This window comes from Variovorax sp. Root411 (assembly GCF_001425205.1).
GTDB lineage: Bacteria > Pseudomonadota > Gammaproteobacteria > Burkholderiales > Burkholderiaceae_C > Variovorax.
In genome coordinates, this window is sequence record NZ_LMDW01000005.1 from 1 (window position 1) to 53497 (window position 53497).

The 53497-nt window shown below is 66.5% G+C and carries 63 protein-coding genes and 1 pseudogene (1 of these 64 cut by a window edge); 47 read left to right on the top strand and 17 right to left on the bottom strand.

Going from position 1 to position 53497, the window contains the following annotated elements:
* The 15 genes and pseudogenes from tuf to ASC92_RS09485 all read left to right on the top strand — a co-directional run.
* A pseudogene (gene tuf, locus ASC92_RS09415) lies at nucleotides 1-184 on the top strand (elongation factor Tu); the annotation flags it as partial.
* Between the two features lie 21 nt (nucleotides 185-205).
* On the top strand, nucleotides 206-520 hold the full coding sequence (gene rpsJ / locus ASC92_RS09420; RefSeq protein ID WP_007838118.1) for a 30S ribosomal protein S10: 315 nt from the start codon (nucleotides 206-208) through the stop codon (nucleotides 518-520).
* Nucleotides 521-671: 151 nt separating this feature from the next.
* The gene (locus tag ASC92_RS09425) at nucleotides 672-2252 is read left to right on the top strand and encodes a hypothetical protein (RefSeq protein ID WP_056513799.1); all 1581 of its coding nucleotides are present in this window, start codon (nucleotides 672-674) and stop codon (nucleotides 2250-2252) included.
* A 17-nt stretch (nucleotides 2253-2269) separates the two neighbouring features.
* Nucleotides 2270-2824, top strand: a complete 555-nt coding sequence (locus tag ASC92_RS09430; protein WP_056513802.1) for a hypothetical protein — start codon at nucleotides 2270-2272, stop codon at nucleotides 2822-2824.
* Between the two features lie 212 nt (nucleotides 2825-3036).
* The gene (gene rplC, locus ASC92_RS09435; protein ID WP_056513807.1) at nucleotides 3037-3717 is read left to right on the top strand and encodes a 50S ribosomal protein L3; all 681 of its coding nucleotides are present in this window, start codon (nucleotides 3037-3039) and stop codon (nucleotides 3715-3717) included.
* Entirely contained in the window at nucleotides 3717-4337 is a 621-nt protein-coding gene (gene rplD, locus ASC92_RS09440) for a 50S ribosomal protein L4 (RefSeq protein WP_028259871.1), read from the top strand. Before rplC ends, rplD begins: the two co-directional genes overlap by 1 nt.
* Entirely contained in the window at nucleotides 4334-4669 is a 336-nt protein-coding gene (rplW, locus tag ASC92_RS09445) for a 50S ribosomal protein L23 (protein WP_007838129.1), read from the top strand. Before rplD ends, rplW begins: the two co-directional genes overlap by 4 nt.
* A gap of 2 nt (nucleotides 4670-4671) precedes the next feature.
* Complete coding sequence (rplB, locus tag ASC92_RS09450) at nucleotides 4672-5496, top strand: 50S ribosomal protein L2 (protein ID WP_013543941.1); 825 nt, start codon at nucleotides 4672-4674, stop codon at nucleotides 5494-5496.
* 10 nt (nucleotides 5497-5506) lie between these two features.
* Nucleotides 5507-5785: a 30S ribosomal protein S19 gene (rpsS, locus tag ASC92_RS09455; protein WP_007838132.1), complete on the top strand. Its 279-nt coding sequence runs from the start codon at nucleotides 5507-5509 to the stop codon at nucleotides 5783-5785.
* Nucleotides 5786-5794: 9 nt separating this feature from the next.
* Nucleotides 5795-6127, top strand: a complete 333-nt coding sequence (rplV, locus tag ASC92_RS09460) for a 50S ribosomal protein L22 (protein ID WP_007838134.1) — start codon at nucleotides 5795-5797, stop codon at nucleotides 6125-6127.
* Nucleotides 6128-6144: 17 nt separating this feature from the next.
* On the top strand, nucleotides 6145-7056 hold the full coding sequence (rpsC, locus tag ASC92_RS09465) for a 30S ribosomal protein S3 (RefSeq protein ID WP_007838135.1): 912 nt from the start codon (nucleotides 6145-6147) through the stop codon (nucleotides 7054-7056).
* Nucleotides 7057-7085: 29 nt separating this feature from the next.
* A complete protein-coding gene (gene rplP / locus ASC92_RS09470) occupies nucleotides 7086-7502 on the top strand; it encodes a 50S ribosomal protein L16 (RefSeq protein ID WP_007838137.1) in 417 nt (138 codons plus the stop codon).
* A gap of 55 nt (nucleotides 7503-7557) precedes the next feature.
* Nucleotides 7558-7767 (top strand): 50S ribosomal protein L29, encoded by a 210-nt coding sequence (rpmC, locus tag ASC92_RS09475; RefSeq protein ID WP_056514125.1) that lies wholly within the window; start codon nucleotides 7558-7560, stop codon nucleotides 7765-7767.
* Nucleotides 7768-7776: 9 nt separating this feature from the next.
* A complete protein-coding gene (rpsQ, locus tag ASC92_RS09480; protein WP_007838145.1) occupies nucleotides 7777-8046 on the top strand; it encodes a 30S ribosomal protein S17 in 270 nt (89 codons plus the stop codon).
* Nucleotides 8047-8130: 84 nt separating this feature from the next.
* Complete coding sequence (locus ASC92_RS09485) at nucleotides 8131-8637, top strand: peroxiredoxin (protein ID WP_056513810.1); 507 nt, start codon at nucleotides 8131-8133, stop codon at nucleotides 8635-8637.
* A 2-nt stretch (nucleotides 8638-8639) separates the two neighbouring features.
* Here the strand turns inward: ASC92_RS09485 and ASC92_RS09490 are convergent, their stop codons facing one another.
* Together ASC92_RS09490 and ASC92_RS09495 are read right to left on the bottom strand one after the other, a co-directional pair.
* Nucleotides 8640-9227: a GNAT family N-acetyltransferase gene (locus ASC92_RS09490; RefSeq protein WP_056513813.1), complete on the bottom strand. Its 588-nt coding sequence runs from the start codon at nucleotides 9225-9227 to the stop codon at nucleotides 8640-8642.
* Nucleotides 9224-9934: a cytochrome b/b6 domain-containing protein gene (locus ASC92_RS09495; RefSeq protein WP_056513815.1), complete on the bottom strand. Its 711-nt coding sequence runs from the start codon at nucleotides 9932-9934 to the stop codon at nucleotides 9224-9226. The genes ASC92_RS09490 and ASC92_RS09495 overlap by 4 nt, the downstream gene beginning before the upstream one ends.
* Before the next feature lie 158 nt (nucleotides 9935-10092).
* Here ASC92_RS09495 and ASC92_RS09500 point away from each other — a divergent pair, with 158 nt between their 5' ends.
* Nucleotides 10093-10539, top strand: coding sequence for a c-type cytochrome (locus tag ASC92_RS09500; RefSeq protein ID WP_056513818.1), 447 nt, complete (start codon nucleotides 10093-10095; stop codon nucleotides 10537-10539).
* A 65-nt stretch (nucleotides 10540-10604) separates the two neighbouring features.
* Here the strand turns inward: ASC92_RS09500 and ASC92_RS09505 are convergent, their stop codons facing one another.
* The gene (locus tag ASC92_RS09505; RefSeq protein WP_056513821.1) at nucleotides 10605-11102 is read right to left on the bottom strand and encodes a TlpA disulfide reductase family protein; all 498 of its coding nucleotides are present in this window, start codon (nucleotides 11100-11102) and stop codon (nucleotides 10605-10607) included.
* Nucleotides 11103-11193: 91 nt separating this feature from the next.
* Here ASC92_RS09505 and ASC92_RS09510 point away from each other — a divergent pair, with 91 nt between their 5' ends.
* The 14 genes from ASC92_RS09510 to ASC92_RS09575 all read left to right on the top strand — a co-directional run bounded on the left by ASC92_RS09510 (nucleotide 11194) and on the right by ASC92_RS09575 (nucleotide 24735).
* The gene (locus ASC92_RS09510) at nucleotides 11194-11736 is read left to right on the top strand and encodes a hypothetical protein (protein ID WP_056513824.1); all 543 of its coding nucleotides are present in this window, start codon (nucleotides 11194-11196) and stop codon (nucleotides 11734-11736) included.
* 132 nt (nucleotides 11737-11868) lie between these two features.
* Entirely contained in the window at nucleotides 11869-12324 is a 456-nt protein-coding gene (locus ASC92_RS09515; RefSeq protein ID WP_056513827.1) for a PTS sugar transporter subunit IIA, read from the top strand.
* A complete protein-coding gene (locus tag ASC92_RS09520) occupies nucleotides 12293-12562 on the top strand; it encodes an HPr family phosphocarrier protein (protein ID WP_056513830.1) in 270 nt (89 codons plus the stop codon). The genes ASC92_RS09515 and ASC92_RS09520 overlap by 32 nt, the downstream gene beginning before the upstream one ends.
* 145 nt (nucleotides 12563-12707) lie before the next feature.
* On the top strand, nucleotides 12708-14510 hold the full coding sequence (ptsP, locus tag ASC92_RS09525; protein WP_056513833.1) for a phosphoenolpyruvate--protein phosphotransferase: 1803 nt from the start codon (nucleotides 12708-12710) through the stop codon (nucleotides 14508-14510).
* Between the two features lie 133 nt (nucleotides 14511-14643).
* Nucleotides 14644-15030 (top strand): hypothetical protein, encoded by a 387-nt coding sequence (locus ASC92_RS09530; RefSeq protein WP_056514129.1) that lies wholly within the window; start codon nucleotides 14644-14646, stop codon nucleotides 15028-15030.
* A 54-nt stretch (nucleotides 15031-15084) separates the two neighbouring features.
* Nucleotides 15085-15549 (top strand): Spy/CpxP family protein refolding chaperone, encoded by a 465-nt coding sequence (locus ASC92_RS09535; protein ID WP_056513836.1) that lies wholly within the window; start codon nucleotides 15085-15087, stop codon nucleotides 15547-15549.
* On the top strand, nucleotides 15542-16039 hold the full coding sequence (locus ASC92_RS09540) for a DUF4260 domain-containing protein (protein ID WP_056513838.1): 498 nt from the start codon (nucleotides 15542-15544) through the stop codon (nucleotides 16037-16039). The genes ASC92_RS09535 and ASC92_RS09540 overlap by 8 nt, the downstream gene beginning before the upstream one ends.
* An 88-nt stretch (nucleotides 16040-16127) precedes the next feature.
* Entirely contained in the window at nucleotides 16128-16826 is a 699-nt protein-coding gene (locus ASC92_RS09545; RefSeq protein WP_056513842.1) for a response regulator transcription factor, read from the top strand.
* Entirely contained in the window at nucleotides 16823-18220 is a 1398-nt protein-coding gene (locus tag ASC92_RS09550; RefSeq protein WP_056513845.1) for a sensor histidine kinase, read from the top strand. The genes ASC92_RS09545 and ASC92_RS09550 overlap by 4 nt, the downstream gene beginning before the upstream one ends.
* A gap of 120 nt (nucleotides 18221-18340) precedes the next feature.
* The gene (locus ASC92_RS09555) at nucleotides 18341-19384 is read left to right on the top strand and encodes an NADP-dependent oxidoreductase (RefSeq protein ID WP_056513848.1); all 1044 of its coding nucleotides are present in this window, start codon (nucleotides 18341-18343) and stop codon (nucleotides 19382-19384) included.
* A gap of 171 nt (nucleotides 19385-19555) precedes the next feature.
* Nucleotides 19556-20125, top strand: coding sequence for a fimbrial protein (locus tag ASC92_RS09560; RefSeq protein ID WP_056513851.1), 570 nt, complete (start codon nucleotides 19556-19558; stop codon nucleotides 20123-20125).
* Between the two features lie 151 nt (nucleotides 20126-20276).
* Nucleotides 20277-21053, top strand: coding sequence for a molecular chaperone (locus ASC92_RS09565; RefSeq protein ID WP_056513854.1), 777 nt, complete (start codon nucleotides 20277-20279; stop codon nucleotides 21051-21053).
* Between the two features lie 20 nt (nucleotides 21054-21073).
* Nucleotides 21074-23734, top strand: a complete 2661-nt coding sequence (locus tag ASC92_RS09570) for a fimbria/pilus outer membrane usher protein (RefSeq protein ID WP_056513859.1) — start codon at nucleotides 21074-21076, stop codon at nucleotides 23732-23734.
* Nucleotides 23731-24735, top strand: coding sequence for a fimbrial protein (locus tag ASC92_RS09575; protein ID WP_056513862.1), 1005 nt, complete (start codon nucleotides 23731-23733; stop codon nucleotides 24733-24735). Before ASC92_RS09570 ends, ASC92_RS09575 begins: the two co-directional genes overlap by 4 nt.
* A 7-nt stretch (nucleotides 24736-24742) precedes the next feature.
* Here ASC92_RS09575 and ASC92_RS09580 read toward each other — a convergent pair whose 3' ends face one another.
* The 5 genes from ASC92_RS09580 to ASC92_RS09600 all read right to left on the bottom strand — a co-directional run bounded on the left by ASC92_RS09580 (nucleotide 24743) and on the right by ASC92_RS09600 (nucleotide 29568).
* Nucleotides 24743-25066, bottom strand: coding sequence for a hypothetical protein (locus ASC92_RS09580; protein ID WP_056513866.1), 324 nt, complete (start codon nucleotides 25064-25066; stop codon nucleotides 24743-24745).
* Between the two features lie 76 nt (nucleotides 25067-25142).
* Nucleotides 25143-25982: a DMT family transporter gene (locus ASC92_RS09585; RefSeq protein ID WP_056513870.1), complete on the bottom strand. Its 840-nt coding sequence runs from the start codon at nucleotides 25980-25982 to the stop codon at nucleotides 25143-25145.
* Between the two features lie 198 nt (nucleotides 25983-26180).
* Nucleotides 26181-26846, bottom strand: a complete 666-nt coding sequence (locus ASC92_RS09590; protein WP_056513873.1) for a helix-turn-helix transcriptional regulator — start codon at nucleotides 26844-26846, stop codon at nucleotides 26181-26183.
* Nucleotides 26847-26924: 78 nt separating this feature from the next.
* Nucleotides 26925-28055, bottom strand: a complete 1131-nt coding sequence (locus ASC92_RS09595) for an SLC13 family permease (protein WP_056513878.1) — start codon at nucleotides 28053-28055, stop codon at nucleotides 26925-26927.
* Entirely contained in the window at nucleotides 28036-29568 is a 1533-nt protein-coding gene (locus ASC92_RS09600) for a class I adenylate-forming enzyme family protein (RefSeq protein ID WP_082519560.1), read from the bottom strand. The genes ASC92_RS09595 and ASC92_RS09600 overlap by 20 nt, the downstream gene beginning before the upstream one ends.
* A 179-nt stretch (nucleotides 29569-29747) precedes the next feature.
* Between ASC92_RS09600 and ASC92_RS09605 the strand changes: the two genes are divergently transcribed.
* Nucleotides 29748-30239 (top strand): hypothetical protein, encoded by a 492-nt coding sequence (locus ASC92_RS09605; protein WP_056513885.1) that lies wholly within the window; start codon nucleotides 29748-29750, stop codon nucleotides 30237-30239.
* A 15-nt stretch (nucleotides 30240-30254) separates the two neighbouring features.
* On the opposite strand, the gene ASC92_RS09610 is transcribed toward ASC92_RS09605, so the two are convergent.
* The 9 genes from ASC92_RS09610 to ASC92_RS09650 are packed head-to-tail and all read right to left on the bottom strand — an operon-like array spanning nucleotide 30255 to nucleotide 38984.
* Nucleotides 30255-31682, bottom strand: a complete 1428-nt coding sequence (locus ASC92_RS09610) for a hypothetical protein (RefSeq protein WP_056513890.1) — start codon at nucleotides 31680-31682, stop codon at nucleotides 30255-30257.
* Nucleotides 31683-31728: 46 nt separating this feature from the next.
* Entirely contained in the window at nucleotides 31729-32835 is a 1107-nt protein-coding gene (locus tag ASC92_RS09615; protein ID WP_056513894.1) for a DegT/DnrJ/EryC1/StrS family aminotransferase, read from the bottom strand.
* Nucleotides 32832-33785: a Gfo/Idh/MocA family protein gene (locus ASC92_RS09620; RefSeq protein WP_056513896.1), complete on the bottom strand. Its 954-nt coding sequence runs from the start codon at nucleotides 33783-33785 to the stop codon at nucleotides 32832-32834. The genes ASC92_RS09615 and ASC92_RS09620 overlap by 4 nt, the downstream gene beginning before the upstream one ends.
* A 19-nt stretch (nucleotides 33786-33804) precedes the next feature.
* A complete protein-coding gene (locus tag ASC92_RS09625; RefSeq protein ID WP_056513899.1) occupies nucleotides 33805-34581 on the bottom strand; it encodes a hypothetical protein in 777 nt (258 codons plus the stop codon).
* Nucleotides 34578-35966, bottom strand: a complete 1389-nt coding sequence (locus ASC92_RS09630; RefSeq protein WP_235505758.1) for a glycosyltransferase family 4 protein — start codon at nucleotides 35964-35966, stop codon at nucleotides 34578-34580. The genes ASC92_RS09625 and ASC92_RS09630 overlap by 4 nt, the downstream gene beginning before the upstream one ends.
* Before the next feature lie 50 nt (nucleotides 35967-36016).
* Nucleotides 36017-37018 carry a lipoyl synthase gene (lipA, locus tag ASC92_RS09635; protein ID WP_056513906.1) on the bottom strand — a complete coding sequence of 334 codons (1002 nt, stop codon included), beginning with the start codon at nucleotides 37016-37018 and terminating at the stop codon, nucleotides 36017-36019.
* Between the two features lie 7 nt (nucleotides 37019-37025).
* Nucleotides 37026-37754 (bottom strand): lipoyl(octanoyl) transferase LipB, encoded by a 729-nt coding sequence (gene lipB, locus ASC92_RS09640; RefSeq protein ID WP_056513909.1) that lies wholly within the window; start codon nucleotides 37752-37754, stop codon nucleotides 37026-37028.
* A gap of 31 nt (nucleotides 37755-37785) precedes the next feature.
* Nucleotides 37786-38094 (bottom strand): YbeD family protein, encoded by a 309-nt coding sequence (locus ASC92_RS09645; RefSeq protein WP_056513912.1) that lies wholly within the window; start codon nucleotides 38092-38094, stop codon nucleotides 37786-37788.
* Entirely contained in the window at nucleotides 38091-38984 is an 894-nt protein-coding gene (locus ASC92_RS09650) for a D-amino acid aminotransferase (RefSeq protein WP_056513915.1), read from the bottom strand. The genes ASC92_RS09645 and ASC92_RS09650 overlap by 4 nt, the downstream gene beginning before the upstream one ends.
* Before the next feature lie 157 nt (nucleotides 38985-39141).
* Between ASC92_RS09650 and ASC92_RS09655 the strand changes: the two genes are divergently transcribed.
* The 16 genes from ASC92_RS09655 to ASC92_RS09730 all read left to right on the top strand — a co-directional run.
* On the top strand, nucleotides 39142-39627 hold the full coding sequence (locus ASC92_RS09655; RefSeq protein WP_007830187.1) for an ATP synthase subunit I: 486 nt from the start codon (nucleotides 39142-39144) through the stop codon (nucleotides 39625-39627).
* Between the two features lie 4 nt (nucleotides 39628-39631).
* On the top strand, nucleotides 39632-40501 hold the full coding sequence (gene atpB / locus ASC92_RS09660) for a F0F1 ATP synthase subunit A (protein WP_056513918.1): 870 nt from the start codon (nucleotides 39632-39634) through the stop codon (nucleotides 40499-40501).
* A gap of 61 nt (nucleotides 40502-40562) precedes the next feature.
* Entirely contained in the window at nucleotides 40563-40826 is a 264-nt protein-coding gene (gene atpE, locus ASC92_RS09665) for a F0F1 ATP synthase subunit C (RefSeq protein ID WP_007830191.1), read from the top strand.
* 81 nt (nucleotides 40827-40907) lie between these two features.
* Complete coding sequence (locus tag ASC92_RS09670) at nucleotides 40908-41378, top strand: F0F1 ATP synthase subunit B (RefSeq protein ID WP_007830193.1); 471 nt, start codon at nucleotides 40908-40910, stop codon at nucleotides 41376-41378.
* Between the two features lie 8 nt (nucleotides 41379-41386).
* Nucleotides 41387-41917 carry a F0F1 ATP synthase subunit delta gene (locus ASC92_RS09675; RefSeq protein ID WP_056513920.1) on the top strand — a complete coding sequence of 177 codons (531 nt, stop codon included), beginning with the start codon at nucleotides 41387-41389 and terminating at the stop codon, nucleotides 41915-41917.
* A gap of 39 nt (nucleotides 41918-41956) precedes the next feature.
* Nucleotides 41957-43570 carry a F0F1 ATP synthase subunit alpha gene (atpA, locus tag ASC92_RS09680; protein WP_056513924.1) on the top strand — a complete coding sequence of 538 codons (1614 nt, stop codon included), beginning with the start codon at nucleotides 41957-41959 and terminating at the stop codon, nucleotides 43568-43570.
* Nucleotides 43571-43603: 33 nt separating this feature from the next.
* Nucleotides 43604-44479 (top strand): F0F1 ATP synthase subunit gamma, encoded by an 876-nt coding sequence (atpG, locus tag ASC92_RS09685; RefSeq protein WP_056513926.1) that lies wholly within the window; start codon nucleotides 43604-43606, stop codon nucleotides 44477-44479.
* Nucleotides 44480-44568: 89 nt separating this feature from the next.
* Nucleotides 44569-44943 carry a hypothetical protein gene (locus ASC92_RS09690; RefSeq protein ID WP_056513929.1) on the top strand — a complete coding sequence of 125 codons (375 nt, stop codon included), beginning with the start codon at nucleotides 44569-44571 and terminating at the stop codon, nucleotides 44941-44943.
* Nucleotides 44944-45077: 134 nt separating this feature from the next.
* Nucleotides 45078-46478 carry a F0F1 ATP synthase subunit beta gene (atpD, locus tag ASC92_RS09695; RefSeq protein ID WP_007830203.1) on the top strand — a complete coding sequence of 467 codons (1401 nt, stop codon included), beginning with the start codon at nucleotides 45078-45080 and terminating at the stop codon, nucleotides 46476-46478.
* A gap of 12 nt (nucleotides 46479-46490) precedes the next feature.
* Nucleotides 46491-46910, top strand: coding sequence for a F0F1 ATP synthase subunit epsilon (locus tag ASC92_RS09700; protein ID WP_056513932.1), 420 nt, complete (start codon nucleotides 46491-46493; stop codon nucleotides 46908-46910).
* A gap of 227 nt (nucleotides 46911-47137) precedes the next feature.
* On the top strand, nucleotides 47138-48307 hold the full coding sequence (locus ASC92_RS09705; RefSeq protein WP_056513936.1) for an ROK family protein: 1170 nt from the start codon (nucleotides 47138-47140) through the stop codon (nucleotides 48305-48307).
* The gene (locus tag ASC92_RS09710; RefSeq protein ID WP_056513938.1) at nucleotides 48304-49842 is read left to right on the top strand and encodes a sugar ABC transporter ATP-binding protein; all 1539 of its coding nucleotides are present in this window, start codon (nucleotides 48304-48306) and stop codon (nucleotides 49840-49842) included. The genes ASC92_RS09705 and ASC92_RS09710 overlap by 4 nt, the downstream gene beginning before the upstream one ends.
* Complete coding sequence (locus ASC92_RS09715; protein ID WP_056513942.1) at nucleotides 49805-50836, top strand: ABC transporter permease; 1032 nt, start codon at nucleotides 49805-49807, stop codon at nucleotides 50834-50836. Before ASC92_RS09710 ends, ASC92_RS09715 begins: the two co-directional genes overlap by 38 nt.
* Before the next feature lie 44 nt (nucleotides 50837-50880).
* Nucleotides 50881-51843, top strand: a complete 963-nt coding sequence (locus tag ASC92_RS09720) for a substrate-binding domain-containing protein (protein WP_056513945.1) — start codon at nucleotides 50881-50883, stop codon at nucleotides 51841-51843.
* 160 nt (nucleotides 51844-52003) lie between these two features.
* Nucleotides 52004-53167: a Gfo/Idh/MocA family protein gene (locus ASC92_RS09725; protein WP_056513947.1), complete on the top strand. Its 1164-nt coding sequence runs from the start codon at nucleotides 52004-52006 to the stop codon at nucleotides 53165-53167.
* Between the two features lie 25 nt (nucleotides 53168-53192).
* Nucleotides 53193-53497 carry the start of a phosphatase PAP2 family protein gene (locus tag ASC92_RS09730; protein ID WP_056513949.1) on the top strand. Its footprint extends 400 nt past the window's final position, so 305 of the gene's 705 nt are visible here — the first part of the coding sequence; the start codon lies at nucleotides 53193-53195; its stop codon lies beyond the right edge, outside the window.

Consider the following 53497-nt stretch of genomic DNA (forward strand, 5'->3'; position numbering starts at 1 on the left):
GACGGACGTGACCGGCGCGATCGAGCTGCCCGCGGACAAGGAAATGGTCATGCCCGGCGACAACGTCAGCATCACCGTGAAGCTGATCAACCCGATCGCGATGGAAGAAGGCCTGCGCTTCGCCATCCGTGAAGGCGGCCGTACCGTGGGTTCGGGCGTCGTGGCAAAGATCCTCGACATCTAAGCCGGACGTAAAGGAAACACCATGGCTACCAAGCAAAAAATCCGCATCCGCCTGAAGGCATTCGACTACAAGCTGATCGACCAGTCGGCCGCTGAAATCGTGGACACCGCCAAGCGCACCGGCGCGATCGTCAAGGGCCCCGTGCCCCTGCCGACCCGCATGAAGCGCTTCGACATCCTGCGTTCGCCGCACGTCAACAAGACCTCGCGCGACCAGCTGGAAATCCGCACGCACCAGCGCCTGATGGACATCGTCGACCCGACCGACAAGACCGTGGACGCGCTGATGAAGCTCGACCTGCCGGCCGGCGTGGACGTCGAGATCAAGCTGCAGTAATCCATTCGGCTTCGCGCCGCGGTTACTGACGAAGCCCGCCTGCAGAAATGCAGGCGGGCTTTGTTTTTTGTCTCACGAATGTGGCATCCTCGCCGGTCTGCGGTCCCCATGGGGCGGGGCGCCATGCAGTTGAAACGAGGGCAGCACAGCTATGAGACAAGGCATCTCTTTTGCGTCCGGTTTGATGGCGTGCATCGCGGCGGTGTTGTTGACCGCCTGCGGCGGCGGTGGAGGAGGTGGCGGCGGTCTTCCCTTTCTGCCTGTACTTCCTGTGCCAACGACGCCGGTCGCCCTGAGCGGTACGGCCACCTACGAGTCCGTGCCCAATCCCGGCGGGCGACTCGTGTACGCCGACACCTCGGTCAAGCCGGTGCGTGGCGCTTTTGTCGAAGTGCTCGAAGCCACCAGCGGCAGCCAATTGGCCACGACCTCCACAGACGACGGCGGCGCCTATGCCGTGAACGTTCCGGCGAATACGGCCGTCATCGTCCGGGTGCGGGCCCAATTGACCCGCACCGGTTCGGCGCCGAGCTGGGATGTCACCGTGCGCGACAACACCCAGTCGAACGCGATCTATTCCATGCAGTCTTCGGCGTTCTCCACCGGAGGCGCGGCACTCACCCGCGACCTGCGTGCCGGCAGCGGCTGGGGTGGATCGAGCTACACCAGCCAGCGCGTGTCCGGGCCGTTCGCCGTGATGGACACGATCTATGCCGCGATGCAGAAGGTGCTGTCGGTGGCGCCGGCGACGACGTTTCCGTCGCTGAAGGTGTTCTGGAGCGTCAACAACACCAACGCCAGCGGAAGCATCGCGCTGGGGCAGATCGGCACCACGTTCTTCATCGGCAGGAGTTCGGGTGCAGAGATCTATGTGCTCGGCAAAGAGGATGTGGACACCGACGAATTCGATGCGCCGGTGATCGCGCACGAGTGGGGCCACTACTACCAGGCCTCCTTCAGTCGGGACGATTCGACGGGCGGCGCGCATTCCACGAGCGAACTCATCGATCGCCGGCTTGCCTTCTCCGAAGGATGGGGCAACGGCTGGTCGGGCATTGCGCTGGGACGCAGTAACTATGTCGATTCGGGTGGCCCTGGCCAGGCCCAGGGAGGCAGTCTCGATCTCACGCAGGGGCCGGCGACCAACCGAGGCTGGTTCCGCGAATCCTCGATCCAGTCGATCTTCTGGAATCTCAACCAGCAGGTCGGGTTCAAGCCGATCCACGACACGATGACGGGGTTCCAGTTCCGCAGTGGTGCGCCGGTCACGTCGATCCATCCGTTCACGGCGGCATTCAATGCGACGGCGCCGGGCAGTGCGCAGGCGTTGGCCGCGCTGCTGGCGGGGCAGAACATTGTGGCCGGCAGCGATGCCTATGGCTCATCGGAAGGCAATGATGGCGGCTTGCCGATCGTGCTGCCGATGTACAAGCCGGCGGCGATCGGCGGTTCGATTACCCAGGCTTGCGTGACGAATGCCGCAGATCCGCAGCGCGATGGGAACAAGCTCGGCAGTTTTGCGTACTTGAGGTTTACGGCTCCAGCCAGCCGCAGTTACCAGTTCGTGGTCTCCCCGCCGGTGGGTGCCAGCGCCAATTTCGCGATCTACAAAGGTGGTGTGGTGAGCCGCAACACCAGCTCGGTCAACCTGTCGGCCGGCGACTATGTCCTGGTTGTCAACGATCTCAACAATTCCGCCGCAAGCACGTGCTTCAACGTAACCATTCAATAGCAGTGAGGAAGCCCGCCATGAATCCCCGTTCCAGCTCGATGATTGCCGTTGCGGCATGGCTGACGCTCGCTGCCACGTCGGCGCCGGTTTTTGCGGACGGCGTGCCCGCGCCCCGAGCGGCCAAGCACGCCGCTTCTTCGCGCCATGCGCCCATGACGGTCGCGGCGCGCAAGCCCAATGATTCCGGTGTCGTGATCCAGTACAGGATCGACCGCGCGGCTCAGGTCGGCCGGCCGGTTTCTGTCGTTCTGCAGTTCGACGGCGTGAGCGATCCGGCCGGTGCCACCGCACGCCTGACGGCCGATGCAGGGCTGACCCTGACGACGAGCAGCAGCCTGGACCTCCCGGCCGGCCAGCGTACGACCGCCACCGCCACGGTGACGAGCGACCGCGAGGGCCTCGCCTACCTGAACGTCTTTGTTACGCAGAACGGCGCCATGAGCATCGTCGCGATCCCTGTGCAGACCGGATCGGCGGCGCCGGCCATGAAGGGTGCCGGCGAGGTGAAATCGTCCGCCGAGGGCGAAAAGATCATCTCCTTGCCCGCCAAAGAGCCAAAAGAGCCTAAATAGGCCCTCAAGCAGGCGCAACAGCCGCCTTGCAATGTACTCGCACCGCGGTCTATAATCGCTGGCTCTGCCCTTGGTGCGTCCATGCGGGTGTAGTTCGGGCAGAGATTTATCAACCTTCTTTCGCAGGCCGGGAACCTTGGGGAATCGGCCAAACGCTGTCGCCAATTGAAGTGGCAGCGGCGAAGGAAGTCTTCCATTTTTGGAGAAAACAAATGAGTCTGAGCAACTCCCTCGGGTTGCTGGGCCGCAAGGTGGGGATGATGCGTCTCTTCACCGATGACGGGGACGCAGTTCCTGTCACGGTGGTGGATGTGTCCAACAACCGTGTGACCCAGATCAAGTCTGAAGAGACCGATGGCTACGTCGCCCTGCAGGTGACGTTCGGTTCGCGCAAAGCATCGCGCGTGACCAAGCCTGAAGCCGGCCACCTCGCCAAGGCGGGTGTCGAAGCTGGTGAAATCATCCAGGAATTCCGCGTTACCGCAGATACCGCAGGTCAGCACAAGGCTGGCGGCGTGATCGCGGCCGGCAGCGTGTTTTCCGTGGGCCAGAAGGTGGACGTGCAAGGCACTTCCATCGGCAAGGGCTTCGCTGGCACGATCAAGCGCCACAACATGAGCTCGCAGCGCGCGTCGCACGGTAACAGCCGTTCGCACAACGTGCCCGGCTCGATCGGCATGGCACAAGACCCCGGTCGCGTGTTCCCCGGCAAGCGCATGACGGGCCACCTCGGCGACGTCACCCGCACGACGCAAAACCTCGACGTGTTCCGCATCGACGAAGCACGTCAGCTGCTGCTCATCAAGGGCGCGATCCCGGGTTCGAAGGGTGGCTTCGTCACCGTGCGTCCCGCCATCAAGGCCAAGCCGCAAGCGGCTGAAGGAGCGAAGTAATGCAACTCGAACTCCTGAACGAGCAAGGCCAGGCCGCGTCGAAGTACGACGCCCCCGAGACCGTGTTCGGCCGTGACTACAACGAAGACCTGGTCCACCAGATCGTCGTTGCATTCCAGGCCAACGCCCGCCAAGGCACGCGCGCCCAGAAGGACCGCGAACAGGTCAAGCACTCGACCAAGAAGCCTTTCAAGCAAAAGGGAACGGGCCGCGCCCGTGCCGGTATGACGTCCTCGCCCCTGTGGCGCGGAGGCGGCCGCATTTTCCCGAACATGCCTGACGAAAACTTCTCGCAGAAGATCAACAAGAAGATGTACCGCGCCGGCATGGCCGCCATCTTCTCGCAGCTCGCTCGCGAAGGCCGTCTGGCCGTGGTGGATTCGCTGACCGTGGATTCGCCCAAGACGAAGCCGCTGGCAGCCCGTTTCAAGGCGATGAATCTCGAGTCCGTGCTCGTGATCGCCGAAGAAGTCGACGAAAACCTGTACCTTGCCTCGCGCAATCTGGTGAACGTTCTCGTGGTCGAACCCCGCTACGCCGATCCGGTGTCGCTGGTTCACTACAAGAAGGTGCTGGTCACCAAGGGTGCCGTCGACAAGCTCAAGGAGATGTTCGCATGAGCCGCGTGAACCCTACCGCCGCTGAACGTACGTTCGAAGAAGGCCGCCTGATGGCGGTGCTGGTCGCGCCGATCGTGTCCGAAAAGGCAACGATGGTCGGTGAGAAGTCGAACGCTGTCACTTTCAAGGTGCTGCAAGACGCCACCAAGCCCGAGATCAAGGCCGCTGTCGAACTGATGTTCAAGGTCGAAGTCCAGGGCGTGTCGGTGCTCAACACCAAGGGCAAGACCAAGCGCTTTGGCAAGTCCATCGGCCGCCGCGACAACGTTCGCAAGGCCTATGTGACCCTGAAGCCCGGTCAAGAGCTCAACCTCGTCGGGGAAGGCGCTTAATCATGGCCGTCATCAAGATGAAACCCACTTCGCCGGGCCAACGCGGCGCGGTGAAGATCTCGCGTGACCACCTGTTCAAGGGTGCTCCTCACGCTCCCCTGCTGGAACCCCAGTTCCAGAAGGCCGGCCGCAACAACAACGGCCACATCACGATCCGTCATCGTGGCGGCGGTGCCAAGCACCACTACCGCGTTGTCGACTTCGTGCGCAACAAGGACGGCATCCCGGCCAAGGTCGAACGCATCGAGTACGACCCGAACCGCACCGCCCACATCGCTCTGGTCTGCTATGCCGACGGCGAGCGCCGCTACATCATCGCCCCGCGCGGTCTGGAAGCTGGTGCAACGCTGCTGTCGGGCGCCGAAGCCCCGATCCGCGCCGGCAACACCCTGCCGATCCGCAACATCCCGGTCGGCTCGACGATCCACTGCATCGAACTGCAGCCCGGCAAGGGCGCGCAGATCGCGCGTTCGGCCGGTACGTCGGCCACGCTGCTGGCTCGCGAAGGCGTCTACGCCCAGGTCCGCATGCGTTCGGGTGAGGTGCGCCGCATCCACATCGAATGCCGTGCAACCATCGGCGAAGTGGCCAACGAAGAGCACAGCCTGCGCCAACTCGGCAAGGCCGGTGCGAAGCGTCACATGGGTATCCGCCCGACCGTTCGCGGCGTGGTGATGAACCCGGTCGACCACCCGCACGGTGGCGGCGAAGGCAAGACTGGCGAAGGCCGCCATCCTGTCGACCCATGGGGCAATCTGACCAAGGGCTATCGCACCCGTAACAACAAGCGCACGCAGGTCTTCATCGTGTCGCGTCGCAAGAAGTAAGGGATAGCCAATGACTCGCTCTCTCAAAAAGGGTCCTTTCGTCGACCACCACCTCGTGGCCAAGGCCGACAAGGCCGTGACGACCAAGGACAAGAAGCCGATCAAGACTTGGTCGCGCCGCTCGATGGTTCTGCCCGAGTTCATCGGTCTGACCATCGCTGTGCACAACGGCAAGCAACACGTGCCCGTGTACATCACCGACCAGATGGTCGGCCACAAGCTCGGCGAATTTGCGCTCACGCGCACGTTCAAGGGGCACCCCGCGGACAAAAAAGTCCAGAAGAAGTAAGGAACGACCATGTCTGAAACACGTGCAGTCCTCCGCGGTGTCCGCCTGTCGGTCGACAAGGGCCGTCTGGTCGCGGACCTCATCCGCGGCAAGAAGGTCGATCAAGCGCTCAACGTTCTGCAGTTCACGCAGAAAAAAGCCGCTGTGATCATCAAGAAGGTGCTCGAGTCGGCCATCGCCAACGCCGAGCACAACGACGGTGCCGACATCGACGAGCTGAAGGTCAAGACCATCTACGTCGAGCAAGGTGCAACGCTCAAGCGTTTCACCGCTCGGGCCAAGGGTCGCGGCAATCGCATCAGCAAGCCCACGTGCCATGTGTACGTGACGGTCGGCAACTAAGAAGGCCTGGAAGAAATATGGGACAGAAAATCCACCCAACCGGGTTCCGCCTTGCGGTCACCCGTAACTGGTCCAGCCGTTGGTACGCAAGCGACCGCGATTTCGCGGGCATGCTGGCCGAAGACATCAAGGTTCGCGAATACCTGAAGAAGAAGCTGAAGAACGCTTCGGTCTCGCGCGTCATGATCGAGCGTCCCGCCAAGAACGCACGCATCACGATCTACTCGGCACGTCCGGGCGTCGTGATCGGCAAGAAGGGCGAAGACATCGAGAACCTCAAGCGCGAACTGGGCAAGCAGCTCGGCGTGCCGGTGGCAGTCAACATCGAAGAAGTGCGCAAGCCCGAAATCGATGCGCAGCTGATCGCCGACAGCATCACGCAGCAGCTCGAAAAGCGGATCATGTTCCGCCGCGCCATGAAGCGCGCCATGCAAAACGCCATGCGTCTGGGTGCCCTGGGCATCAAGATCATGTCGGCTGGCCGCCTGAACGGCATCGAAATCGCACGTACCGAGTGGTACCGCGAAGGCCGCGTGCCGCTTCACACCCTGCGCGCCGACATCGACTACGGCACCTCGGAAGCCAAGACAACCTACGGCGTCATCGGCGTCAAGGTCTGGGTCTACAAGGGCGACACGCTGGGTCGCAACGACCTGCCGGCCGTCGAAACGCCGCGTCCTGAAGAAGAACGTCGTCCGCGCGGACCGCGCCGCGATGGCCGCCCGGGTGGCGACCGTCCGGGTTCGGACCGGCGTGGTCCCGGCCCGCGCGCCGGTGCTCGCGGCCCGATCGGTGGCAACACCGCCCCGGCCGATGGCAGCGACAAGCCTGCAGAAGCAACCGGCGGTGCCGGTGACTCGAAACCCGCCGTTAAGCGCGTCCGCAAAGCCGCGCCAGCTGCAGCAGCTGACGGTGCCAAGACCGAGTGATCGGTCTTAGAACTACGGAGTAACAAAACATGCTGCAACCTGCACGCAGAAAGTTCCGCAAGGAACAAAAGGGCCGCAACACCGGCATCGCAACCACGGGTAACTCGGTTGCGTTCGGTGACTTCGGTCTCAAATGCACCGATCGCGGCCGCCTCACGGCACGCCAGATCGAAGCCGCTCGCCGCGCGATTTCGCGTCACGTGAAGCGCGGTGGCCGTATCTGGATCCGCGTGTTCCCGGACAAGCCGATCTCTACCAAGCCCGCTGAAGTGCGGATGGGTAACGGTAAGGGCAACCCCGAGTACTACGTCGCCGAAATCCAGCCCGGCAAGATCGTGTTCGAGATCGTCGGCGTGCCCGAAGAACTCGCTCGCGAAGCGTTCCGCCTGGCGGCCGCCAAGCTTCCGCTGCGTACGACGTTCGTCGCTCGCCAGCTCGGCGCCTGAGAGGAGAACACTGATGGCAACCCGTAAGAAAAAAGAAACCGCGGCTCCGGCCAAGGTGACCAAGGCTGCAACCCTGCGCACGAAGGACGTCGCGGCGCTGCAAACCGAAGTCAAGGAACTGCAGAAGGCCCATTTCGGTCTGCGCATGCAGAAGGCCACGCAACAGCTGTCGAACACCTCGACGCTGCGCGTGACGCGTCGCGACATCGCTCGCGCAAAGACCATTCTTGCTCAGAAGCAGCAAGAAACCCCCGCCGCCAAGTAAGGAGTGAACATGACGGAACCTAAAAAATCCCTCAAGCGCACCTTGATCGGCAAGGTGGTCAGCGACAAGCGTGCCAAGACCGTGACCGTGCTGGTCGAGCGCCGTGTGAAGCACGAGCTCTACGGCAAGATCGTGGCCAAGACGAGCAAGTACCACGCCCATGACGAAAAGGGCGAGTACAAGCTGGGCGACACCATCGAGATCACGGAGAGCCGTCCGATCTCGAAGACCAAGAACTGGGTCGTGACCCGTCTGGTCGAGAAGGCCGTTCTGGTCTGATCAATCATTGGAGCCCCCCTCGGGGCAGCCAATCCGGAAACGGCCCACAATGTGGGCCGTTTTTCTTTTTCAGGAGCACTTTCAATGATCAAAGTCGGCGACACCGTTCCCTCGGCCACCCTGCAGGAATATTCCGAAGTCGAGGGCGAAGGCTGCAGCATCGGCCCGAACGCCGTGGACGTGGCCAAGGCTTCGGCGGGCAAGACCATCGCACTGTTCGCGCTGCCCGGCGCCTTCACGCCCACCTGCTCGGCCAAGCACGTGCCGGGCTACGTGCAGCACTTCGACGACTTCAAGGCCGCCGGGGTGGACGAGATCTGGTGCGTGAGCGTGAACGATGCCTTCGTGATGGGCGCCTGGGCGCGCGACCAGAAGACCGGCGCCAAGGTGCGCATGCTGGCCGACGGCAGCGCCGACTTCGCGAAGGCCACCGGCCTCACGCTCGACCTGACCGGCCGCGGCATGGGCCTGCGCAGCAACCGCTACTCGATGCTCGTGAAGGACGGCAAGGTCGCCTCGCTGAACGTCGAGGCACCGGGCAAGTTCGAGGTCAGCAACGCCGAAACGCTGCTGGCCCAGGCCCGCGGCTGAGCCTAGAGCTCCACTTTCAGGTAATGGGCCCCGGCAACGGGGTTGTGATAGTAGGGCGGCACCTCCGCGAAGCCCAGGTCTTCGTAGAGGGCGCGCGCCGATTCCATGTCGTCGAGGGTGTCGAGCAGCACGCAACCATACCCCGCGCTGCGCGCGGCATCGAGGATCGCCTCGGCAAGTTGCCGGCCCAGGCCCAGGCCTCGAAAGCCGGGGCGCACGTACAGGCGCTTCATCTCGGCGGCGTTCGCGTAGTCCGCGCTGTCGAGCGGGCGCAGCGCGCAGCACCCCGCCACATGTGCCAACGTGCCGTCGGCGCGCCGCAGGGTCGGCGCCTCGCGCCCGGCCTCCTCCTTCACGTTGGCTGGATCGACCAGCGCCAGCAGCAGCATGCCGCGCGGTTCGGCGTATTCGCCCGGCAGTTGCGCCAGTTCGCCGTCGAAATCCTGAAAGCCCAGGTCGATGTCCAGCGAACCCGCGTAATCGCGGAAGATCGCGCGTGTGGCCTCGATCTCGTGCGCTTCTTCGGGCGTGAGCAGCACGACCGCCGGCATGGCCGACAGCGGCAGGGGGCGTGAAACAGAGAAGCTCATACGCGCAAAGAGGAAACCCAGTAGGCCAGGCCCGCGCACAGTGCGAACAGCGCCAGCGCCAGCCAGCGCGACGCCGCGTCGTCGCGGCTCGGCGCCACCTGGCAGTTCTCGGCGGAAACCAGCTTGTCGCCCGTCACCATCGGTCGCACCATGCGGTGCCGCTTGACCAGCACATAGAACAGCACCGCCAACACGTGCAGGCTCACGAGGGCGATCACGATCCACTTGCCCTGCGCCTTGTGCCAACCGGTGGCCAGGCTCACGAACTCGCCCGAGACGAAACGCGTGAGCGGCCCCGATGCCGAGATTTCGTCATCCGCCATCAGCCCGGTTGCCACCTGCAACGCCAGGATCGCCAGCACCGCGAACACCGACAGTGCGCCCAGAGGCGTGTGCCCGACCAGATGGTCCGGGTGCGCTCGTCCGCGCAGATAGGCCGCCATCGACCCCGGGCCGTAGACGAAGGCCGCAAAGCGCGACCAGCGCCCGCCCACGAAGCCCCAGAGCAGCCGGAACAGCAGCAGCGCGAGCACCGCGTACCCCAGGCGGAAGTGCCATTCCATGGCATCGTTCAACCCGGTGCCGATCATGCCGATGACGGCTGCGGCCAGCGCCCAGTGGAAAAGGCGCGTCGGCAGGTCCCAGATCCGCGTGCGGGCGCTGGAGCCTGAGGCCGCCGGGAAGGCGGCCACGGAAGAATCGGTCATCGAGGAAGGCGCGGGGCGCAATGCTGCGGAAGGCGCAGATTAGCAAAGTCCAGGCCCCGGCCTGCTTCGGGTTGTTGCTATGCGCCGGATGCGGCCCGCCCCTACACTCGCCCGCAGCGCCGCGCCCGACGGCGTTTTCCCCACAACGAGGACCCCCGATGACCCGACTTGCTCCGTTCGCCCTTGCAGCCGCCTTCGCTGCCCTGTCCCTGCCCGCGGCAGCGCAGTTCGCCAAGCCCGAGGACGCCATCAAGTACCGCCAGAGCGCGCTGTTCGTGATGAGCCAGCATTTCGCCCGCCTCGGCGCCATGGCCAACGGACGTGCGCCCTACGACGCCTCGGCAGCTGCAGCCAACGCCGAAATGGTCGCCGACATGGCAAAGCTGCCATGGACGGCCTTCGGCGCTAGCACCGAGGGCGGCAAGGCCAAGCCCGAAATCTGGAAGGAAGACGCCAAGTTCAAGGAGCGCCAGGAGAAGCTGATCGCCGAGACTGGCAAGCTGATGATCGCCGCCAAGGCCGGCAATCTCGACGCGCTCAAGGCCCAGTTCGGCCCCACCGCCGCGAGCTGCAAGGCTTGCCACGACAGCTTCCGCAACCAGTAAACCGTCGCCTCGCGAAAAACAAAGGTGCTCTTTCGGGAGCGCCTTCTTGCGGGAGGAGCGGAAGATCAGGCCTCGGCCAGCAGCTTCTCGATCAGCTTGTGGAGTTCGGCAAAATCGGGCTCGCCCACATAGCGCTTCACGATTTCGCCGCGCTTGTTGACCAGGTAGGTGGTCGGCGTGAGCTTCACGTCGCCCCAGGCCTGTGCCACGCTGCCGGTGTTGTCGATCGCCACCTTGAACGGCAGCTTGCGCGTTTGCGCGAAGTTGACGACATAGCTCGGCGGGTCGTAGCTCATGGCCACCGCCAGCGTGTCGTAGCCCTGCGCCTTGTACTTGTCGTAGGTCGCGATGACCTTGGGCATTTCGCCGACGCAGGTCACGCAGCTCGTGGCCCAGAAATTCACCAGGGTGACCTTGCCCTTCAGGTCTGCCGTGCTCTTTTGCGTGCCGTCGAGCAGCACGAAGGTCGAGGCCGGCGCGGCCGTGGTGCCGGAGCCGAGGTACACGCCCACGCCGGCGGCCAATGCGAGGACGACGGCGGCAGCGGCGATGTATTTCTTCATGGCAACACGGAAGACAAGGGCGGCGCGATTTTAGTTCCGCCCGCCGGATCGTGCTCGCGGGGCCCGGGCGCGGCTCGATAATCGTCCCCCGATGCCGTTTCCCGTTCCCCAATCCCGGTTCGTACTGGCAGCGGCAGCCCTGCTCGCCGCCTGCAGCCCGACCTTCAACTGGCGCGAAGTGCCAGTCGCCGAATCCGGCCTGATCGTGCTGCTGCCCTGCAAGGCCGACCGTGCGACCCGCGCCCTGCCGCTGGGTGCCGAATCGGTGCAGGTCGACATGACGGGCTGCGATGCCGGCGGCGCGACCTTCGCCATCGCGCACGCCTCCGCCAGCGGCCCCGAGCAAGCCGAGGCCTGGCTCCGCGTCTGGCATGCCGCTACGCGCGGCCAGTTGGGCGAGGCGCAGGTGGCGCAAACTCCCGCCAGTGTCCAGCGCGCGACCGCCGCGCCCGCGCCGCTGCGGCTCGATGCCCAGCCGCTGCAGCAGCAGGGCGCATCAGTGCCGGTGCAGGTACTCTGGTTTGCCCAGTCGCAGAAAGACGGCACCGTGGCGCTCTATCAGGCCACCGTGCTGGGCAAGCCTTCTTCGCCCGAAGCCTCGAAGACCTTCTTCGAGGGCCTGCGGCTTCCATGAGCGCCAGCTTGCTATGGTTCTGATAGCTGTCCCGGTTGGCAGACTGTCCGTTTTTCGGGGCTGCTGCGTTGTGTCGTATATCTACTTCCCCTGGGCGCCCCCGCATAATCGATGCGTCGCCCTCCGCCCCGCATGAACAGCATCCTCATCATCGCCCACTCACCGTTCGCGCACGCGCTGCGGCAGTGCGCGTTGCATGTGTTTCCCGATTGCGAGCAGGCCATCGTCGCGCTCGACGTCCTGCCCAACGTGTCGCCCGAAGAAACGCTGGCCGCCGCGCGCATCACGCTCGCGCAGCAGTTGCACACGCCGCGCTCGCAGGTGCTGGTGCTGGCCGACGTGTTCGGCGCCACGCCCTGCAACGTGGCGCAGAAGCTGGTGGACGGCGTCCGGTCGCGGCTGGTGGCGGGGGCCAATCTTCCGATGCTGCTGCGCGCCGTCACCTATCGGCACGAGCCCCTGGATACGCTGGTGCAGCGCGCCCTCGCGGGCGGCACTGCGGGCGTGATGCAAGTGGCGGTGGCGGCTCCCCAGAACCAGGCAAAAAGAAAGCACAGTGATCAAGAAATCCGTGACCATCAGCAATAAGCTGGGCCTGCATGCACGCGCATCGGCCAAGCTGACCAAGCTCGCAGGCAGCTTTCCCTGCGAGGTGTGGCTCTCCCGCGGCGACCGCCGCATCAATGCCAAGAGCATCATGGGCGTCATGATGCTGGCCGCCGGACTGGGCAGCACCGTCGAGCTCGAAACCAACGGCGAGCAGGAAGATGAAGCGATCAACGCCATCGTCCTTCTGATGGACGACAAGTTCGGCGAAGGCGAATGAAATGGTCCACCCCCAGGCTCTTTCACTTCGTGTAAACGCCAACCCCCTTGCAGGGGGCGATGCCAGTCGCCCGGCGAAGCCGGTTCGACGGCATCCCGCGAATTCGCGTGCGCTGCGCGCTCGCGCCGGCCACGAGGCCTAGGTCATGACTTTTGCAGTCCACGGCCTTCCCGTCGCCCGTGGCATTGCCATCGGGCGCGCGGTGCTGGTGGTGTCGAGCCGCATCGACGTCGCCCACTACTTCATCAAGCCTGAAGAAATCGAGACCGAGATCGACCGCGTGCGCACCGCGCGCAACGCGGTGGCCGACGAGCTCATCAAGCTGCAGGCCAACGTCGCGCAGATGGGCCCGAACGACACGCCGCACGAACTCTCGGCGCTGCTCGAGGTGCACCAGATGCTGCTGCAGGACGAGGTCCTCACCGGCGGCGTCAAGCACTGGATCACCGAGCGGCTCTACAACGCCGAATGGGCGCTGACCACGCAACTCGAGATCATCGCGCGCCAGTTCGACGAGATGGAAGACGAGTACCTGCGCGAGCGCAAGGCCGACCTCGAGCAGGTGGTCGAGCGCCTGCTGCACCGCATGAAGGGCACGGCCGCCGTGCTCGCGCCGAGCCCACCTCGCCGCAAGCGCGCCACCTCCCAGGACGACGAGAACGACGACCCCACCGCGGGCGACGGCATCGACGTGCCGCTGGTGCTCATCGCGCACGATCTCTCGCCGGCCGACATGCTGCAGTTCAAGAAGAGCGTGTTCGCCGGCTTCGTCACCGACGTGGGCGGTCGCACCTCGCACACCGCCATCGTGGCGCGCAGCATGGACATCCCGGCCGTGGTCGGCGCGCGCACCGCGAGCCAGCTGGTGCGCCAGGACGACTGGGTCATCATCGACGGCGACGCTGGCGTGGTGATCGTCGATCCGTCGCCGATCATCCTGGCCGAGTACGGCTTCAAGCAGCGCCAGGGCGACCTCGAACGCGGCCGGCTCGCGCGGCTGCGCCACAAGCCCGCCGTCACGCTCGACGGCCAGCGGGTGGAACTTCTCGCCAACATCGAGATGCCCGAGGACACCCTGGGCGCCGTCAAGGCCGGCGCGGTGGGCGTGGGGCTGTTCCGCAGCGAATTCCTCTTCATGGGCCGCGAGTCGACCACGGGCCAGACCCGCCTGCCCGACGAAGAGGAGCAGTACCAGGCCTACAAGCGCGCGGTCGAGGGCATGCAGGGCATGCCCGTCACCATCCGCACCATCGACGTGGGCGCCGACAAGCCGCTGGACGGCAAGTCGGTCAACAAGCAGGAGCACCTGAACCCCGCGCTCGGCCTGCGCGCCATCCGCTGGAGCCTGGCCGACCCGGCGATGTTCCTCACGCAGCTGCGCGCCATCCTGCGCGCCGCCGCGCACGGCGAAATCCACCTGCTGATTCCCATGCTCGCGCACGCGAGCGAGATCCGCCAGACGCTGTCGCTGATCGACTTCGCGCGCACCGAACTCGACAACCGCGGTGCCGTGCACGGGCAGGTGAAGCTCGGCGCAATGATCGAGATTCCCGCGGCGGCGCTCACGCTGCACATCTTCCTGAAGCACTTCGATTTCCTGTCAATCGGCACCAACGACCTGATCCAGTACACGCTGGCCATCGACCGTGCCGACGAGTCGGTGGCGCACCTCTACGACCCCGCGCACCCGGCGGTGCTGCGCCTCGTGGCCGACACCATCGCCGAGTGCCGGCGGCAGGGCAAGGGCGTGGCCGTGTGCGGCGAGATGGCGGGCGACGTAGCCTTCACGCGCCTGCTGCTGGGGCTGGGCCTGCGCAGCTTCTCGATGCACCCCTCGCGCATCCTCGCGGTCAAGCAGGAGGTGCTGCGCGCCGACACCGGCAAGCTCGAAGCGTGGGCGAAGAGCGTGCTCGAATCGGACGATCCCGCCGCCGCCATGGCGGGTTGAGCGTACTTTTCACTCACCCTTGCGGGTGAGTGAAAAGAAACGATACATGCCGCAACCGCGGTGAAAGGACTTGCGGAAGCGCCGCAAGCACGATCAGGCCTTCTCTTCCAACCCTGAAAGAAAGGCCTGCATCATGAAGTTCGTATCCACCTCCGTCTCGTTCTCCCGGGTCATCGCGATCAGCTCCTTCGCCATGCTCGCCGCCGCCGGCGCCAAGGCCGAGAGCTACGACGGCGTGCAAGCCGCCGTGTCGGCCAAGAGCCGCGCCGACGTCAACGCCGAAGCCGTGCGCACCGCATCGGCACCCGACCAGAACGTGGTGCGCGGCTCGCGCGGCGCAGAGGGCATGGCTGTGTCGACCGAGCGTGCGCGCATCGTCGCCGAAGCCGTGCGCACCGCATCGGCCCCCGACCAGAACGTGTCGTCCGGCTCGCGCGTGAACAGCAAGGTCGTCTCGACGATGCAGAACCCTGTCGACGCGCGCGCCGCGGCCGCCAACGCCAAGAGCAGCCGGCTGTAAGGCATCCCCCGCAACGATGCCCTCGGGCCACTCGAGGGCGAGCAAGGAATCATCATGAAGCACTGGATCAAACGCACTCTCTTCGGATTCGCGGGCGCCGCGATGGTCGCCGGCAGCCTTGCCGGCTGTGCCGGTCAGCGACACGGCTGGGGCGGCGACAGCGCCGACTTCCGCGCCAGGATGGTCGAGCGCGTGGGCAGCAAGCTCGAACTCGACGCCAACCAGAAGCAGAAGCTCACCGTGCTGGCCGAGAAGCTGCAGGCGCAGCGCGAAGCCATGCGCGGCGCCGGCGGATCGGGCGACCCGCGCTCGCAGTTCAAGGCGCTGTTCGCGGGCAACAAGCTCGACCAGGCCGGCGCCGCGCGCCTGGTCGACGAGAAGACCACCGCCGTGCGCAACGGCAGCCCCGAGATCATCGCCGCCGCCGCCGACTTCTACGACAACCTGAATGCCGCGCAGCAGCAGAAGGTGCGCGACTTCATGGACCGCGGCGGCCGCCGCTGGAGCCGTCATGGCTGAAGTTGGCCCACCCCCAGGCTTCGCGCACTTCGTGTCGCTTCGCCTTCCCCCTGCAAGGGGGCGATACCTGCGGCCCGGCAAAGCCGGTTCCGCGGTATCCCACGAACAGGCTGCAGTGGTGGGCGGCGTGCGCGCGTTGTTGCGTGCCGAAGGCGCCGTGGTGCTGGGCGTGGCGCTCACCGCCTACGCCCAGTTCGGCGCGGGGTGGGGCGTGTTCGCGCTCTGGCTGCTTGCGCCCGATCTCTCGCTGCTGGGCTATGTTGCGGGGCCGCGCGTGGGCGCCGCGCTCTACAACGCGGCGCATTCGTACGCCGGGCCGGTGCTGCTGCTGGCCCTTGGCGTGTTCGCGGCCATGCCGTGGGCCGTGGCGGGTGGGTTGATCTGGCTGGCCCACATCGGCCTCGACCGCGCGCTCGGCTACGGGCTCAAGTACGCGACGGGTTTCGCCGCCACGCACCTGGGCCGCATCGGCAGGGCCGATCCATGGTGACGGGCCTGACCTGGACACTGCGATGCCGGCGGGTCTGATGGTCAGCGAGGTCATTCGCCACTTTCTTGTCCGGAGGCACAATCCCGCCATGCCGCGCATCCTGCTGATCGACGACGACGAACATCTCGCCGCGCCGCTGACCACCTACTTCGCACGCTTCGGCTGCACGCTCGAAAGCGCCGTGCGCCCGAGCGAAGGCCTCGCCAAGCTGCGCGCCGGCACCTACGACGCGGCCATCCTCGACGTGATGCTGCCCGAGATGGACGGCTTCGCGCTGTGCCGCGAGATCCGCAAGGAGAGCGACATTCCCATCGTGATGCTCACCGCGCGCGGCGAGGTCATGGACCGCGTGGTTGGCCTCGAGCTTGGCGCCGACGACTACGTGCCCAAGCCCTTCGAGCCGCGCGAACTGGTGGCGCGCGTGCAGACCATCCTGCGCCGCCAGCGCAGCGCAGCGCCGCAGGCAGTGGCCAACGCTACGCAGCATCGCGTGTTCGACGGCCTGTCGATCGACCTCGACCGGCGCCAGGTGCTGCGCCATGGCGAGCGCGTGGAGCTCACGGGCACCGAGTTCGAACTGCTGGCGCTGCTGGCGGCCGAGCCCGGCAAGGTGTTCAGCCGCGACGACATCCTCAACCGCCTGCGCGGCCACGAGGCCGAGCTCTACACGCGCGCGGTCGACATCGTGGTGAGCCGGCTGCGCAAGAAGCTCGAGCCGCTGGACTGCATCAAGACACTGCGTAACGCCGGCTACGCGCTGGCCGTTGCGCGCAGCGAGCCCGCATGAGATCTCGCCGGGGAGGTTTGCGCAAGGCGTGGCGCGAGATGGCCTGCCGCCGCGACGAACTGCACAGGCAATGGCATGCGCAGTGGCACGAGAAGGTGCAAGGCAAGCGCCGCTGGCGCCGCTCGCTGCGCATACGGCTGGTGATGATGTTCGTGATGCTCGCGCTGGTGATGGCGGCGGTCTTCATGGTCGGCATGAAGAAGTCTTTTTCCACCGGCTGGGCCGAGGCTGCCAAGCCGATGCTCACCGACTACACCGACCGCCTGGTCGCGGAGATCGGTACGCCGCCCGACGTGGCGCGGGCGCAGGCGCTGGTGGCGCGGCTGCCGATCACCATCCGCATCGTCGGGCCCAAGGTCAACTGGGACTCCAACCCCGGCGGCGCGAGCAGCCCCGGCGGCTGGATGCACGACCGCGAAGAGGCGTTCGGAGGCGACAAGTGGTTCATCCGGCCTACCGCCGACGGACACCGCGTGATCTTCGGCTGGGCGCCCAAGCTCTGGCGGCTCGCGCCGCGGATCATCGGATGGGCCACGCTGGGCGTGCTGCTGTCCTGCGTGCTGCTGGCATATGCCTACGTGAGCCGGCTGCTGCGGCCGCTGATCGACATCCGCGAAGGCGCGCAGCGCTTCGGCCGCGGCGAGTTCACGCAGCCCATTCCGGTGCGCCGCAACGACGACCTGGGCGACCTCGCGCAGCACATCAACACCATGGCCGACGACATCCAGGCGATGCTCGATGCCAAGCGCGGCCTGCTGCTCGCGCTGAGCCACGAGCTGCGCTCGCCGCTCACGCGCGCCCGCCTCAATGCCGAGTTGCTGCCGGCCACGCCCGAAGGGCAGGCCGAGCGCGAAGCACTGCTGCGCGACTTGAACGAGATGCGCGACCTCATCAGCGACCTGCTCGAAAGTGAACGCCTCGCGAGCCCGCACGTGGCGCTGCTGCGCGAGCCGGTCGACCTGGCGGCGCTGATCCGCGAGATCGTGGCCGAGATGCCCGGTGCGCAGTACGTGCACCTCGACCTGGCCGATGGCCTGCCGCCGCATGCCGTCGACCGCATGCGCATCCGCCTGCTGGTGCGCAACCTGCTGGACAACGCACTGCGCTACAGCGCCGACGCACCGCGGCCGCCCTGCGTGTCGCTGCGCGCGGTGCTCGACGGCAAGAAGCAAGGCATCGAGATCGAGGTGCGCGACCATGGCCCCGGCGTGGACGGCGAACAGCTCGGGCGCCTGACCGAGCCCTTCTATCGCACCGACGGCGCACGGGCGCGCGCCACGGGCGGCGTCGGCCTCGGCATGTACCTGTGCCGACTGATCGCCGAAGCGCACGGCGGCGAGCTGACGGTGCGCAACGCCGAGCCCGGGCTGCAGATCGTCGTCCGGCTGGCCTGAGCCCGGCGGAGCTGGCGGGGGCCGGCAGGGTGCTGTCGCCTGCGCTACCAGCCCGCCCGTAGCCCGCGGCTACGATGCGCCTCCGTGCCAGCGTCCGGCATTCAAGGTCAAGGAGACACCATGAGCAGCCCCCTCACCAACCATCAGGTCCGCCTCGCCAAACGCCCCGAAGGCACGGCCACGCGCGAGAACTGGAAATTCACCACCGAACCCGTCGGCGAGCCGGCCGAGGGCGGCGTGCTGGTCAAGACGCTGTCGCTGTCGCTCGACCCCGCCATGCGCGGCTGGCTCAACGACGCCAAGAGCTACATCCCGCCCGTGGGCATCGACGAAGTGATGCGCGCCGGCGGCGTCGGCCGCGTCGTCGCCTCGAAGAACCCGCAGTTCGCGGTGGGCGACACCGTCTACGGCACGCTGGGCGTACAGGAATACATCCTGATCCCGCAGGAAGAGCTCAAGCGCAACGGCCTGGTGAAGGTCGACCTGCGCGTGGGCAGCATCACCCAGTGGCTCAACGTGCTGGGCATGCCCGGCATGACCGGCTACTTCGGCCTGATGGACGTGGGCATGCCCAAGGCCGGCGAGACCGTGGTGGTTTCCGGCGCGGCCGGCGCGGTGGGCCAGACCGTGGGCCAGCTGGCCAAGATCAAGGGCTGCCGCGTGGTCGGCATCGCCGGCGGCGCCGCCAAGTGCGACTGGGTGGTGAAAGAGCTGGGCTTCGACGCCTGCATCGACTACAAGGCCGGCGCCGGTGCGGTGCGCGATGGCCTCAAGACCCATTGCCCGAAAGGCGTGGACATCTACTTCGACAACGTCGGCGGCGAAATCCTCGACGCGGTGCTGGCGCGGCTCGCGCGCAAGGCCCGCATCATCATCTGCGGCGCCATCAGCCAGTACAACAACGCCAACAGCATGCCGGCGGCCGGCCCGAAGAACTACCTGAGCCTGCTGGTGAACCGCGCGCGCATGGAAGGCATCGTGGTGTTCGACTATGCCGACCGCTATCACATCGCCATCGCCGAAATGGCCGGCTACCTGAAGGACGGGCGCATGAAGAGCAAGGAAGACGTGGTGAAGGGCCTGGACACTTTCCCCGAATCGCTCAACAAGCTGTTTGCGGGAGAGAACTTCGGCAAGCTGGTGCTGCAGGTTTCCGACGAATAGTTTCCCGATGCCCGGTAGCGGTGCTTTATTTCACGGGTATTCGAAAGAGACTATTAACTATAGTTAATTGCCGCTGAAGGCGCTCATTTTGCGTCCTTGAGTTACTAGACTGCGCCTGCCTTGCCGAAAGCAGGTAGTCACATAGTCATATCAACACTCAGGGAACGCAAAATGCAAAAGACCGTATTCGTGAAACTCGCAACGCTGGCCGTGGCCGGCATGCTGTCGCAAGGCGCCTTCGCCGCCGACGGCACCGTCAACTTCACCGGTGAAATCGTCGACGCGCCGTGCTCGATTTCTCCCAACAGCCAGAACCTGACCGTGCCGCTGGGCAAGGTTTCGCGCACCGTGTTCGGCACCGTCACCGGCACGCCGCCCGTGAGCACCGCGACGATCGGCAAGAAGTCCACGCCGGCCAACTTCACGATCGACCTGCTGGGTTGCGGCGCAACCGCCAAGGGCGCGACCGTGACCTTCTCGGGCACCGCCGATCTCGACGACCCCAGCTATCTGCGCTTGGCCAATGCCGGCCAGGTGGGCGTGGGCGCTGCTTCGGGCGTTGCGATCGAACTCGGCGATTCCGCCGGCACCAAGATCGCGCTGGGCTCGCCGTCCGGCGAATACGTCCTGGGCCTGGGTGACAACTCGCTGAAGTTCCAGGCTGCGTACGTCGCGACCAAGACGGCCGTGACGGTCGGCCCGGCCAACTCGGTCGCGCAGTTCACGGTTGCCTACAAGTAAGTAGCGCCCTTCGCCGGCGCCGAGCCCGGACCCCGCGTCCCCGGCCGGCGCCGGCATTTCCCTCCTTCCAGTTTTTTCCGGCGGAGCCGCGTTGCGCCGCCGTGCTGGGGTGCGCGTGTCGCGCGCCTCACCACGCCAAGGATTTTTTCTCATGTGCAGCAACAATCGCTTCCGGTGGGCTCTTGCCGTTCTGCTGATGCTGGGTCTCCAGTGGCCGGCCGGCGCGGGCGTGATGCTCGGCGGCACCCGCGTGATCCTCGGTGAAAAGGACCGCGAAGCTTCCATTCCGGTGAAGAACACCGGCACCACGCCCTATGTGGTTCAGACCTGGATCGATGCCGGCGAAGGCAAGAACAAGACGCCCCTGCTCGTCACGCCGCCGCTGTCGCGGCTCGACCCCGGCATGGAAAACATCCTGCGCATCATGCGCGTGAGCGGCGAACTGCCGGCCGATCGCGAGACGGTGTTCTGGCTCAATGTCAAGGAGATTCCCGAGAAGTCGAAGGAAGAAAACGTGCTGCAGATTGCGGTGCGCAGCCGCATCAAGCTGTTCTACCGGCCTTCGAAGCTCGCGGGCAAGCCCGAGGAATCGCGCGCCCAGCTCAAGTGGGCGGTCGGCGCCGGTGCGCAGGGTCAGGGCGCCGTGCTCAAGGTCGGCAATCCCACGGCCTACCACGTGACCTTCACCGCGCTGAACGTCAACGACGGCCAGCAGCTGATCAACGCCGACATGGTGCCGCCGTTCGGCGAGATGGCGTATCCGCTGAACGCAGTGAAAACGCCGCAGGCGGTCCAGGTCAACTTCACCACGCTCAACGACTACGGCGGCGAGTCGCCCGAAGAATTCGTCAAGGTGCCCGCAGGTACCGAGCCGGTGGTCGTGAAGGCCGAGCCGGTCTCGCCGCCCGCACGCAGTGCGACGCCTTGAGACGCGAGGGACGAACCGCCATGCGTTGCTCACCCGCTTTCGCGCCGTTCCGGCTGACGATATGCGCCGCCTTGCTGGGCGCCGTGGGCCTGCCCGGGCATGCGCAACAACAGGTGGCCGGCTCCAGTTTCAATGAAGAGTTCCTAGGCATCGGCGGCGACCAGCCGCACGCGGACCTGTCGCTTTTCTCTTTCGGCAACCGCGTGCTGGCCGGCAAGTACATGGTCGACGTGTCGCTCAACGAACGCGGCGCCGGACAAACCAAAATCAGCTTCGTCGAGAAGGACGGCAAGAACGACGCCGTGCCCTGCATCACGCGCCCCATGCTCGACGACTGGGGCGTCAACGTGGCGGTGTTCCCCGCGCTGGCGAGCGCCGCGGACGATGCCTGCGTCGACCTGGCTGCGACCATTCCCGATGCGGCGTTCACCTACGACGGCGGCAAGCAGCGCCTGTTCGTCAGCATTCCGCAGGCGGCGCTGAAGCGCTCGGCGCGCGGGGCGGTCGGTCCCGAGAAATGGGACAAGGGCATCACCGCCGGCATGTTCGACTACCAGCTGAATTTCGCGCGCTACAGCGGCAACCGCTACCGCAGCGATGCCAACCCCTTTGCGATGCCGCAGAACGTGTTCGACGGCAATCCCTTTGCCGATCGCAACAGGAACACCCTCCAGCGCAACACCCTGTTCGCGGGCCTGCGCGCTGGCTTCAACCACGGCGACTGGCGCTTGCGCCACTTCTCGACCTACAACCGCGGCATCGATGGCCGCAGCCGCTGGCAGGGCATCAGCACCTACGCGCAACGCGATCTCGCATCGATCAACGGCCGGCTGCTGATCGGCGACGGCAACACGCCGGGCAACCTCTTCGACAGCCTGCCGTTTCGCGGCGTGCAGCTGTCGTCCGACGACGCGATGCTGCCCGACAGCCAGCAAGGCTACGCGCCCACCATCCGTGGCGTGGCGCAGACCAACGCACGCGTCACGGTGCGCCAGAACGGCTACGTCGTCTACAGCACCTTCGTGGCGCCGGGCCCGTTCATCATCGACGACCTCTACCCCACCGCGTCGAGCGGCGACCTCGAGGTGACCATTGCCGAGGCCGATGGCCGGCAGACCCGGTACACCCAGGCCTTCTCGGCCGTGCCCACGCTGCTGCGCGAAGGTACCTGGCGCTATTCGGCCACCGCCGGCAAATACCGCAACGGCTATCACGGCGGCACACCGGGCATGCGGCGTTCCCTCTCGCAGCCGGCTTTCATCCAGGCAACGCTGGCGCGAGGCCTGGGCAACGAGTTCTCGCTCTACGGCGGCGCGCTGATGGCGAACATGTACCAGTCGATGCTCGTGGGCGTGGGCAAGAACCTGCGCGATTTCGGGGCCGTGTCGGTCGACCTGTCGAGCGCGCGCACCACCGACCGCACACCCGCCCACGGCGTGACGACGTACGGCGGACAGTCGCTGCGCTTCCTCTACTCGAAGGCCTTTCTCGATTCGGGCACCAATTTTCGCGTGGCCGGCTACCGCTATTCGACCAGCGGCTACCGCACCTTCCAGGAAGCGGTACAGATGCAGGACCTGCGACCCTTCGAGTCGTTCAACAGCCGCCGCAACGAGGTCCGCTTCGAGCTCTCGCAGCAGATCGGCGAACTGGGCACGGTGTTCGCGTCCGCGCGCCAGCAGAGCTACTGGGGCACCAGCGCGAAAGACCGGCTGGTTCAACTGGGCTACTCGGGCAACTACAAGCAGTTCGGCTACAGCGTCTTCTACAACCACACCACCAGCCTGAACCGCACGCCGGTACGCCAGGTGATGTTCACGCTGAGCGTTCCGCTGGGCGACACCCGCGCCAGCGCGCAGTACGCCGTCACCCGCGACAGCACCGGCCGCATCAACCAGCAGGCCAGCGTCTACGGCTCGGCTTTCGACGACAGCCGCCTGAGCTACAACGTGACGGCCGGCAACACGAACCACGGCGGCGGCAGCAGCAGCGCGAGTGCGAGTTACCTCTCGCAGGCCGGTCGCTTCGACGTCGGTCACTCCCAAGGCCGCGGCTACGGCCAGAGCACCTTCGGCATGGCCGGCGGTGTGCTGGTGCACGGCGGCGGGGTCACGCTGTCGCAGCCACTCGGTGAGACCGTGGGGCTGGTCCAGGCGCCCAAGGCGCAGGGCGTGGGCATCGAGTCCCAGCCTGGCGTGGCGACCGATTGGGCCGGCCACGCAGTCGTTCCCAACCTGACCCCGTACCGGCTGAACCGGGTCGCCTTGCGCACCGGTGACCTCGGCGACACGGTGGAGGTGAAGAACGCAGCGACCGAGGTGGTGCCCACGCGCGGCGCCGTGGTGCTCGCGAAGTTCGAGACCTCGGTGGGCTTCCGCCTGCTGATGACGCTGGCCGACCCGAACGGCCGCATGCTGCCCCTGGGCTCGAAGGTCGAGAACGAGGCGGGCCAGGAGGTCGGCATCGTCGGTCCAGAGGGGCAGGCTTTCGTCACCGGCGCGGGCAGCACCGGCCGCCTGACCGTGCGATGGGGGACGGGCAAGACCGACCAGTGTGTCGTGCCCTACAGCCTTCCCGAAGAAAAGAACCCACCGCCGATCCGCGAGCTGAGCGGCCAATGCGACCCCGCCCCCACAGCCGCCCCCACGCCAAACGACAAACATCCAAAGGGAACGGAATGAGCCGCAGCATTTCTTCTGGCCTCATGCGTATTGCCGTTGTGGCAGCGGGGGCGCTGCTCGGCGCGCAAGGCGCCTGGGCGGTGTGCACGCACTACCCAGGTACAGCGGAGAAGCTCATCATCATGGACATGGGCAAAGTGGTCATTTCCAATGATCTGCCTGTTGGGGCCGTGATCGCGAGGAAGGTGTTTCCTATTCCAACCAAAGGCATATCGGAGTACGTGTTCGACTGCTTCCAGGGCGGCGGCGGCACGCTCATCGGGGAGATGCTGCAGGGGGCACCCATGCCGAGCGATCCGACGATCTACTCGACGGCGGTGCCAGGTGTCGGCATACGCTTGTCGCGGGTGATCGACGCAACGCTGACCGTGAACTACCCGCATCGGCTTTGGCGCGGAGCCAACTACGTCTACTTCGGGGTGGGAACACAGTTCCAGGTGGAGCTGATCAAGACAGCGGCCGCTACCGGCAACGGACCGCTGGCTTCGGGAACCTATACCAGGTACTACGGCGACGGCGACGGTGTGTCGATGCTGACCACCGTGCTCTCCGGCAATGGCATCACCATCGTCACGCCGTCATGCTCGGTGGACCTGGGCTCCCGGAACATTTCGGTGCAGTTCGGAAGGGTCCCCCAGAGCAACTTCAAGGGCAGGGGTTCCACCACCGGCGACCGCAACTTCAACATCAAGCTCAACTGCCAGGCCGGGCAAAACATGCAGAACAGCGTCTACCTGCGCATGGATGCCACGCCGGACCCGTCGAACGAACGAGGCGTGCTGAAGATCACGCAGGACGGCACGGGGACTGCCACCGGCGTCGGCATCCAGGTGATGGACAACCAGAGCCTGCCGGTCAAGTTCGGCGAAGACGCGCCGATCGGCCCGTCGAAGGATGGCGACTATGTGCTGCCGTACACCGCGCGCTACTACCAGACGGGCGACAAGGTGACGCCGGGGCGCGCGGACGGCACGGCCACCTTCACCCTCGATTACAAATAGCCGGCGTTCAGTTCTCGTCGGGGCGCATGGGAATGTCGCCCATCGCTTCGTCCTCACGCAGGCCGCGCGCGGCCTTCAGCAGCTCGATCGACAGCCCGTCGCCGTGGCCCGCAAAACCCTTGGCGATGCCTTCGAGCACCGTCGACAGGCCGGATTCGCCGTCGCTGCGCGCGTCCATGCTGATGTTCAGCACCCGGGCCGCCATCTGGCGGTAGGTGACGGCGCCCGCGCCCTCCAGCGCGGCCACGAGGTCGAGGTACAGCGCCAGGTTCAGGTCGAACACCAGCTTGGGCGTGATCTCGAGATCCTCGCTCTTGTTCTTGCTGTCCATGGGAATTGGCTCCTTTTTTTCCTTGGCCCCCACTCTAGCCAGAAAAAAGCGGGCAATCCGTCGGATACAGCCTGATTCAGCGTGCGCGCGTGCCCATGATTGCGGCCGAGATGATGAGCCAGGCCGCGAGCACGATGGTCCAGGTCAGCGGCCTGCCGGTGACGAGCAGCAGCAGCGAGGTCGAGCCCAGCGGCGTGATGTAGCTCAGGATGCCGATCCGGCGTGCATCGCCGCGCTTGAGCGCCATGTCCCACACGAAGAAGGCCGCACCCAGCGGGCCGAGGCCGCACAGCACGAGCAGCAGCCAGTCGCGGCCCGACAGCGCCACGGAGGGTTCGAGGACCGCATGGCAGGCCAGCGAAAGCAGGCCCGAGACCAGCCCGAACAGGCCGATGGCGGAGGTCGGGAAGGCCGCGACGCGCTTCGTCCACAGCGAGTAGCTGGCCCAGACGAAGGCCGAGGCCAGCGCCGGCAGGAAGCCCCAGTAGCCGGTGACGGCCGTGGCGCCACCCCTTGCGCCGAGGATCGCGGCGGCCGCGCCCGCGAAGCCCAGCAAGCCCGCCACCAGGTGCAGCGGCCGCAGCGACACGCCCGGCAGCAGCACCGGCGCCAGCACCACCATGAGCAGCGGCCACAGGTAGTTGACCAGGTTGGCCTCGACCGGCGGGGCGTAGCGCAGCGCGATGAACAGCAGGAAGTGGTAGCCGAACAAGCCGTAGATGCCCAGCGCCAGCGTGCGCGGCGGCACCTTCCATGCGCGGCGGTCGCGCAGCACGAGCGGCCAGCTCGGCACGCTGCCGATGATGAGCGCGAGGCCGGTGAGCAGGAACGGGGGCAGGTGGGACAAGGCCGTGCCGAGCGAGGCGAGCGTGGTCCAGAGGGCGATGGCGAGAAGGGCGTAGACGGTCGACGACATGGACGTCGAGGCTACGCGATGCGGTCGTCTTGCAATGACGGTTCGTCGTCGCGCAACGACGGTATGGGGTCTTGCTCCTTCCCCTCCCGGGGGAAGGCCGGGATGGGGGCAAGCCTTCGATCAGAAGCCGCGCATTTTCAGAGGCCGTCGTGCCCCCACCCCGGCCCTCCCCCGGAAGGGGAGGGAGAAATGCGGGGATCAGCGACGCAATGCAGCGGTCAGCGCCGATGGCGAGCGGTAGCCCGTGCGGCGCGCCGTTTCGGCCACGCTCATTCCGCCGAGCCGCAGCTCGCGTGCATGCGCCAGCCGCAGCGAGCGCAGCCAGTGCATCGCGCCCATGCCCTGTTCGTCGCGGCAGCGCTGCGCGAACTGGCTCGGGCTGAGGCAGGCCGCACCGGCCAGGTCGGCCACGCCCAGCGGTTCGTGCCAGCGGGCGCGGGCCCAGTCGGCGAGCACGGCCCAATCGATGCGGCGGCGGCGTGAATCCGAATGAGAGGGCGGCGCGGGGTTCCAGGCCTCCAGCAGCAGCGCCGGGCCGTTCTGCAGGGCCAGGGCCGAGGCCTGCGGTTGCCGCAGGCATTGCGCCAGGTAGCGCGCCAGCGCGTGCAACTGCGGCGCGTCGGGCGGTGCGCGCTCGGCGCAGCGGGCCCATGCCGCGTGTGTGGTGTCGAGCACCAGGCACACGCTGCCTTGCTTGCGCGCGCTGAAGTCGTGCCGGTCGCCGGGTGCGACCACCTGCGCCTCGCCCACGCCGATGCCGGCACCGCGGCCTCCCACTTCGATCTCCAGCACGCCGTCGAGGCCGATCAGCACCTGGAAATGGTCGTGTGCGTGGCTGCCGTGCGAGTCGCCGTAGTTGCGCATGTCCTGTGCGTGGCCGGCGTGTGCATGGGAAGAAGGGGGAGGCGAAGGCGCCGATTCTCCGGCCGCCGGCTGCTGCCGTCACCCCAACCGCAGCAGCACCGCCGACGCCGCGCACACGATCAGAAACGGAACGCTGATGCGGTGGAACTCGCGCAGCCCGTGCGGCACCTTGGCCAGCCGCAGCGCGATCAGGTTGGCCAGCGAGCCCAGCACGCAGCCGAAGCCGCCCACGCTCACGCCCGCGGCCAGCGCAGGCAGGTCGTGCACGTAGCCGCCGAGCAGAATCGCCGCCGGCACGTTGCTGATGAACTGCGAGACGACGATGGCCGCGAGGTACGCACGCCATCCCTCGGCAATCGGCCAGTGGCCCAGCAGCGCGGCAATGGTGGGCAGCTCGGCCAACTGCCGCAGGTCCACGAACATCAGCGCGATGATCGCGAGCAGCGCCCAGTCGATGCCGCGCAGCACGCGCGGGTACGTCGCCAGGAACACGCCGAACACCACGCCCAGGCCCGCCAGCAGCCAATGCCGGTCGAGCGCGACCACGAAGCCGACGAACAGCGCACCAGCCAGCCACAGCAAGCGCGGCTGCACCGGCGCGGCTCCGGTTTCGGGTTTGAGCGCAATGGGCGTGCGCGGCACCAGCAGCCAGGTGGCGACGAACAGCCAGAAAAGGATCACCGCCACCGTCGGCCCCATCATCCCCATGAACGCGAAGAAGCTCTCGCCCGAGCGGTGCCACAGATAGAGGTTCTGCGGATTGCCGATGGGCGTGAGCGCCGAGCCCGCATTCACCGCCAGCGCTTCCAGTACCACCAGCCGCGCCAGCGGCAGATGCGCCTGCGTGGCGAGCACGCGCGTCAGCGGAACCAGCAGGAACAGGCTCACGTCGTTGGTGACGAGCGCGGAGAGAAACGCCGCGCTGGCAACCAGCAGCAGCGCCAGGCTGCGCTGGTTGTGCGTGCGCGCCAGCAGGCGCTGGGCGGCGGCCTGCAGCATGCCGCTCTTCTCGACGCCCTGCGTGATGGCGAGCAGCCCCGCGAGCGCGCCCACGGTCTGCCAGTCGACCAGCCGCAGCCAGTCCATCGGTGCACGCGGGCGCAGGAACGCGAAGACGACGGCGACCGCGACCAGCACCCACAGCAGGCCGTTGCCGCCGCCACCGTGCTCGGGCGGCGCCGCCGCGATGTCAGCGGGCGACGAGTTCACGCAGTTCGCGCTTGAGCACCTTGCCGATGGCGCTACGCGGCAGCTCTTCGATGAAGGAGAGGCGTGCCAGGCGCTGCGTCTTGCCGAGCTGGGCGTTGGTCCATTGCAGCAGCACGTCTTCGGTGGTGCTGTCGCCCTCGCGGCGCACCACGAAGGCCACGGGCGTCTCGCCCCATTGCTCCGACGGAACGCCGATCACCGCCACGTCGGCCACCGCCGCATGGCCGCGCAGCACGGCTTCGAGGTCGCTCGGGTAGATGTTGAAGCCGCCGCTGATGATCATGTCCTTCTTGCGGTCGAACAGCGTAAGGAAGCCCTCGGCGTCGAAGCGCCCCACGTCGCCGGTGCGGATGAAGCGCTTGCCGGTGGCGTCGAACCATTCGGCCTCGCGCGTCTTCTCGGGCTGGCGGTGGTAGCCGGTCATCATGCCGCCCGAGTGGCCCACCACCTCGCCGGCCACCTCGGTGTTGCCGCGCGGCAGTTCGTTGCCTTCCTCGTCGATCAGGCGGATGTCGCTGCCCTCGGCGGGCTGGCCTACCGTGTGCAGCTTGGTCGGGTTCAGGTGTGCTTCCAGGATGCAGGTGCCGCCGCCCTCGGTCATGCCGTAGAACTCGATCAGCCCGCCGGGCCAGCGCTTGAGCACGTCGGCCTTGAGCGCGGCGTTGAAGGGCGCGCTGGTGCTGAACTTGAAGCGGAACGACGACAGGTCGTGTGCGTCGAAGCGCGGGTGCGCCATCAGCCGCTGGTACTGCACCGGCACGAGCATGGTGTGCGTCACGCGGCGTTGCTCGGCCAGCTGCAGGTAGCCGAGCGCGTCGAACTTGGGCATCAGCACCACGCAGCCGCCGAAGGCGATGGTGGGGAAGAACACCACCAGCGTGGTGTTGGAGTACAGCGGTGTCGACAGCAGCGTGACGGTGTCGGGACTGTATTCGTATTTGGCGCCGCGCTGCACGTGGGCCCAGCGCATGCCGTGGCCCTGCACGATGCCCTTGGGCTCGCCCGTGGTGCCTGACGAATAGATGATGTTGAAGGGCCACGAAGGCTGCGTCTCCACGGCCTTGGGTTGCGCACCGGCCGGCGCGAGCCAGCTTTCGATGTCGCGGCCCACGTTCGAGCCGTCGAGCGCAATGCGTGCAATGCTGCCTTGCTTCGCGGGGCCGATCACCTCGGCGGCCGAGGCGTCGCTGAACAGGATGCGCGCATCGGCGTCCTCGATCATGCGGGCCAGGCTGGCGGGCGTGGAGCCGGGCGCCAGCGGGGCCACCGCGACGCCCGCGCGCAGCGCGCCCAGGAACACCGCCGCGTAGTTCACCGACGACGAGGCGCAGATGGCGATGGCGTCGCCGGGCTGGAGCCCGTCGCGCTGCAGGCCGGCCGCGACGCGGTCCATCAGCGCGTCGAGCGCGCGGTAGTCCAGCGTGCGCCCGGCATCGGCCAGCGCGGCGTGGTCGGGGGTGTGTTGCGCATGGAGGCGGACCAGATCGGCAATGGCGCCGAAATCGCGTTCCATCGCGGCTTGAACGGCAGGGTGCGTGTGCAAGGTCATTCCTTCCTTCTTCTTGGCCAGCCGGCAGGATAGCGGACCTGCCTTTCCTTGCCAGCGCATAGGCGACGCCGTCAGTTGCCGCTCAGGCTGGCGGGGCCACGATGCCGGCAACCGAAGCATCCCGATTCGGGCAAGGAGCACCCATGGGTTTACTCGACATCCTCCAGCAGGCCATCGGCCCCCACAACGCCGAGGCCCACATCGACGAGGTCACGCAGCACGCCTCCACCGACGAGCTCGGCGCGGGGCTCGCCGCGGCCATGCGCTCCGACCAGACGCCGCCTTTCGGCGACATGGTGGGCAAGCTGTTCGGCCAGTCGTCGCCGCAGCAGCAGGCCGGCTTGCTCAACCAGATCCTGGCGACGCTGGGCCCGGCCGCCGCTTCGGCACTGGCGGGCGGTGTGCTCGGCCGCATGCTGCAGCCGGGGCAGACGCAGGTCACGCCCGACCAGGCCTCGCAGCTGTCGCCCGCGCAGGTGACCGAAATCGCCGCGCATGCCGAGCAGCAGCACGCGGGCGTGATCGACGAGGTGAGCCAGTTCTATGCACAGCATTCGGGGCTGATCAAGACGCTGGGCGGCGCGGCGATTGCCATCGCGCTGGCGAAGATGAAGGAAAACGCCACGCGCGGTTGAGGCCGCGCGGCCCGGTCAGCAAAACGACGCGGTGGTCTCGGGCTGCGCCGTGTCGCCGCCGCGCTCGTGCGCATCGCGCGCCAGGCTGCGCCGGTTCCAGAAGTGCATGGATGCCGCGCGCTGCGGCGTGAGCTGCGTGGGGAAATGCACGAAGTGGCTGTCGGTGGTCGCGTAGATCGCGGGCGCGTCCAGCGACAGCGTGTCCACCACCTGGGCCTCGGTGACGAGGCTGTGGGCATTGAAGACATTCGCGAAGTAGGTCTGGTCGCCGCCGTTGGCGTGCACCGACGAGCGGTCGGGCGCGGCCTCGATCTGCCGGCAGACGTCTTCCACCAGCGCGTGCATCGCGGGCGTGTTGCGCACGCCGACCACGCTGGAGTTCATGTTCCAGGCCGTGTGGTCGTTGCCCACCAGCGCCTGCCGGCCGTCGACCAGCGGCTCCATGCGCAGCGACTGGTTCATCGCCAGGATGTCCGCATCGATCCACAGCAGGAACTCGTGCTCCGCGAGGTGGCGCCGCATGACGTGCGGCTTGGCCCACGAGCCTGTCAGCCCGTTGGCGAAGTCGGGCACCTTGCGGTAGAGGTGGTAGCCGTAGCCATGGCGCAGGCAGTAGCGAGTGAGGCTTTCTTCGTGGATGCGGCCGTAGCTGGCGATGTGTTGCGTGTAGATGCTGACGAAGGCGATGCGCGCGCCGGGGTTCAGGTGCAGGTCGTCCTCGGGCGGTGGCGTGGTCCCGGCGAGCACGAGGAAGGGCGGGCGTTCGCCGGCGGCCAGGGCCGCGGCGTCCTCGACGAGGTTCTGCACGCCGCGGAAGTCGTAGTCCAGCGTCGGCGTCCACTGATTTCCGGCGCCTGTGCGGCGCCAGGTGGGCGCGTCGCTGGCCACCAGCGGGCGCACGCCCGCGATCGATTCGTAGTCGCTGCCCGCGGGCCAGTTGGCCTGCACGTTGGCGTGGATGCCGTTGGGCAGCGGAAGGGCGCAGGGGCGGGGCGGGAAGACATGGGCGACCAGCGCGTTCTCGGGCTGCTCGTTGTCCTCCAGGATGCGCACCGCCCAGTGGGAGACATGGTCGACCAACTGGCGCACCTGCTCGCGCACCCCCGCCGTGTTGCGCAGCAGCAGCATGCTGGTGTTGCAGAGCGCGTCGTCGTCGGGTTGCGCGCAGACCAGCGCGTCAATGCCGTCGAACGCCTCTTCCAGCGGTCGGGGCCAGTAGACGACCGCGAACTGGTCGAGCACCAGCAGCAGGCTGCCCTCATCGGCTTGCGCCAAGTGTTGGTAGATCGCGTGGTAGCGGAAGAAGACCGGCTGGCGGGGACCCCACACGTGGGTGCTGCCGGCGATGCGGTGCGCGTAGCCGTACCGGCGCGCGTAGGCCGCGTGGTTCTCGACCAGGCCCTCGACGGGGCGCGTGGCCAGCGTGGTCAGGATGGTGGCCATCTGATCCGTTCTCCCTTTCGATGTGGTCCCGCGGCGTTGGCCGCCGCTATGTGCCGCAGGCTTGCCGCACGACGCCGATGATGTACTCGATTTCCTCGTCGCCGAGCATCGGATAGAGCGGCAATGCGAGCGAACAGCCGGCCAGTTTCTCGCTGTGCGGCAGGGCGCCGGTGCCATGCCAGGGCCGCAGCGCCTCGTGCTGGTGCAGCGGTTGCTCGTAGTAGACGCGGGTGGCGATCCCGGATGCGGCCAGCCGCGCCGCGAAGGCCGCGCGTTCGCGGGGGCCGGGCAGGGTGATGACGAAATAGTTCCACGCGTGGCTCGCCGAGTCTCGCGGCAAACCGATCGGACAGTCCGCCCATGCCGTCATGTAGCGCGCCGCGATGGCGCGCCGTCGCGCGATGTTGTCCGGGAAATCGTCCAGCGCGGCATGGAGCAGGCAGGCCTGCAATTCGTCCATGCGGCTGTTGTGCCCGAGGCAGTGGTGCCGGCCGTCGGCGTAGCCGTGGTTGCGCAGCAGCCGGGCCTTGCGGGCGTGCTGCGGGTCCCTGAAGGCCAGCGCACCGGCGTCGCCGGCGGCGCCGAGGGTCTTGGTCGGATAGAAGCTCATCGCCGCGGCGTCGCCCCAGGTGCCGGCGGCATGGGCGCCCAGGCATTGCGCCACGTCCTCGACCAGCCACAGCTTCTCGTCGCGGCAGTAGGCGGCCAGTTCGGGCAGGCCGCTCGGGTCGCCGAAGAGGCCGACCGCGAGGATCGCGCGGGTGCGCGGCGTGCGGGCGTCGCGGAAATGCGCGAGCGTCGGCAGGAAGTCGTCCGGCGCACTGTCGACGAAGACCGGCCGCGCGCCCGCAGCGAGCACCGCTTCCGCGCAGGCGACGAAGGTGTAGCTCGGCAGCAGGACCTCGTCCAGCGCGTCTCCTCCGCCCGCGTTGCCGATGCCGAGGCTCTTGAAGGCCAGCAGAAGCGCTTCGGAGCCCGAACCCACGGCCACGGTCTCGCGGCCTTGCAGCAGGCCGGACAGCCGTGCCTCGAAAGCCTCGGCCTGCGGACCGAGGATGTACACGCCGCTGCGCAGCACTGCGGCGAGGGACTGGGCCAGGTGCGCGGCTCTCGGCTCGGCGGATGCGGCCGACCGGAACAGCGGGATCTTCATGCGTGCAGTACCTGGCAAGCCCGGGTCACGGCCGCCAGGCCATCGGCACCCGACGCGACGCGGCTGGCCTGGCCGAGGATCGCGCGCCTGAAGCCGTGGTACTGCCGTGCCAGGGCGTCGTCGCCGGTCGTCGTCGTCGAACGCGCGCTGCTGCGCAGGTCCAGCAACTGCTCCTGGTGGCCGTCGCACACCTGCAACCGGGCGATCGCCGGCGTGCTGGCGTAGCCGCTCTCGAATTCGGCGACCAGCGTGCCCAGCCGCACGCGCGCACGCACGCTGTGCGCGTCGACGTGCCGTGCGAGCACTTCCATTGGCGCTTCCGCGGGAATCGCGCACACCCAGGCGAACAGGTCGAGGTCGTGCACCATCAGGTCCAGCACGCTCTCCCTGGCCATGGCAATGCGCGTCGAATAGCGGCGAAACCGCATGAACGGACGCTGGTCCTGGCGGTGGCTTGCCGCGGCATTGCGCAGCCGGGCGAGGACCACGGTGTCGAACACCGGGTTGAAGCGCTCGATATGCCCGGTGCTCAGCGTCACGCCGCATTGCCGCGCCGTGCGGATCATCAGGGCACCGTCGTGCCGGTCAATGCAGAGCGGCTTTTCGACCAGCACGTGGCAGCCGCGCCGCATCAACGACAGGGCAACCTCGGCGTGCGCGTCGTCGCTGGTGGCAACGGTGGCCGACGCGATGCCCGGCGGCAGGTCGTCAAGGCTGGACAGCAATGGCAGCGCCGCGAGTTCTGCGCCGGCGCGGGCCGACGACGAGCAATCCACGAGGGCATTCAGCTGGAAGCCGCGCAGGGCGAGGAGCTTGCGGGCATGGACGCCGCCGAAGCGGCCAAGGCCCACGATCGCATGCGCCAGTGCGGCGTCGACCGGGCTCGCGGCTGCCGTATCGGCGGCGATGGCGGTCGGGCTGTCGTCGCTGGCAGGCGTCGTGAAGGTCATCGAGGCATCGACGGATGTGTCATCGCACCGCGTCGCGCAGCCGGTTCGCCACGGCCTGCAGATGCGCGCCGCGGATCACGTGCTTGTAGACGCCGGCCGCGACGCGTTCCTCTCCGAAGATTTCGAAGGCGGGTTTGGTGGCGGGCGCCTCCGCCAGTTCATAGCGCGTGGGCTGCGCAGCGAAGAGGCATTCCCGGCCGTAAGCCTGGGCGCCGAACTCGGCGATGAAGCCCGCCAGCTCGCGCTCCAGTTGGCCGCCGAAGCTGTGCGCATAACCGTGCATGTCGTCGAGCTTGGCCTGCAACTCGGGGCCGTCGAGCTCGACCATGACATGGCGCTCGGAAGCCAGCCGTGCCGGTGGACTCGGATGCCCCACGGTGGGATAGCCGAGCGAGACGACCGTGCGGCCGCGCGCCGCGGCGTGCGCGGCGACCTGGTTGGCCAGCAGGCGGCACAGGTCGTGCGAAGGGTTGTAGTCCTCGGCTTCATCGGCAACGATGCAGTCGATGCCTTGCTCCACGACATGCGTCGTCAAGGCGTGGACCCACTGCGTGAACAGGCGCGTGTCGCCTTCGAGCAGCGCCCGGTAGATGTCGGCATCGGCAACCGGCTGCACCACCTCCGCAATCCAGCGGGCACCCGCGCGCGCGAGGTTGTCGACCGTCGGTTCGAGCCGCGGCACGCCGCTCGAACCGGCGCCGTTGGTCAGCACCACGAAGTCCGGCCGCTCGTTGCGCAGCCACTTCCACAGCAGCAGTTCGTGGCCCGAATGGGCGGCGATCACCAGTGCCTTCATGCGCGTGGACCTCCGGGCCGGACGAGGGTTGACACTCGCCGCAGCGGCCCGGTTACGCGCCACGAACGGCTGGCGTAGACCTCGCGCAGCTGCGCCTGGAGCAAGGCGAGTTCGGTGCGCGCCTGCCGAGTCTGCTGCTCGGCTTCGGCCAGCCGTGCGTTGCCGTCGGCGTTCGATTGCGCCGCCTGTGCAGCCTGCGCGGCGGTCTGCGCGGCGGCGAGGTCCGCCTGCTGCCGCGCTTCCTCGGCTTGCTGTCGTGCCTCGGCCTGCAGTGCATCGAGCCGGGCCTGGTGCATGTGCTGATGGTGGTTGAAGGACTGCTGGAGCCCCTCGACGTGCTGCCGCAGCGAAGCGATGCCCAGATGCGCCGCCGACGGGTTGCCGCGCCGGATCCAGTCCTCCATGTAGCGGGCCATCTCATTCGCCCGCTGGCTCGCGGGCACCTCGATCACGGGATACTGCAGGGCCATGCGCTGCGCGCAGCGCTCGAGCGCGCCGAGCGATGCATCGAGGCTGCCATGCGCGCGCATCCATTCGCCGGCCTTGCCTGCATCCGCGGCGTCGTAGCGGTCGAGTTCGGCGCCCACGTTCTCCCGCGTGATCGGCCGGATCAGCAGCGCCCGGCCGAAATTCCAGCGCCTTGCGTGGGCCACGGTCGCGGCCGTCACCATCTCGCCCATGCCCGAACTCGGATCGAGCACCACCACCGCATTGCCGGTGCACAGCGCCTCGGTGGCGCAGCGCCCCTTGCCGAAGACGATGTCGTAGCGGCCGAGCGCCTCGGCCGGGTCGGGCAGGTGGTTGCCGGTGCCGCTGCCGATCACGTCAAGCGACAGCCCGCGCTGCACGCAGGCGGCGCGGACTTCCTCGAATTGCGCGTCGTGCGAGGCGTAGTTGCTGAAGACAAGTGCCGTCCGGGGCCGGACCGGCAACTCGCCGCGCCGGAGAAAGCGTGACAGGTCGATCCCGTTCTGGATCAGCTCGATGCGTTCGCGCGCGATGCCGAACTCGTGCACCAGGCGCTCAGCGCAGTTCTCGTCGACGGCCACATGGCAGACGACCTGCGTGAACTGCGCCGGGCGTCCATGCTCGGCGCTTCGGTCGTGGCATATCGTGAGGACCGGCACGTCATGGAAATGCAGCAGCGCGCGAACCGTCTCGTGGTGGGTGTTGCCGATGATCACGTCCGGCCGCGTCGCGATGTTGCCCAGTTCGGTGACGCAGGCTATGGAGGCAAAGCGCAGTTCGTCGGCCATGTCCCCGAAGGCCGTTGCAAAGATCGTGACGGCGTGCCCGCGGCGGCGCAGCCACAGCGCCAGGTCGCGGGTGAACATTTCCGCACCCGTTCGATGCACCAGGTAGCACATGGCCAGCAGGAAGTGCATCGGCCTGCCGGAGTGCGGCGCGTCCGCCGCTGGGACGGTCGCCGCGGCGTTCAATCGAGCGAGGGCGCGCCGGCCAGAACGTGTCCTGCCTGCTGGTCGGCGTGGTAGCTCGACCGCACCATCGCGCCCACGGCCGCGTGGCTGAAGCCCATCTTGTAGGCCTCTTCCTCGAACATCTTGAAGGTGTCGGGGTGCACGTAGCGGCGCACCGGCAGGTGCGAGCCCGACGGCGACAGGTACTGGCCGATGGTGAGCATGTCGATGCCGTGTGCGCGCATGTCGCGCATGACCTGCAGGATCTCCTCGTCGGTCTCGCCGAGGCCCACCATGATGCCGCTCTTGGTCGGCACGCCGGGGTGCAGCGCCTTGAACTTCTTCAGCAGGTTCAGGCTGAACTGGTAGTCGCTGCCGGGGCGCGCTTCCTTGTAGAGGCGCGGCGCGGTCTCGAGGTTGTGGTTCATCACGTCCGGCGGCGCGGCCTTGAGGATTTCAAGGGCGCGGTCATCGCGGCCGCGGAAGTCGGGCACGAGAATCTCGATCTGCGTCGTCGGCGAGAGTTCGCGGATGTTGCGGATGCAGTCGACGAAGTGCTGGCTGCCGCCGTCGCGCAGGTCGTCGCGGTCGACGCTGGTGATCACCACGTACTTCAGGCGCAGCTTGGCGATGGTCTTGGCCAGATTGAGCGGTTCGTCCTTGTCGAGCGGGTCGGGGCGGCCGTGGCCCACGTCGCAGAACGGGCAGCGGCGTGTGCACTTGTCGCCCATGATCATGAAGGTGGCCGTGCCGTTGCCGAAGCACTCGCCGATGTTCGGGCACGAGGCCTCTTCGCAGACCGTGTGCAGGTTGCTTTCGCGCAGGATCTGCTTGATCTCGTAGAAGCGCGTGGTGGGGCTGCCGGCCTTGACGCGGATCCACTCGGGCTTCTTGAGCACCTCGCCCTGCTGCACCACCTTGACGGGGATGCGCGAGAGCTTGGCCGCGGCCTTCTGCTTGGCCAGCGGGTTGTAGTTTTCGGCGCTTTGGGCGTCGCGGACGACTTCTGTGGTGCTCATTGGTGTGTCAAGGCGCAAGGAAGGCGCCGAGCTTCTGGCTCAGCACCGTGGCGGCTTCTTCCCATGTGGTTTGGATGCCGATTGTAGAAAGGTCGACCGTCTGCAGCCCCGCATACCCGCATGGGTTGATGCGGGAGAAGGGTTCGAGGTCCATCTCGACATTGAGCGCCACGCCGTGGTAGGTGGCGTGGCGGCTCACCTTGATACCCAGCGCGGCGATCTTGCCGAGACCGCGAAACGGGTCGCCCGCAGGCAGCGGGCCAGCGAGTGCCGAACCGGTTGAAGGCGATGCTTTCAGCATCGCGTGCGAGAACGGGTCGTCCAGCCGCACGTAGATGCCCGGCGCGCTCGCCACGCGGTGGCCGGTGACGCCGAAGTGAGCCAGCGTGCGCAGCACCGATTCCTCGATGCGATAGACGTATTCCTTGACGAAGTAGCCCGCGCGGCGCAGGTCGATCAGCGGGTAGGCCACCACCTGGCCGGGGCCGTGGAAAGTGACCTGACCGCCGCGGTCGGTCTGCACGACGGGAATGGCGCCGGGGTTCAGGATGTGGTCCTGCTTGCCCGCGATGCCTTGCGTGAAGACCGGGGCGTGTTCGCAGATCCATAGCGCATCGGGTGTGTCCGGTGTGCGCTCCTGCGTGAACTGCTTCATCGCCGCGAAGGTGTCGGCGTAATCGACACGGCCCAGCGGGCGCAGTTCGATGGCGGGGACGGTCGCGGCGGCGTCTGTCATGGCATGGCCCGCCGTGCGGGCAACTCGCGGCTCAAAGCACGACCTTGACCATCGGGTGCGCCGACAGCGCGCGGTAGATGTCGTCGAGCTGCTCGCGGCTGGTAGCCGTGACGATGATGGTCACGCCGAGGTAATTGCCGGCCTTGCTGTCGCGCAGCTCGACGGTGCTGGCGTCGAAGGCGGGGTCGAAGCGCTCGGCGATCTGGGTGATGGCGTGCACGAAGCCGTCGACCTTGGCGCCCATCACCTTGATCGGAAACTGCGAGGGGTACTCGATCAGCGATTCCTTGCGCGGATCGGGGATCGCGGTGGTGTCGGTGGTGGTCGTGTTGTCGGTCATGCCGGGGCTCCGTGTTTCTGTGCGTTGTGTTGCTTGGCCTGCTGGTAGGCCGCATACAAGCTCTGGTAGATGGGGCCGGGGCGGCCATTGCCAATAGCCTGCCCGTCGAGGGTGACGACGGGCAGCAGCTCCTTGCTGGCCGAGGAGATCAGCAGCTCGTCGGCGGCGAACACCTCGTCGCGCGAGATGGGGCGCAGCGCGAACGCAATGCCCTGCGCCTTGCACAGGCGCTCGAGCAGCCCGTAGCGGATGCCGGTCAGCACGAGGTTGTTCTTCGGCGGGCCCGCCAGCGTGCCGTCCTTCACGATCCACACGTTGCTCGACGAGGCCTCGCTGAGCCATTCGCCGCGGAACATGATGGTCTCGGCCGCGCCGGCTTCCACGCTGATCTGGCGCGCAAGCACGGCGCCCAGCAGGCTGGTGCTCTTGATGTGGGCCTTCTGCCAGCGGAAGTCGGCCGCCGTGACGCAGGCCACGCCCTTGGCGCGGATGGCATCGGAGATGGGCGGCAGCGGGTTCACCATCACGAACACCGTCGGGCGGAGCCCGCGCACCATCGCGTGGTCGCGCGGGGCCACGCCGCGCGTCACCTGAAAGTACACGGACTGGGGTGCGTCGCCGCCGGGCGCGACCAGGCGCATCACGATCTCGCGCCACTGTGCGAGCGACAGCGGGTTCTCGATCTGCAGCTCGGCCAGCGAGCGGTCGAGGCGCGCCATGTGCTCCTCGAAGCAGAAGGGCTGGCCGAAGTACACGGGGACGTACTCGTAGATGCCGTCGCCGAAAATGAAGCCACGGTCGAGGACGCTGATCTTTGCGTCGCGCAGGGCGGTGTATTCGCCATCGAGGTAACAAAGCGTGGCTGGCAGGGCATCGGTGATAGGGTGCATGGCGGAATTATGGTTGTGTGTGCCGCGTCGGGTTCGCGTCAGGGAATGCGGCGTCGATTTGCATGCGCGGCAACTCGGGTGGCGGGATAGGCTGGGTTTTTACTTATAATCAATGGCTTTGTAGAAATTCTGGGTCGTCATCCGGGCTTCATTCGAAATGAAAAAAATCGCCCGTCAAGACTCGGAGGTCGCTGAAGACCTCGACGCAGAATTCAAGCCGTTGACCGCCGATGAGGCGCGTGAACTGCGGGCAAAGAACCCTTCGGTCTCCCCATGGCGGGTGGTCGCGGGGCAGTTGGTTGTCGGTCTGGTGGTGGCTCTGGCCGCCTGGGGACTGACGGGGAGGCAAAATCTGGGTTGGTCCGCCGCTTACGGCGCGATCGCGGTGGTCATTCCGGCGGCGGTGTTCGCACGCGGGTTGACCGGCAGGTTCTCTTCCCTGAATCCAGGCACTGCGGTGTTCGGATTCTTCCTCTGGGAAATGGTCAAGATGGCCTTGTCCGTGGCGATGCTGATCGCCGCGCCAAGGCTGATTACGGCGCTGAGCTGGCCAGCAATGCTGATCGGCCTGGTGGTGACAATGAAGGCGGCCTGGTTGGCGGTGATGTTCTCGCCCCGGCGCCGGCAACAACGAGACGAGTAACGGAATGGCTGCTGAAAACGCTGCGGAACATGGTCAGACCGCTGGTGAATACATCGTTCACCACTTGACGCATCTGCAAAGCTCCAAGCCTGCAGGTGTGGCCGATCTTTCGGTCTTCAACTTCGATTCGCTGTTTTTCTCCATCGCTCTGGGTATCCTGGGTTGCTGGTTGCTCTGGCTGGCTGCTCGCAAGGCCACGTCGGGCGTTCCGGGCCGCTTCCAGGCTGCCGTCGAACTGCTGGTTGAAATGGTCGACCAGCAAGCCAAGGGCATCGTCCACAACGCCACGAGCCGCAAGTTCGTCGCACCGCTGGCCCTCACCATCTTCGTCTGGATCTTCCTGCTGAACGCAATGGACCTGTTCCCGGTCGATTTGTTCCCGGCGATCTGGGCCAAGATCTTCCACATCGCAGGCGAAGACCCGCACCACGCCTACCTGCGCGTGGTCCCCACGGCCGACCTCTCGGTGACGATGGGCATGTCGGTTGCCGTGCTCGTGATCTGCCTGTACTACAACATCAAGATCAAGGGGCTGGGCGGCTGGGTGCATGAGCTGTTCACCGCGCCTTTCGGCAACCACTGGGCGCTGTATCCCTTCAATTTCGCGATGCAGCTGATCGAGTTCATCGCCAAGACTGTCTCGCATGGCATGCGGCTGTTCGGCAACATGTATGCCGGCGAACTGATCTTCCTGCTGATCGCCCTGATGGGCGGCGCCTGGACGCTCTCGACCACCGGCGTGCTGCTGGCCCTGGGCCACATCGTTGCAGGCACGGCCTGGGCCATCTTCCACATCCTGATCATCACGCTGCAAGCCTTCGTGTTCATGATGCTGGCGCTGGTCTACATCGGCCAGGCCCACGATCACCACTGATCATTCGCTTTCGTTTTTTGTTTTTCGTTTTCTCTTCAACCAAAGTCCTCTAGGAGTCATCATGGAAGTTATTAGCTTTGTTGCACTGGCCGCCGGCCTGATCATCGGTCTGGGCGCTGTGGGCGCATGTATCGGCATCGGCATCATGGGCAGCAAGTACCTCGAGTCGGCCGCACGTCAGCCTGAACTCATGGGTGAACTTCAAACCAAGATGTTCCTGCTGGCTGGTCTGATCGACGCCGCTTTCATTATCGGCACCGGTATCGCTCTGTGGTTCGCAACGGCCAACCCGTTCCTGGCTCAGATCGCCAACCTGCCGAAGTAAGTCTTTCTCGTCGGACCTGCGTCGTCGTTCCCTAGTCCCCTAGCGAATGGCTTCGATTCAATCCCAAAGAGAGGGTGAAAAGTGAGCATTACCGGTACCCTGATCGTTCAGATGATCGTGTTCCTGATCCTGGTCGGGTTCACGATGAAGTTCGTGTGGCCGCCGATCGCGAAAGCGCTGGACGACCGCGCTGCGAAGATCGCCGAAGGCCTCGCTGCCGCCGACAAGGCCAAGTCCGAGCTGTCCGCCGCCAACAAGCGCGTGGAAGCCGAACTCGGTCAGGCACGCAACGAGTCCGCACAGCGTCTTGCCGACGCCGAACGTCGCGCCCAGGCCATCGTTGAAGAGGCCAAGGCCCGCGCGACCGAGGAAGGCAACAAGATCGTTGCAGCCGCACGCGTCGAAGCCGACCAGCAGGCATTGAAGGCCCGTGAAGCCCTGCGCGAGCAGGTTGCCGCACTGGCCGTCAAGGGCGCAGAGCAGATTCTGCGCAAGGAAGTGAATGCGGGCGTTCACGCCGATTTGCTCGCCCGTCTGCAGACCGAACTCTGATAGAAGCCATGGCTGAACTCGCCACCATTGCACGCCCCTACGCCGAGGCGCTCTTCAAGGCGTCGTCGTCCGACGTCGCCGGAACCAGCGTCTGGCTCGAAAAGGTTGCCGCCATCGCGGCCAACTCGGAGCTCCAGCAGCTTGCCGACAACCCCAAGGTTACGGCCGAGCAGGTTCTCGGCGTGGTCGCCGGTGCATTCGCTGCACCGTTGCCCGCCGCGGCCCAGAACTTCCTGGCTGCGCTCCTTGAGAACGGGCGTTTCTCGGTGCTGCCGGAAATTGCGAAGCAGTTCCGGACACTGGCCAACGCGAAGAGCGGCTCGTCCGACGCCGTGGTCTACAGCGCCTTCCCGATCGAAGTCTCGGCTCTGGCCAGCGTGGCGGCCGCGCTCGAAAAGCGCTTCGGTCGCAAGCTCCAGGTCACGGTCCAGCAAGAGCCGGAACTGATCGGTGGCATTCGTGTGGTGGTCGGCGACGAGGTGCTCGACACCTCCGTCAAAGCGCGCCTTGAACAAATGAAAGTTGCGCTGGCGGCCTGACCGGTCTCCATCGCCTTACAAAGAAAGAAGGAAAGAGTCATGCAACTCAATCCCGCAGAAATTTCCGAACTGATCAAGAGCCGCATCGAGGGCCTCGGGGTCAGCGCCAACATCCGCAACGAAGGCACCGTGGTTTCGGTGACCGACGGCATCGTGCGCGTGCACGGCCTGTCGGACGCGATGCAAGGCGAAATGCTTGAATTCCCGCCGAGCGCAGACGGCACGCCGTCGTTCGGCCTCGCACTGAACCTCGAGCGCGACTCCGTCGGCGCCGTGATTCTGGGCGAGTACGAGCACATCTCCGAAGGCGACACCGTCAAGTGCACGGGCCGCATCCTGGAAGTGCCCGTGGGCCCCGAGCTCATCGGCCGCGTGGTGAACGCACTGGGCCAGCCGATCGACGGCAAGGGTCCGATCAACGCCAAGATGACCGACGTGATCGAAAAGGTCGCTCCCGGCGTGATCGCACGGAAGTCCGTCGACCAGCCGATGCAAACGGGCCTGAAGTCCGTCGACTCGATGGTGCCCGTTGGCCGTGGCCAGCGCGAGCTGATCATCGGCGACCGCCAGACCGGCAAGACGGCCGTGGCCATCGACGCGATCATCAACCAGAAGGGTCAGAACATGACCTGCGTCTACGTTGCGATCGGCCAGAAGGCTTCGTCGATCAAGAACGTGGTGCGCGCACTCGAACAAGCCGGCGCGATGGACTACACCATCGTGGTGGCGGCATCGGCTTCCGAATCGGCGGCCATGCAATACGTGTCGGCCTACTCGGGCTGCACGATGGGCGAATACTTCCGCGACCGCGGCCAGGACGCGCTGATCGTCTATGACGACCTGTCCAAGCAAGCCGTGGCCTACCGCCAGGTCTCGCTGCTGCTGCGCCGCCCGCCGGGCCGCGAAGCCTACCCCGGCGACGTGTTCTATCTCCACAGCCGCCTGCTCGAGCGCGCGGCCCGCGTGAACGCCGACTACGTCGAAGCCTTCACCAAGGGTGAAGTCAAGGGCAAGACCGGTTCGCTGACCGCGCTGCCGATCATCGAAACGCAAGCCGGCGACGTGTCCGCTTTCGTGCCGACCAACGTGATCTCGATCACCGACGGCCAGATCTTCCTCGAAACCAACCTGTTCAACGCCGGCATCCGCCCCGCCATCAACGCCGGTATTTCGGTGTCGCGCGTGGGTTCGTCGGCGCAGACCAACCTGGTGAAGAACCAGTCCGGCGGTATCCGTACCGACCTGGCGCAGTACCGCGAACTTGCGGCCTTCGCACAGTTCGCCTCGGACCTCGACGAAAGCACCCGCAAGCAACTCGACCGCGGTGCCCGCGTGACCGAACTGCTCAAGCAGAACCAGTACAGCCCGCTGCCCATCTCGCTGATGAGCGCCACGCTGTTCGCTGTGAACAAGGGCTTCATGGACGACATCGACGTCAAGAAGGTGCTCTCGTTCGAACACGGCTTCCACCAGTTCCTCAAGGCCAGCCACGCTCCGCTGCTGGCCACGATGGAAAAGAATGGCGCCAAGTGGGACCCGAAGCCCGCCAAGGCCGACGACAGCGACGAGAAGAAGGCCTTCAAGAAGGCCTGCCAGGACGCGGAAGCCGAACTGCTGGCCGCCGCCACTTCGTTCAAGAAGTCGTTCGCCTGATCGAAGCCTTGATCGACGCAAGAAGGAGCTCTCATGGCAGCTGGTAAGGAAATCCGCGGCAAGATCAAATCGGTGGAAAACACCAAGAAGATCACCAAGGCCATGGAAATGGTCTCGGTTTCCAAGATGCGCAAGGCGCAGGAACGCATGCGCGCCGCTCGCCCCTACAGCGAAAAGATCCGCAACATCGCGGCCAATCTTGGCAAGGCGAATCCGGAGTACACCCACGCGTTCATGAAAACGACCGAGGCCAAGGGCGTCGGTTTCATCATCGTGACCAGCGACAAGGGCCTGTGCGGCGGCTTGAACACCAATCTGCTGCGTGCCGTTACGGCCAAGCTGCGCGAAGCGCAGGCAGCTGGCAATGTGGTCGAGTCGGTCGCCATCGGCAACAAGGGCCTGGGCTTCCTGAATCGCATCGGCGCCCGCGTGGTGGCCCATGTGACGCAGTTGGGCGACACGCCGCATCTCGACAAGCTCATCGGGCCGGTCAAGACGCTGCTCGACGCCTATGCCGAAGGCAAGCTCTCGGCCGTGTACCTGTGCTACACGAAGTTCATCAACACCATCAAGCAAGAGCCGATGGTGGAGCAGCTGCTGCCGCTGAAGGCCGAGACGCTGCAGGTCGAATCGGGCCATCATTCGTGGGACTACATCTACGAACCCGACGCGCAAAGCGTGATCGACGAGCTGCTGGTGCGCTATGTGGAATCGCTGGTGTACCAGGCCGTGGCCGAAAACATGGCGTCCGAGCATTCGGCGCGCATGGTGGCCATGAAGGCTGCGACCGACAATGCGGGCAACGTGATCAGCGAACTGAAGCTGGTCTACAACAAGACCCGACAGGCCGGCATCACCAAAGAGCTGTCGGAAATCGTGTCCGGCGCGGCTGCGGCCGCAGGCGTTTGATCGAGGCAATGCAACAGGCCGCGTTGCTGATCGGATGCGATCTGCGCGTCCGCTAACCCAAGGCCTATTTTTAGGGGACTCTGCGCAAAATGAAGAAGATTCTTGCTCTGGTGGCGGTTGCCGCCGCCCTGACTGCCTGCTCCAAGAAGGAAGAGGCGCCCGCGCCTGCACCGGCTCCCGCCGCTGCGCCCGCTCCGGCCCCCGCTCCCGCAGCAGTGCCGGCCGCTCCCGCCGCAGCCCCGACGGCATCGGCCGACCTGCCGCAGGAGTGCAACGATTACCTTGCCAAGGTGCAGGCGTGCGTTTCTTCGCAAAGCGGTGCCGCCGCCGACGCGATGAAGTCCAACCTCGACCAGACGAAGGCCACCTGGGCTTCGATGGGCGCAGACAAGGCTGCGCTGGGCCAGGCCTGCAAGGCTGCTTCGGACGCCTTCGCTGCGCAAGCAACGGCCATGAAGTGCTAATGAGCTGACGACGACTAGAAACTCAAGGGTGCCGGCCCGTCCGGCATTCTTGCAAAAGCGGCCCGTTTCGGCACCAGGACGCTTCTGCAAGAACCTGTCGCAAATTTATTGAGATCCATCCAGAAGGAAACGCCATGGCTGAAGGAAAAATTGTCCAATGTATCGGCGCCGTGGTCGACGTGGAGTTCCCGCGTGACCAGATGCCCAAGGTGTACGACGCCTTGAAATTCGAAGGCAGCGCGCTGACTCTCGAAGTCCAGCAACAGCTCGGCGACGGCGTGGTGCGCACGATTGCGCTGGGCTCGTCCGACGGCCTGCGCCGCGGCATCATCGTGAAGAACACCGGCGCCCCCATCACGGTGCCCGTGGGCAAGGCCACGCTCGGCCGCATCATGGACGTGCTGGGCGCGCCCATCGACGAGCGCGGCCCGGTCGGCCAGGAGCTCACCGCTTCGATCCACCGCAAGGCTCCCGCGTACGACGAACTGTCGCCCTCGCAAGACCTGCTGGAAACCGGCATCAAGGTGATCGACCTGGTGTGCCCGTTCGCCAAGGGCGGCAAGGTGGGCCTGTTCGGCGGCGCCGGCGTGGGCAAGACCGTGAACATGATGGAACTCATCAACAACATCGCCAAGGCTCACTCGGGCCTGTCGGTGTTCGCCGGTGTGGGCGAACGTACCCGCGAAGGCAACGACTTCTATCACGAGATGGCCGACTCCGGCGTCGTGAACCTCGAGAAGCTCGAAGACTCCAAGGTCGCCATGGTCTACGGCCAGATGAACGAACCCCCGGGCAACCGTCTGCGCGTGGCGCTGACCGGCCTGACCATCGCCGAGTCGTTCCGCGACGAAGGCCGTGACGTTCTGTTCTTCGTGGACAACATCTACCGCTACACGCTGGCCGGTACCGAAGTGTCGGCGCTGCTGGGCCGCATGCCTTCCGCCGTGGGCTACCAGCCGACGCTGGCCGAGGAAATGGGCCGCCTGCAAGAGCGGATCACGTCGACGAAGGTCGGCTCGATCACCTCGATCCAGGCCGTGTACGTGCCAGCCGACGACTTGACCGACCCGTCGCCCGCCACGACCTTCGCTCACTTGGACTCGACTGTGGTGCTGTCGCGTGACATCGCTTCGCTCGGTATCTACCCCGCCGTGGACCCGCTGGACTCGACCTCGCGCCAGCTCGACCCGAACGTGGTCGGCGAAGAGCACTACAACGTGGCCCGCGCCGTGCAAGGCACGCTGCAGCGCTACAAGGAACTGCGCGACATCATCGCGATTCTGGGCATGGACGAACTGGCGCCCGACGACAAGCTCGCCGTGGCCCGTGCCCGCAAGATCCAGCGTTTCCTGTCGCAGCCGTTCCACGTGGCCGAAGTGTTCACGGGCTCGCCTGGCAAGTACGTGCCGCTGGCCGAAACCATCCGTGGTTTCAAGATGATCGTGAACGGCGAAGCCGACCACCTGCCGGAACAAGCGTTCTACATGGTGGGCAGCATCGACGAGGCGTTCGAAAAGGCCAAGAAGGTCGCTTAAGAAGGAATCACCATGGCAGGCACCATTCATGTGGACGTGGTCAGCGCGGAAGAGTCGATCTTCTCGGGCGAAGCCAGGTTCGTCGCGCTGCCCGGTGAAGCCGGTGAGCTCGGCATCTACCCGCGCCACACCCCGCTGATCACGCGCATCCGCCCCGGCGCCGTGCGCATCGAAACGGCCGACGGCGGCGAAGAGTTCGTCTTCGTGGCCGGCGGCATTCTCGAAGTGCAGCCCAACGCCGTCACCGTGCTGTCCGACACCGCGATCCGCGGCAAGGACCTCGACGACGAAAAGGCCAACGTGGCCAAGGCCGCGGCAGAGGAAGCGCTGAAGAACGCGAGGAGCGACATCGACATCGCGATGGCGCAATCGGAGCTGGCCGTGATGGCCGCGCAGATCGCAGCGCTGCGCAAGTACCGCCAGAAAAAGTAATCGGTCTTCCCGGTTGCTCAGTCAAGAAGCCGCCCTCGGGGCGGCTTTTTTGCTTTTGAAGCTCGCACCGTCTCGTCTTGCTTTGATCTGAATTTGGTCGAAGTTCAGCCTTGTCCGGCTAAAGGCCTCCGCCTAGTATTCGCCTTCGCCCCAACCAGGGCGCGGCGAAGACAAGAACACCGGAGACAAGACGCGTGGCACGTTGGAGTGGCATCACTGCGGACGAGATGCGGCTGCTGGAAACGACCTTCTGGTCGGCCGGCGGTTCGCGCCACGCCATGGCCGAGCAACTCGGCTTTTCGAAGAGCAAGGCCAACGGGCTGATCGCCGGCCTCGTCGATCAGGGCCTGCTTGCCGAAGCCGGCCTGCAGCGCTCCTCGGGCGGGCGCCGCGCCGAGAACCTCCAGCTGAATGCCGGGCTCGGCGTGCTCGTCGGCATCGACATCGGCGCCACCAGCCTCGACGTGGCCGTGCTGCGGCCCGACCTCACCGTGCTCGCGCAGCATGACGAGCCCGCCGACGTGCGCGAAGGCCCGGCCGTGGTGCTGGCGCGCGTGCGCACGCTCATGCGCGAACTGCTGGCCCGCTGCAATGTGGGCGCCAGGGACGTGCTCGGCATCGGCATTGGCGTGCCCGGCCCCGTGAACTTCGAGATCGGCCAGCTCGTGAATCCGCCACTGATGCCGGCTTGGGACAGCTTCTCGATCCGCGACTACCTGCGCGAGGACTACGCGGCGCCTGTCTTCGTCGACAACGACGTGAACCTGATGGCGCTCGGCGAACTCTGGCGCCTGAAGCGTTCGCTGAGCAACTTCCTCGTCATCAAGATCGGCACCGGCATCGGCTGCGGCATCGTCTGCCACGGCGAGGTGTATCGCGGCGCGGCCGGTTCGGCCGGGGACGTGGGGCACATCTGCGTCGACCAGGAGGGCCCGCGCTGCCACTGCGGCAATCTCGGCTGTGTCGAGGCCATGGCCGCCGGCCCCGCGATCACGCGCATGGCGATGCAGGCGGCCGAAGCCGGCGAAAGCGCGGCGCTCGCCGAATGCCTGCGCGTGCACGGGCGCATCGACGCGATCGATGTGGGCCAGGCCAGCCGCGGCGGCGATACGGCGGCCAACGCCATCATCCAGCGCGCGGGCAGCCTGATCGGGCAGATGCTCGCGTCGGTGGTCAACTTCTTCAATCCGTCGCACGTGTTCATCGGCGGCGGCATCACGCGCATCGGGCCGTTGTTCCTGGCGGCCGTGCGGCAGAGCGTCTATCAGCGCTCGCTTGCGCTCTCGACGCGGCACCTCGAAATCCAATACACGCCGCTGGGCGTGCAGGGCGGCCTGGTGGGTGCCGGCGTGCTCGCGATGCACGAGACACTGAAGGTCCGCGGGGTGGCGCCATGACGGCAGCAGCGGAAAGCAAGGGAAGCGTCGCGGTCGAATTCGACGGCGTGGTGAAGGCCTTCGGCCCGGTGCAGGTGCTGCACGGCGTGAGCTTCTCGCTGGCGCCAGGCCACGTGTACGGGCTGCTCGGCGAGAACGGCGCGGGCAAGTCGACGCTGATGAAGATCCTCGCGGGCTATGAATCGCTGAGCGGTGGCACGCTGCGCGTCAACGGCCAGCTGCAGCAGTTCGGGAGTTCGCGCGACGCCGAGGCGCTGGGCATCGTGCTCATCCACCAGGAGTTCAACCTCGCGGAAGACTTGAGTGTGGCGCAGAACATCTTCCTGGGCCATGAAAAGAAGAAGGGCTGGCTGCTCGATGACGCATCGATGGAGCGCGACGCCGCCGCCGCACTCGCCGCGGTCGGCCTGAACATCGACCCGCGCACCAAGGTCCGTCGCCTCATCGTCGCCGAGAAGCAGCTCGTCGAGATCGCCAAGGCCATCGCCCGCCGCGCGCGCCTGCTCGTCATGGACGAGCCCACCGCGACGCTGACCCCTGGCGAAACCGAGCGCCTGTTCAAGCTCATCGCGCAGCTGCGCGCCGACGGCGTGACCATCGTCTACATCTCGCACAAACTCGACGAAGTGGAGCAGGTGACCGATGAGGTGATCGTGATGCGCGATGGCCGCTTCGTCGCGCGTGCGCCCACGCCCGAGGTCACGCGCCAGCAGATGGCCAACCTCATGGTGGGCCGCGAGCTGGCGGACCTCTACCCGCCGCGCGACGTGGTCGTGGCGGCCGATGCCCCCGCCATGCGCGTGCGCAACTTCAGCGTGCCCGGCTGGGCGCAGGAGGCGAATTTCGAGGTGCGCCCCGGCGAGATCCTCGGCTTTGCGGGCCTCGTCGGCGCGGGCCGCACCGAACTCTTCGAAGGGCTGCTCGGCCTGCGCCCCGCGAGCGGCGGCGTCGAGATGCTCGGCAAGCCCGTGCCCGGCGGCAAAGGCTGGCGCAACCCGCGCGACGCCGCGAGGCACGGCCTCACGTACCTCAGCGAAGACCGCAAGGGCAAGGGCCTGCACGTCAACTTCGGCCTGCGTCAGAACCTCACGCTGATGGCACTCGAGCGCTATGCACAGCCATGGCTCAAGCCCGAGGCCGAACGCGGCGCGCTCGCCGAGGCGGTGAAGGACTACGGCATCCGCACCGGTTCGCTGGACGTCAAGGCCTCGTCGCTGTCGGGTGGAAACCAGCAGAAGCTCGCGCTCGCCAAGGTGCTGCAACCTCGCCCCAAGGTGGTGGTGCTCGACGAGCCCACGCGCGGCGTCGACGTGGGCGCCAAGCGCGACATCTATTTCCTGATCCAGCGACTCGCCCGCGAAGGGCTCGCGGTGATCGTCGTCTCGTCGGAGCTGATGGAGCTGATCGGCCTGTGCCACCGCGTCGCGGTGATGCGCGCGGGCCGGCTCGTCGCCACGCTCGATGCGAACCATCTGACAGAAGAGGAGCTCATCGCTCATGCCACCGGAACCGCAAACTCCCCCGCAGTCGCTTGAGGCCGCGCGGCAGCAGCACCGCAGCGAGGCGAAGCCGCGCTGGACGCAGCGCCTGCACGGGCTCGGCCCGGTCATCGGACTCGCGCTGCTGTGCATTGCCGGCACGCTGCTGAACGGCGACTTCGCGACGCTCGACAACGCGATGAACGTGCTCACGCGCACGGCCTTCATCGGCATCATCGCGGTGGGCATGTGCTTCGTGATCATCTCGGGCGGCATCGACCTGTCGGTGGGCTCGATGGCCGCGCTCATCGCCGGCAGTGTGATCATGTTCATCAACTGGGCCGGGCCGGCCTCGGGCTCGCCGCTCCTCGCGGTGGTGATGGGCGCCGTGCTGGCGGTGGTGCTCGGCGCGGTGTTCGGCCTTGCCCATGGCCTCTTGATCACCAAGGGGCGCATCGAACCGTTCATCGTGACGCTGGGCACGCTCGGCATCTTCCGCGCGTACCTCACCTACTTCGCCGACGGCGGCGCGCTCACGCTCGACAACGAGCTGTCGGACCTCTATGCACCTGTGTACTACGCGAGCCTCGCGGGCATTCCGGTGCCGGTGTGGGTGTTCGTGATCGTCGCGATCATCGGCGGTGTGATCCTGAACCGCACGGCCTACGGGCGCTACGTGCAGGCCATCGGCTCGAACGAGCAGGTCGCGCGCTACGCGGCCGTGGACGTCGACCGCGTGAAGATCCTCACCTACGTGCTGCTCGGCGTGTGCGTGGGCATTGCCACGCTGCTGTACGTGCCGCGCCTGGGTTCGGCTTCACCAACGACCGGCCTGCTGTGGGAACTCGAGGCCATCGCGGCGGTGATCGTCGGCGGCACCGCGCTCAAGGGCGGCGCGGGCAGCATCACCGGCACCGTGGTGGGCGCGATCCTGCTCTCGGTCATCAGCAACATCCTGAACCTCACCAGCATCATCAGCGTGTACCTGAATGCGGCGGTGCAGGGCTTCGTGATCATCATCGTCGCGTTCCTGCAGCGTGGACGCCGCTAGTTCTTTCTCGTTCCCGTTCCATCAACCACAAGGAGACACCCAGCATGACGACTTTCACCCGACGCCTCGCACTCACGGCAGTTGCCGCTGCTGCATTCGCCAGCCTGCCCGCGCTCGCCGCGGAGAAGGTCAACCTCGGCGTTTCGATTCCCGCGGCCACGCACAGCTTCATGGGCGGCATCAACTACTGGGCCAACCAGGCGAAGAAGGACCTCGAGAAGGAACACAAGGACCTGAAGATCACGATCAAGACCGCGGCGAACGCGCCCGAGCAGGCCAACCAGCTGCAGGATCTGTCGACGGTCACCAAGATCAACGCGCTGGTCGTGTTCCCGTTTGAATCGGCTGCACTGACGAAGCCGGTCGCGCAGGTCAAGGCGAAGGGCGCGTACGTCACCGTGGTCGACCGCGGCCTGACCGACACCAGCGCGCAGGATGCGTACGTGGCCGGCGACAACACGGCCTTCGGCAAGATCCCGGCCGAGTACATCGTGAAGCAGCTCGGCGGCAAGGGCAACGTGGTCGCACTGCGCGGCATCGCCACCACGCTCGACAACGAACGCATGGACGCCTTCAACGCCGTGCTCAAGGGCAGCCCCGACATCAAGCTGCTCGACGCCAAGTACGCCAACTGGAACCGCGACGACGCGTTCAAGGTCACGCAGGACTACCTGACGCGCTTCAAGAACATCGACGCCATCTGGGCCGCCGACGACGACATGGCCGTGGGTGTGCTCAAGGCCATCGAGCAGGCCAAGCGCGACGACATCAAGATCATCTTCGGCGGCGCGGGCGCCAAGGGCATGGTCAAGACCATCATGGACGGCAAGGACAAGCGCATCGGCGCCGACGTGAGCTACTCGCCGAAGTTCATCTACGACGCGATCAAGCTCACGGCGGAGGCGCGGCTGAAGGGCGAGAAGCTACCGGCGACCACGATCATTCCTTCGGTGCTGATCACCAAGGAAAACGCCAAGGACTTCTACCACCCCAACTCGCCTTTCTGAGCGCGGCTTGCCTTGCCCCCTCTCCCCTCGGGGAGAGGGTTGGGGTGAGGGCCGACGGCGATTGCAAAGGCGGTGCGTATGCAAGCGCTGATGCCCTCACCCTAACCCTCTCCCAAAAGGAGGGGGGACAGTTACCAAGTCAGGAACATCGAGGAGATTGATGACCGATACACCTCTTCGCAAACTCCGCTACGCCATGGTCGGCGGCGGCCGCGACGCCTTCATCGGCGGCGTGCACCGCAAGGCCATGGCGCTCGACGGACAGATCGAGCTCGTCGCGGGCGCGCTCTCGTCGAGCTCCGACAAGGCGCGCGCCTCGGGCCGCGACCTCGGCCTGGCCGACGGCCGCAACCACGGCGACTGGCAGTCGCTGCTGGCCGACGAGTTGAAGCGCCCGCTGGAAGAGCGCATCGACTTCGTGTCGATCGTCACGCCCAATCACATGCACTTTCCGGTGGCGCAGGCCTTTGCCGAAGCCGGCTTCCACGTGGTGTGCGACAAGCCGCTGGTGCACACGCGCGTGCAGGCCGAGGCGCTGGTCGCCGCCGTGGCGAAGCAGGGCACGGTGTTCGGCGTCACCTACAACTACACCGGCTATCCGATGGTGCGGCAGGCGCGCGAGATGGTGCGCTCGGGCCAGATCGGCGAGGTTCGCAAGGTCGTCGTCGAATACAACCAGGGCTGGCTCGCCAGCCACGTCGAAGGTGGCACCAACAAGCAGGCCGACTGGCGCACCGACCCCGCGCGCAGCGGCGCGGCCGGTGCCATCGGCGACATCGGCTCGCATGCCGAGAACCTCGCGGCCACCGTCACCGGCCTGCAAATCGAAAGCCTGTGCGCGGACCTGAGCGCGCTGGTGCCGGGCCGCATGCTCGACGACGACGGCAGTCTGCTGTTGCGCTTCAAGGGCGGTGCGCGCGGCGTGCTGGTGGCCTCGCAGATCAACACCGGCCTGGAGAACGACCTGCGCCTGCGCGTCTCCGGCACGCTGGGCACGCTCGAATGGCGCCAGGAGCAGCCGAGCCAGCTGATGCATCTGCCGCACGATGGACCGAAGCGCGTGCTGACGCGCGGTGCGCCTTGGCTGTGCGAAGCCGCGAAGCGCGCCAGCCGGCTGCCGGCGGGGCACCCCGAAGGTTTCATCGAAGCCTTCGCGAATGTCTACGCAGGCGTTGCGGCGGACATCCGCGCGCGGCTGGCGGGCCAGCCGGTCGACCCGCTGGACGCCGACTACCCGCGCGTGGAAGACGGCGCGCGCGGCGTGCGGTTCATCGAGCGCACGGTGGCCTCGGCGAAAAGCGAATTAAAGTGGACGCCCTGGTAGCGCGCTGCGCGCTGCACAGGCCTCCATGACACCTTTTGCCTCCGACGCATCTTCTTCATCGACGGCACAGCAGCCCTGGGTGGCTGCCCTGTGGCGGCGCTGCATCACGTTGTTCCCGTTGAAGCTGGTCGGCAACACGGTCGCCACCCTCGGCTTCTTCCCGCTCTACTTCTGGATCATGAAGCACGCCGGCCAAGCCTGGGTGCTGCCGCTCACGGCCGTCGACCATCTCATCGCCTTCTGGCCAGCGTTGCTGCCGGTGTACCTCTCGCTCTGGGGCTACATCGCGCTGCCGGTGCTGCTGGCCAAGGACAAGCGCGAGTTATTGAG

Bases quoted from the DNA above. Each gene is read 5' to 3' on its own strand.
- ASC92_RS09705 (WP_056513936.1), top strand. From the start codon at position 47,138: ATGCGGCTGCTGGAAACGACCTTCTGGTCGGCCGGCGGTTCGCGCCAC.
- atpD (WP_007830203.1), top strand. From the start codon at position 45,078: ATGGCTGAAGGAAAAATTGTCCAATGTATCGGCGCCGTGGTCGACGTG.
- ASC92_RS09605 (WP_056513885.1), top strand. From the start codon at position 29,748: ATGGGTTTACTCGACATCCTCCAGCAGGCCATCGGCCCCCACAACGCC.
- ASC92_RS09555 (WP_056513848.1), top strand. From the start codon at position 18,341: ATGAGCAGCCCCCTCACCAACCATCAGGTCCGCCTCGCCAAACGCCCC.
- ASC92_RS09710 (WP_056513938.1), top strand. From the start codon at position 48,304: ATGACGGCAGCAGCGGAAAGCAAGGGAAGCGTCGCGGTCGAATTCGAC.
- rplV (WP_007838134.1), top strand. From the start codon at position 5,795: ATGTCTGAAACACGTGCAGTCCTCCGCGGTGTCCGCCTGTCGGTCGAC.
- ASC92_RS09625 (WP_056513899.1), bottom strand. From the start codon at position 34,581: ATGAAGGCACTGGTGATCGCCGCCCATTCGGGCCACGAACTGCTGCTG.
- rpsC (WP_007838135.1), top strand. From the start codon at position 6,145: ATGGGACAGAAAATCCACCCAACCGGGTTCCGCCTTGCGGTCACCCGT.
- lipA (WP_056513906.1), bottom strand. From the start codon at position 37,018: ATGAGCACCACAGAAGTCGTCCGCGACGCCCAAAGCGCCGAAAACTAC.
- atpG (WP_056513926.1), top strand. From the start codon at position 43,604: ATGGCAGCTGGTAAGGAAATCCGCGGCAAGATCAAATCGGTGGAAAAC.
- rplB (WP_013543941.1), top strand. From the start codon at position 4,672: ATGGCCGTCATCAAGATGAAACCCACTTCGCCGGGCCAACGCGGCGCG.
- ASC92_RS09575 (WP_056513862.1), top strand. From the start codon at position 23,731: ATGAGCCGCAGCATTTCTTCTGGCCTCATGCGTATTGCCGTTGTGGCA.
- rplW (WP_007838129.1), top strand. From the start codon at position 4,334: ATGAGCCGCGTGAACCCTACCGCCGCTGAACGTACGTTCGAAGAAGGC.
- ASC92_RS09495 (WP_056513815.1), bottom strand. From the start codon at position 9,934: ATGACCGATTCTTCCGTGGCCGCCTTCCCGGCGGCCTCAGGCTCCAGC.
- ASC92_RS09580 (WP_056513866.1), bottom strand. From the start codon at position 25,066: ATGGACAGCAAGAACAAGAGCGAGGATCTCGAGATCACGCCCAAGCTG.
- ASC92_RS09430 (WP_056513802.1), top strand. From the start codon at position 2,270: ATGAATCCCCGTTCCAGCTCGATGATTGCCGTTGCGGCATGGCTGACG.
- ASC92_RS09540 (WP_056513838.1), top strand. From the start codon at position 15,542: ATGGCTGAAGTTGGCCCACCCCCAGGCTTCGCGCACTTCGTGTCGCTT.
- ASC92_RS09700 (WP_056513932.1), top strand. From the start codon at position 46,491: ATGGCAGGCACCATTCATGTGGACGTGGTCAGCGCGGAAGAGTCGATC.
- rpsQ (WP_007838145.1), top strand. From the start codon at position 7,777: ATGACGGAACCTAAAAAATCCCTCAAGCGCACCTTGATCGGCAAGGTG.
- ASC92_RS09600 (WP_082519560.1), bottom strand. From the start codon at position 29,568: ATGGAACGCGATTTCGGCGCCATTGCCGATCTGGTCCGCCTCCATGCG.
- ASC92_RS09515 (WP_056513827.1), top strand. From the start codon at position 11,869: ATGAACAGCATCCTCATCATCGCCCACTCACCGTTCGCGCACGCGCTG.
- rplD (WP_028259871.1), top strand. From the start codon at position 3,717: ATGCAACTCGAACTCCTGAACGAGCAAGGCCAGGCCGCGTCGAAGTAC.
- ASC92_RS09690 (WP_056513929.1), top strand. From the start codon at position 44,569: ATGAAGAAGATTCTTGCTCTGGTGGCGGTTGCCGCCGCCCTGACTGCC.
- ASC92_RS09650 (WP_056513915.1), bottom strand. From the start codon at position 38,984: ATGCACCCTATCACCGATGCCCTGCCAGCCACGCTTTGTTACCTCGAT.
- ASC92_RS09545 (WP_056513842.1), top strand. From the start codon at position 16,128: ATGCCGCGCATCCTGCTGATCGACGACGACGAACATCTCGCCGCGCCG.
- ASC92_RS09425 (WP_056513799.1), top strand. From the start codon at position 672: ATGAGACAAGGCATCTCTTTTGCGTCCGGTTTGATGGCGTGCATCGCG.
- ASC92_RS09590 (WP_056513873.1), bottom strand. From the start codon at position 26,846: ATGCGCAACTACGGCGACTCGCACGGCAGCCACGCACACGACCATTTC.
- ASC92_RS09675 (WP_056513920.1), top strand. From the start codon at position 41,387: ATGGCTGAACTCGCCACCATTGCACGCCCCTACGCCGAGGCGCTCTTC.
- ASC92_RS09630 (WP_235505758.1), bottom strand. From the start codon at position 35,966: ATGCACTTCCTGCTGGCCATGTGCTACCTGGTGCATCGAACGGGTGCG.
- ASC92_RS09720 (WP_056513945.1), top strand. From the start codon at position 50,881: ATGACGACTTTCACCCGACGCCTCGCACTCACGGCAGTTGCCGCTGCT.
- rpsJ (WP_007838118.1), top strand. From the start codon at position 206: ATGGCTACCAAGCAAAAAATCCGCATCCGCCTGAAGGCATTCGACTAC.
- ASC92_RS09490 (WP_056513813.1), bottom strand. From the start codon at position 9,227: ATGAGCTTCTCTGTTTCACGCCCCCTGCCGCTGTCGGCCATGCCGGCG.
- ASC92_RS09570 (WP_056513859.1), top strand. From the start codon at position 21,074: ATGCGTTGCTCACCCGCTTTCGCGCCGTTCCGGCTGACGATATGCGCC.
- atpB (WP_056513918.1), top strand. From the start codon at position 39,632: ATGGCTGCTGAAAACGCTGCGGAACATGGTCAGACCGCTGGTGAATAC.
- ASC92_RS09655 (WP_007830187.1), top strand. From the start codon at position 39,142: ATGAAAAAAATCGCCCGTCAAGACTCGGAGGTCGCTGAAGACCTCGAC.
- ASC92_RS09510 (WP_056513824.1), top strand. From the start codon at position 11,194: ATGCCGTTTCCCGTTCCCCAATCCCGGTTCGTACTGGCAGCGGCAGCC.
- ASC92_RS09615 (WP_056513894.1), bottom strand. From the start codon at position 32,835: ATGAAGATCCCGCTGTTCCGGTCGGCCGCATCCGCCGAGCCGAGAGCC.
- ptsP (WP_056513833.1), top strand. From the start codon at position 12,708: ATGACTTTTGCAGTCCACGGCCTTCCCGTCGCCCGTGGCATTGCCATC.
- ASC92_RS09550 (WP_056513845.1), top strand. From the start codon at position 16,823: ATGAGATCTCGCCGGGGAGGTTTGCGCAAGGCGTGGCGCGAGATGGCC.
- ASC92_RS09620 (WP_056513896.1), bottom strand. From the start codon at position 33,785: ATGACCTTCACGACGCCTGCCAGCGACGACAGCCCGACCGCCATCGCC.
- rplP (WP_007838137.1), top strand. From the start codon at position 7,086: ATGCTGCAACCTGCACGCAGAAAGTTCCGCAAGGAACAAAAGGGCCGC.
- ASC92_RS09645 (WP_056513912.1), bottom strand. From the start codon at position 38,094: ATGACCGACAACACGACCACCACCGACACCACCGCGATCCCCGATCCG.
- ASC92_RS09565 (WP_056513854.1), top strand. From the start codon at position 20,277: ATGTGCAGCAACAATCGCTTCCGGTGGGCTCTTGCCGTTCTGCTGATG.
- atpE (WP_007830191.1), top strand. From the start codon at position 40,563: ATGGAAGTTATTAGCTTTGTTGCACTGGCCGCCGGCCTGATCATCGGT.
- ASC92_RS09610 (WP_056513890.1), bottom strand. From the start codon at position 31,682: ATGGCCACCATCCTGACCACGCTGGCCACGCGCCCCGTCGAGGGCCTG.
- ASC92_RS09530 (WP_056514129.1), top strand. From the start codon at position 14,644: ATGAAGTTCGTATCCACCTCCGTCTCGTTCTCCCGGGTCATCGCGATC.
- lipB (WP_056513909.1), bottom strand. From the start codon at position 37,754: ATGACAGACGCCGCCGCGACCGTCCCCGCCATCGAACTGCGCCCGCTG.
- ASC92_RS09500 (WP_056513818.1), top strand. From the start codon at position 10,093: ATGACCCGACTTGCTCCGTTCGCCCTTGCAGCCGCCTTCGCTGCCCTG.
- ASC92_RS09535 (WP_056513836.1), top strand. From the start codon at position 15,085: ATGAAGCACTGGATCAAACGCACTCTCTTCGGATTCGCGGGCGCCGCG.
- ASC92_RS09485 (WP_056513810.1), top strand. From the start codon at position 8,131: ATGATCAAAGTCGGCGACACCGTTCCCTCGGCCACCCTGCAGGAATAT.
- ASC92_RS09715 (WP_056513942.1), top strand. From the start codon at position 49,805: ATGCCACCGGAACCGCAAACTCCCCCGCAGTCGCTTGAGGCCGCGCGG.
- atpA (WP_056513924.1), top strand. From the start codon at position 41,957: ATGCAACTCAATCCCGCAGAAATTTCCGAACTGATCAAGAGCCGCATC.
- rplC (WP_056513807.1), top strand. From the start codon at position 3,037: ATGAGTCTGAGCAACTCCCTCGGGTTGCTGGGCCGCAAGGTGGGGATG.
- ASC92_RS09585 (WP_056513870.1), bottom strand. From the start codon at position 25,982: ATGTCGTCGACCGTCTACGCCCTTCTCGCCATCGCCCTCTGGACCACG.
- rpsS (WP_007838132.1), top strand. From the start codon at position 5,507: ATGACTCGCTCTCTCAAAAAGGGTCCTTTCGTCGACCACCACCTCGTG.
- ASC92_RS09725 (WP_056513947.1), top strand. From the start codon at position 52,004: ATGACCGATACACCTCTTCGCAAACTCCGCTACGCCATGGTCGGCGGC.
- ASC92_RS09560 (WP_056513851.1), top strand. From the start codon at position 19,556: ATGCAAAAGACCGTATTCGTGAAACTCGCAACGCTGGCCGTGGCCGGC.
- ASC92_RS09505 (WP_056513821.1), bottom strand. From the start codon at position 11,102: ATGAAGAAATACATCGCCGCTGCCGCCGTCGTCCTCGCATTGGCCGCC.